Source organism: Streptomyces tritici (assembly GCF_048500665.1).
GTDB lineage: Bacteria > Actinomycetota > Actinomycetes > Streptomycetales > Streptomycetaceae > Streptomyces > Streptomyces tritici.
The window spans coordinates 1,519,911-1,574,549 of the sequence record NZ_CP183183.1 but is presented as its reverse complement, the minus strand read 5'-3'; the positions used below and the strand labels follow the sequence as shown (position 1 = coordinate 1,574,549).

Sequence of the window (54,639 nt, the reverse complement as noted above, 5' to 3'; positions counted from 1 at the left end):
CAGGGACGGGGCTGACGCCATGACCCGTCGCGACGCCGCGCGCACCGCCGCCGGGCCCGCCGCCGCGCCTCTGGCGCGCGGCTGCCGCCCGCGGGGCTGCCGCGCGCCGGCCCGACGGGTCCACGGCCGCCGCGTCCGCTACGTCATCGGCGACGAACCGGGTCAGGTCAACGGCATGCGATGGCGCCCGTCGCGCGCCCCCCACCGCCCCGAGTGACGCCGGCTCCACCGTGCGGGCACCTGTGCCCGTACCCGTAGGGAGCCGTTGCCGGCGGCGGGGGCCTCATGTGGCCATCAACCCGAACCGCATCCGGGGCGCCCGCCCCGCGAGGAGCAACTGCATGTCCAGCGAGTTCTTCCTTCCCGACCCGGAGGGTCAGGTCCCGAACACCGAGGGCTACTTCGGCGCCTTCGGCGGCAAGTTCATCCCCGAGGCCCTCGTCGCCGCCGTCGACGAGGTCGCCGTCGAGTACGACAAGGCCAAGGCCGATCCCGAGTTCGCCCGTGAGCTCAACGAGCTCATGGTCCACTACACCGGCCGCCCGAGCGCCCTCACCGAGGTCCCCCGGTTCGCCGAGCACGCCGGCGGAGCCCGCGTCTTCCTCAAGCGCGAGGACCTCAACCACACCGGCTCGCACAAGATCAACAACGTGCTCGGCCAGGCCCTCCTCACCAAGCGCATGGGCAAGACCCGCGTCATCGCGGAGACCGGCGCCGGCCAGCACGGCGTCGCCACCGCCACCGCCTGCGCCCTGTTCGGTCTCGACTGCACCATCTACATGGGCGAGGTCGACACCCAGCGCCAGGCGCTGAACGTCGCCCGCATGCGGATGCTCGGCGCCGAGGTCGTCCCGGTGAAGTCCGGCAGCCGCACCCTCAAGGACGCCATCAACGAGGCCTTCCGCGACTGGGTCGCCAACGTCGACCGCACCCACTACCTCTTCGGCACCGTCGCCGGACCCCACCCGTTCCCGGCCATGGTGCGCGACTTCCACCGCGTGATCGGCGTCGAGGCCCGCCGCCAGATCCTGGAGCGGGCCGGCCGGCTCCCCGACGCCGCCGTCGCCTGCGTCGGCGGCGGCTCCAACGCCATCGGCCTCTTCCACGCGTTCATCCCCGACGCCGGCGTCCGCCTGATCGGCTGCGAGCCGGCCGGCCACGGCGTCGAGACCGGCGAGCACGCGGCCACCCTCACCGCCGGCGAGCCCGGCATCCTGCACGGCTCGCGCAGCTACGTCCTCCAGGACGACGAGGGCCAGATCACCGAGCCGTACTCCATCTCGGCCGGCCTCGACTACCCGGGCATCGGGCCCGAGCACTCCTACCTCAAGGACATCGGCCGCGGCGAGTACCGCGCCGTCACCGACGACGAGGCCATGCAGGCGCTCCGGCTGCTGTCCCGCACCGAGGGCATCATCCCGGCCATCGAGTCGGCGCACGCCCTGGCCGGCGCGCTGCAGGTCGGCAAGGAGCTCGGCAAGGACGGGCTGCTGGTCGTCAACCTGTCCGGCCGCGGCGACAAGGACATGGACACGGCGGCCCGCTACTTCGGGCTGTACGACAACGGGGCCGAGGGGGACGCGAAGTGACCACCGGGAACATCCAGCTGCTGAGCGACACCCTCGCCGCCGCCAAGGCGGAGAACCGCGCCGCGCTCGTCGCGTACCTGCCGGCCGGCTTCCCGACCGTCGACGGCGGCATCGAGGCGATCAAGGCCGCGTTCGACGGCGGCGCCGACGTCGTCGAGGTCGGCCTGCCGCACAGCGACCCGGTCCTCGACGGACCGGTCATCCAGACCGCCGACGACATCGCCCTGCGCGGCGGCGTGCGGATCGCCGACGTCATGCGCACGGTCAAGGAGGCCCACGCGGCCACCGGCAAGCCGGTCCTGGTCATGACGTACTGGAACCCCATCGACCGCTACGGCGTCGAGCGGTTCACCGAGGAGCTGGCCGCGGCCGGCGGCGCGGGCTGCATCCTGCCCGACCTGCCGGTCCAGGAGTCCGCGCTGTGGCGCGAGCACGCCGCCAAGCATGGTCTCGCGACCGTGTTCGTCGTGGCGCCCAGCAGCAAGGACGAGCGGCTCGCCACCATCACCGAGGCCGGTTCCGGTTTCGTCTACGCCGCCTCGCTGATGGGCGTCACCGGCACCCGCGAGTCCGTCGGCGCCGAGGCCGCGGACCTCGTCCGCCGCACCCGCGCCACCACCGATCTGCCGGTCTGCGTCGGCCTCGGCGTCTCCAACGCCGAACAGGCCCGCGAGGTCGCCGACTTCGCCGACGGCGTCATCGTCGGCTCCGCCTTCGTCAAGCGGATCCTGGACGCCGACGGCGATCAGGCCGCCGCGCTGACCGCCGTAAGGGAACTGGCGGCCGAACTCGCGGCGGGCGTGCGCCGCGGCGCGTAACCCGTACGGGTGGATCTGGGACCGGGGAGGCACGCGCGTGCCTCCCCGGTTCGTTTGAGGAGCGTGAGCGAGAACAACCGTGACGGTAACCGGAGCGCCCGGGCGCGACTCCAGCAGCAGCGAGAGCGCGAGAAGGCGCGGGAGAAGCAGCGGCGGGTGCTGATCGTGTCGGCCGCGATCGTCGGCGTCCTCGGCCTGGCCGCCGTCGTCGGCGTGATCGCCGCCGGCGGCGACGGCGACGACGGGTCGGACAAGGCCGGCCCGGTCGTCACCCCCAGCGGCGCGACCGGCGACGACAAGCCCGCCATCACCACGGGCTCCGCCTCCGCCCCGTCCACGCTCGCCGTCTGGGAGGACTTCCGCTGCCCGGCGTGCGCCCAGTTCGAGAACGCGTTCCGGGACACCATCCACGAGCTGGAGGCCGAGGGCGCGATCAAGACCGAGTACCACCTCGCCACCCTCATCGACGGCAACATGGGCGGCAGCGGCTCGCTGCGCGCGGCGAACGCGGCGGCCTGCGCCCAGGACGCCGGGAAGTTCACCCCGTACCACGACGTCCTCTACATGAACCAGCCGGAGGAGACGGACGACGCGTTCGCCGACAACGGCAAGCTGATCGAGCTGGCGGCCAAGGTGAAGGGGCTCGACACGCCCGCCTTCCGCTCCTGCGTCCAGGACGGCACCCACGACAGCTGGGTGAAGAAGTCGCACGAGGCCTTCCGCAGCAGCGCCTTCCAGGGCACGCCGTCGGTCCTGCTCAACGGAGAATCGATCTTCCCGACGAAGGGGAACGAGCAGATCTCCCCGGCGAACCTGCGCAAGTGGGTCGAGCAGGCCAACAAGGGCAAGAAGACGGGCGGGGTCGCCAGCCCCTCCACCACCGGCTGAGGCCCCCGGGACGGATGAGGACGGCGGGGACGCCGGGGATGGTTACGCAGACGTTGTCGGGTGGGCTGCCGCCCCGGCCGCCCGGCAGGGTAGCGTCGGACCTGCCATGGACCTTGCCTACATTCCCAGCCCGTCGACCGGTGTGATCAACCTCGGACCGGTTCCGCTGCGCGGCTACGCCTTCTGCATCATCATCGGTGTCTTCGTCGCCGTCTGGTACGGCAACAAGCGCTGGATCGCCCGCGGCGGCAAAGCCGGCACCGTTGCCGACATCGCCGTCTGGGCGGTGCCCTTCGGCCTGATCGGCGGCCGGCTCTACCACGTCATCACCGACTACCAGCTGTACTTCAGCGAGGGTGAGGACTGGGTCGACGCCTTCAAGATCTGGGAGGGCGGGCTCGGCATCTGGGGCGCCATCGCGCTCGGCGCGGTGGGCGCCTGGATCGGCTGCCGCCGCCGGGGCATCCCGCTCCCGGCGTACGCGGACGCGATCGCGCCCGGCATCGCCTTCGCCCAGGCCATCGGCCGCTGGGGCAACTGGTTCAACCAGGAGCTGTACGGCAGGCCGACCGACCTGCCCTGGGCGCTCAGGATCTCCGAGGGCGTGAACCGCGAGGCGGGCCTGTACCACCCGACCTTCCTCTACGAGTCGCTCTGGTGCATCGGTGTGGCGCTCCTGGTCATCTGGGCCGACCGCCGCTTCAAGCTCGGCCACGGCCGGGCGTTCGCCCTGTACGTCGCCGCGTACTGCGCGGGCCGCGGCTGGATCGAGTACATGCGCGTCGACGAGGCGCACCACATCCTCGGCCTGCGGCTGAACGTGTGGACCGCCCTCGTGGTCTTCCTGCTCGCGGTGATCTACATCGTGGTCTCCGCGAAGCTGCGCCCGGGCCGCGAGGAGGTCGTCGAGCCGGGGGCCGAGCCCGGGGCGGTGGAGCAGGCCGGACAGCAGGACGCGGACGATGCGGACGACGCCGACGCGTCGGAGGACGAGGCGCCCGACGCGCCGAAGGACGGGACCGGGACTCCGGCCGACGACGCCCCCGAGGGCACGGACGGCGCCGCCGACGACGCCGTCGACCTGTCGAAGGACGGCGCGGGCAACGGCGCCGGCACGGCGGGCAGCAAGGGCTGAGCCCAGCGGAACGCGCGCGACGGGCCGCCGGGGACCACGAGGTCCCGGCGGCCCGTCGCCGTTCCCGGGTCACTCCTCCCGGCGGGCGGCCAGGGTCAGCACCCGCCGGGCGCCCTCGACCACCGCGGCGTCGACGAACCGGCCGTCGGGCAGGGCGAGCGCCCCGCTCTCGGTCTCCGCGGCCTTGACGACCTCCTCGGCTGCGGCGACCTCGTCCGGAGTGGGCAGATACGCCTGCTCGATGATCGGAAGCTGCCGGGGATGGATCGCGGCCCGGCCGAGGAACCCCAGGTCGCGGCCGCGCGCACAGCTCGCCGCCAGGGACTCCAGATCACGGACGTCCGGATGCACGGACTGCGCCGGCGGCGGCAGCGCCGCGGCGCGGGCGGCCACCACGATCCGGCTGCGCGGCCAGTCGAGGCCGCCGTCCTCCCGTACGCCGAGGTCGGCGCGGAGGTCCGCCTCGCCCAGGGCGATCCCGTGCACCGCCGGATGCGCGCCGGCGATGGCGTACGCGTGCTCGACGGCCAGGGCGGTCTCCAGGAGCGGGTAGAGGGGGACGCCCGGGACGAGCTCGGCGATCCGGCGGATGTCAGTGGCGTGTGCCACCTTGGGAACACGGAAACCGCCGAGGCCGGGGAGGGAGGCCAGTGGGGGGATGTCGCGCATGCTGTGGATGCGGACGTGCACGGGGAGCGGGTGCGGGTCGGAGAGCAGATCGACGGTGGCGTCGAGGGCGTACGCCTTGCGCTCCGGGGCCACCGCGTCCTCCAGGTCCACGATGACCACGTCGGCGCCGGAGGCGAGCGCCTTGCGGACGACCTGGGGCCGGTCGCCGGGGGCGTACAGCCAGGTGAGGGGGAAGCTCATACGGCTCCTCGGCTGCGCAGGGCGCTGATCTCGTCGGGCGTCAGCCCGAGTTCGCCGAGGACCTCGTCGGTGTCCGCGCCGTGCGGGCGGCCGGTCCAGCGGATCGCGCCGGGGGTCTCGGAGAGCCGGAAGAGGACGTTCTGCATGCGGACCGGGCCCAGCTCGGGGTCGGGGACCTCGGTGACGGTGTCCAGCGCGCGGAACTGAGGGTCGGCCAGCACGTCCCGGACGTCGTAGACCGGGGCGATCGCCGCCTCGGCCTTCTCGAAGGCGTCCAGGGCCTCGTCGCGGGTGTGCCGGGCGATCCAGTTCCCGACCGCCTCGTCGAGGACGTCCGCGTGGGCGGCCCGGCCCGTGCCGTCGGCGAACCAGGGCTCGTCGATCAGCTCGGGCCGGCCGACGAGGCGCAGCACGCGCTCGGCGATGGACTGCGCGGAGGTGGAGACGGCGACCCAGGAGCCGTCGGACGTGCGGTACGTGTTGCGGGGGGCGTTGTTGCGGGAGCGGTTGCCGGTGCGGGGCTGGACGTAGCCGAGCTGGTCGTACCAGAGGGTGTGCGGGCCGATGACCGCGAGCATCGGCTCGATGATCGCCAGGTCGACGACCTGGCCGCGGCCGGTTCCGGCGCGGGCGGTGAGGGCAGTGGTCACCGCGTACGCCGTGGCCAGCGCGGCGATCGAGTCGGCCAGACCGAAGGGGGGCAGGGTCGGCGGGCCGTCCGGCTCGCCGGTGATGGCGGCGAAGCCGCTCATGGCCTCGGCGAGGGTGCCGAAGCCGGGGCGGTGGGCGTACGGGCCGTACTGGCCGAAGCCGGTGACGCGGGCGAGGACGAGGCGGGGGTTGACCGTGGACAGCTCCTCCCACCCGAGGCCCCAGCGCTCCAGGGTGCCGGGGCGGAAGTTCTCGACGACGACGTCGGCGTCGGCGGCGAGCCTGAGCAGCACGTCGCGGCCGCCGGGGGAGGACAGGTCGAGGGTGATGGTCCGCTTGTTGCGGCCGAGCACCTTCCACCACAGGCCCACCCCGTCCTTGGCGGGGCCGTGGCCGCGGGACGGGTCGGGCCTGCGGGGGTGCTCGACCTTGATCACCTCGGCTCCGAAGTCGCCGAGCATCATGGCGGCCAGGGGGCCGGCGAAGAGGGTCGCGAGATCGAGCACGCGCAGACCGTGCAGCGGAGGGACGGAAGGGGCCGGGGAGGAGGTCGGGCCGGGGTTCAGGGTGGTGGTCATACGGCGTCGGTCTCCAGGGGGTGGTCGTTCGAGGGGGCGAGGGCGGCGTCGATCTCGGCGCGGTACGGCATCGAGGACGAGGCGCCGGGGCGCTGCACGGACAGCGCGGCGGCGGCCGAGGCCCAGGCGAGCGCCTGGGGGACGGGGCGGCCCTCGCCCAGGGCGACGGCGAGGGCGCCGACGAAGGTGTCCCCGGCGGCGGTGGTGTCCACGGCCCGCACCCGGGGCGCGGGGACGGTGACGGGCGCGGCGCCGCGGGCCGCGTACAGGCTGCCCGCCGCGCCGAGGGTGACCACGACCTCGGGCACCTTGCGCAGCAGCGCCTCGGCGGCGGCGTGCGGGTCGGCGACGCCGGTGAGCGCGGCGGCCTCGTGCTCGTTCGGCACCAACAGGTCGGTGGCGGCGAGGAGTTCGTCGGGCAGCGGCTGTGCCGGGGCGGGGGTGAGGACGGTGCGGACGCCGAGCCGGCGGGCGGTGACCGCGCCGGCGGTGACGGCGGAGAGGGGGAGTTCGAGCTGGAGCAGGAGGACGTCGGCGGTGGCGATCAGCGCCTCGTCGCCGTGGTCGAGGGAGGTGAGGGTGCCGTTGGCGCCGGGGACGACGACGATCGCGTTGCCGCCGTCGTCGTCGACGACGATGTGGGCGGTGCCCGAGGGGCCTTCGGCGGTGCGGAGCAGATCGGTGTCGACGCCGGAGTGCTCCAGCGCGTCGCGGAGGCGGACGCCGAAGTCGTCCGCGCCGACCGCGCCGATCATCGCGACGTCCGCGCCGGCGCGGGCGGCGGCGACGGCCTGGTTGGCGCCCTTGCCGCCGGGGACGGTGCGGAACTCGCGGCCGGTGACGGTCTCGCCGCGGGCCGGGGCCTCGGCCACGTACGCGACGAGGTCCATGTTCGTGCTGCCGAGCACGACGATGCTGGTCATGGGCGTACTGCCTCCTGGAGGGCGAGGTCGGCGGTCAGATCGGCGAGGGCGTCGAAACCGATGCCGTCGAAGGACGGGACGGACGTGGCGAGCCGGTTCTTGAGGGGGGCGGTCCAGCGCTCGGGGATCCGGTCGGGCCGGCCGGCCAGCAGTCCGGCGAGCGAGCCGGCGGTCGCGCCGTTGGAGTCGGTGTCCCAGCCGCCGGAGACCGCGGCGCAGACCGAGCGCGTGAAGTCGCCGTCGGCGTGGGTGAGCGCGGCGGCGAGGAGAGCGGTGTTGGGGACGGCATGGACCCAGTGGTACCCGCCGAGGGCGGCGTGGAGTCGGTCGGCGACGGCGTCGAAGTCCCGGGTGGCGCGGGCGGTTTCGATGCCGAGCCGGACGGCGCGGGCGAGCCGGGAGCGCGGCGGGACGAGGCTGAGCCCGGTGGCGAGGCACGCGTGGACGTCGTCGGCGCCGCCCGCGGCGGCGGCCAGGGCGGCGGCGACGAACACGGCCCCGTACAGGCCGTTCGCGGTGTGGGTGAGGGAGGCGTCCCGGTACGCCTGCTCGGCGGCGGCGAGCGGGTCGCCCGGGTTCGTCCAGCCGTGCACGTCGGCGCGGATCAGCGCGCCGATCCACTCGCGGAAGGGGTTGCGGTGGACGGCGGTGAGCGGGGGCTCGACGCCGTCGAGGAGGTTGCGGTAGGCGATGCGCTCGGCGGTGAAGGTGCGGCCGGCGGGGAGCTCGTCCAGCCAGAGACGGGCGACGTCGGCGGTGGTGAAGCCGCGGCCGTGGCGCTGGAGGAGGAGCAGGTTGAGGAGGGGGTAGTTGAGGTCGTCGTCCTCGGGCATCCCGTCGATGTTCTCGGCGAGGGAGGTGGCCGCGGAGCGGCGGTTCCAGGGGTGCGCGGCGAGCAGCGCGGCCGGGACGCCGCGGGCGGTGAACCAGGTGGTGAGCGGCCAGTTGCCGGTGGCCCGGGCGAGCGCCCGGATCCCGTGCAGCGGCAGCTTCTCGACGGGCTTGCCCAGCAGACACCCCGCGGCCCGCCCGAGCCAGGCGGCGTGCAGCCGCTCGCGCAGCGCGGAGGCGTCCGGTACGGGGCCCGGGGTCACGTCCTGCGCGGCGGCGCGGATCGCGGCCCAGGTGGAGGGTTCCCCGGCGGCCGAGGGGCAGGGCAGGGCGTCCAGTTCGGCCAGCAGCTCCTCGGCCAGGGGCCGCAGGTCCGGCCGCGGGGTCGCGGACGCCCCCGCGCGGGGCGGCGCCGGCGGCCCGCCGGCGGACTGCCACCGTGCCGCGAGCGCCCGCACGTCCCGCCCGTCCTCCTCGGCCTGCCGCAGCTCATGCCCGACGAGATCCTCGGGCTGCACCCAGGTGACCCGCATCGGGGCGGGCCGGGCGTCCGAGCGGTGCGGCGGAAGGGCCACGGGCCGGGTACGGGGGCCGTCTTCGGGAGGGCGCGCCGGTCCGGGATCCGGGGCGCGCTCCGTACGGTCCGTCGGCCGGGGGTCCACGGCGCGCCCGGGGCGGCTCACGGGCCCGGCGTCCGGGGCCCGGCCGAGGCGGCTCACGGGCCCGGCGTCCGGGCCGTCGCCGGTCGTGGCGATTCCCGGGCTGTCGGGCGGAGGGTTGGCCGCGGCGCGGGCGGGGCCGGTCGCCGGGGTGGTGGTTCCGGGCCGTGGGGTGGGGGTCATCGGTCCGCTTCCGTCAGGGTCGTGTACGCGGCCTCGTGGGCGCGGCGGCGGGCCGAGTCCTTCGCGTACACCTCGTGGGCGACCGCCGCCAGGGCCGTCGCGGGGGCGTGCAGGTCGAGGCGGCTCGCCTCCGCCACCTGCTTCGCCCAGTCCGCCGGCACCGCGGCCTCGCCGCGCAGGGCGCCCACGAGCGCGCCGGCCATCGTGGCGATGGAGTCGCAGTCGCGGCCGTAGTTCACCGCGCCCAGCACCGTGTGCCGGTAGTCGCCGTCCCCGACGAGCAACATGCCGAGCGCGACCGGCAGTTCCTCGATCGCGTGCAGCCGGGACGGGCGGCGGGCGCCCAGCGACGGGTTGCGGTAGTCCGGGCCCACCGTGTCGAACGGCGCGACCGCCGCGCGCAGCGGGACCAGCGCCGACTCGAAGTCCCGGTGACGGGACGCCGCCTCCGCCGCCGCCTCGATCGCCGCCGCCGTGCCGTCCTTCGCGAGGCGCAGCGCCGTGTCCACGACCGACCCGGGCGTCGCGCCCGGCACGCACGCCGCGGCCACAGCCGCCGCGAACACGCCCGCGGCCTCCCGCCCGTACGAGGACTGGTGCGCGCCGGCGACGTCCAGCGCCTCCGCGTACGCGGCGTCCGGGTTCGCCGCGTCGACCAGCCCGACCGGCGCCATGTACATCGCCGCCCCGCAGTTGACGATGTTCCCGCTGCCCGCCTCGCGCGGATCCACGTGGCCGTAGTGCAGCCGGGCCACGAGCCACTTCTCTGCCAGGAAGATCCGCTGGAGGGGGAGCGCCTCGGCCTCCAGTTCCGGGATCCAGACCGGGGCGCCCATGAGTTCGGGCACGAGGTGCTCGGCGACCGCGTACGCGTCGAGGTGGTCGCGGACCTTCTCGTACACGCGGATCAGCGCGTGCGTCATCAAGGTGTCGTCGGTGACGTGTCCGTCGCCCTTGTGGTACGGCGCGATCGGGCGGGCCGTGCGCCACGCGTCGCCGTTCCAGGGGCCGACGATCCCGGTCACGCGCCCGCCGTGGCGCTCCAGGATCTGGTCGGGGGTGTAGCCCTCGACGGGACCGCCGAGGGCGTCGCCCACGGCGGCTCCGACGAGGCTGCCGGTGATCCGGTCGTCGAGGGAGGGGGAGGGCAGGGTGGGTGTCATGCCCGAATTGTCCACCCCGGGCCCTTCGTTGCCCCGGGGAACACGCCCTAGCGCCCCCGGCGGTCCCGGGAGAGCCGGGCGTGTGCGAGGAGTTGGGCCAGCTCCACGAGGTCCGTGCCGGCGAGGCGGGGCAGCGCGCAGCCCGCGAGCGTGCGGCAGGCGTCGCGCCAGGTCACCGGGAGCGAAGCGGCCCCGCCGAGCGCGCCGGTGAGCGCGCCGGCCAGCGCGGGCGCCGAGTCCGCGACCCGGGACAGGCAGGCCGCCGCCGGCACCGCCGCCGACGCCTCGCCGCGCGCGGCCGTCGCGAGCGCGAGCGCGACCGGGACGGTCTCGGCGGCGGCGATGCCGTAGCTGTAGACGTGGTCGACGATCTGGTGCTCCAGGAGCGGGACCAGTTCGAACGCCGAGGCCGCCTCGCGGGCCGTCTTGACGGCGTGACGGCCGTTGCGGCCGATCTCGGTGGCGGGCGGGAGCTGGTCGAGCGCCGCGTCGACGGCGGCGTCGACGGGCGCGCCGCCGAGCGCCGCCGCGACCGCCGCGGCCGTCGCCCGGGCGCCGTGCACGCCGTCGCCGTCCTGGGTGTACCGGGCGTCGAACTCGGCGAGTTCGGCCGCGGCGGCCGGGTCGCCGGGGTGGACGAGCGCGAGGACGGCGGCGCGGACACAGGCGGCGTCGTCGAAGTAGTGCGGGTTGTCGTGGCCGGTGGCGGGCGGGCGCAGGCCCGCGGCGAGGTTGCCGAGCCCGGCCCGGACCGAGATCCGGGCGCGCAGCGGGAGCACCGCGGACTCGACCTCGGGGGCGCGGTCGGCGGCCGCGGCGATCTGGCCGGCCAGCGAGTTCCAGGCGAGGTCGACGGCGGCGCGCAGCCGGTGCGCGGGCGCGAGGCCGCGGAACAGGGGGCCGTCCGCGGCGAGCACCGCCTCGGCGGTGAACACCGCCCACTCGGCGTCGTCGGAGGGGCCGAGGCGGAGCGGCTCGGGCGGCTGGTTGAGGGCGATGGGGACGGGGAGGGTGGTGGTGGCGTTCTGCTCGGCGAAGGTGTCGAGCTCGCGGGTGAGCCGGCGGGTCCACTCCGGCATCCGCGCGGCCCGGTGCCGGGCGGCCGGCCAGCCGGCGGCGTCGCCCGCCGCGATCCCGAGCAGCAGGCCCTCGACCCGCGCGGCGAACCCGGGGTCGGGGGACCGCCGGCCCGGCTCCGCCACGCCGAGGTACCCGTACGCGGGCCCGGCCGCCTCCTGCTGCCGCTCCCAGCCGGCGGCCCCGCCGCTCTCCCCGGGGCCCCGGTAGGCGGCCCGCACTCCGGCCGACCCCCCGCCGCCCCGCCCGCCGTACGCCAGGTCCGCCACGGCTCCCGCCCCCGCGTACGCGTCCGCGGCCGGTGGCGGTTCCGGGGCGCCGGGCGGCAGCGGCGTGGGGGTCGTGCTTCTCGGGTCCGTGGTGGTCATGCGGCTTCCTCCTCGTCGGGGGTCAGCAGGTCGGCGATGTCCAGGACGTGGTAGCCGCGCATCGACGGCAGACAGCTGCCGGTGACCGGGGCGATGGCCCCCGCCCACTCCTCGGGGATCGCCGACACCCCGCGGCTCGCGCCCGCCAGCGCGCCGGCGACCGCGGCCGTCGTGTCCGCGTCGCGGCCCATGTTGACCGCGGTCAGCACCGCCGTACGGAAGTCCCCGCGCGCCGCCGCGTACGCGCCGAACGCGAGCGCGACCGCCTCCGGCGCCAGGTCCGTCCACGGGTAGCCGCCGATGACCACCGCCGAGCGGACCGTCCGCTCGCGGATCAGCGGGTCCGGCTGCAGCCGCTGCGCCGCGACCACCGCGCGCCGCATCGAGCGCGCGGTCCACGAGTCCATCGGCACCACCGACAGCGCCGCCGCGATGACCGAGGTCACCGACGCCCCCGCCATCGCCGCCGCCACGCCCGCCGCCACGGCCTGGCCGCCGTAGATGCCCTCGCCGTCGTGGCTGACCGTGCCGTCGATGGCCACGAGCCGCGCCGCCTCCGCCGGGCGGCCCGCCGCGAACACCCCGAACGGGGCGGCCCGCATGGCCAGTCCGTCGCTCCACGCGTGCCGGTGCTGCGCCGAGATGGGGGCGGCGAGGCCCCGGCGGAGGTTCTCCAGGGTGCCGCGCTCGCTGAAACCGGCGCCCCGGAACGGGCCTTCGTCGAGGTCCGCGATCCAGTGGTGCCAGGCCCGCTCGACATGCGAGACGGTCAGCGCCGAACCGTGCCGGGCCAGCAGCAGCCCCGAGAAGATCGCGTACTCGGTGTCGTCCGTGCCCGCCGGGGTGTCCGTCACGAAGCCCTCGATCCGGCCCCAGCGGCGGCGGATCTCCGAGGGCCGCAGGTTCTCGGCCGGCGCCCCGAGCGCGTCGCCCACCGCGAGGCCGAGCAACGCGCCGCGCGCCCGCTCCCGCAGATCGCATGCCGTCGTCCTGATGTCGCCGCCCGTCACCATGCCGCCGCCTTTCCCGTGCTTCGGATTCCTCTCCGCCGCTGGGGTGGATCCCTGCCACGCGCGCGCCCGCGGGAGTCCGCCGAAACGTCTCTGTCACCCGGGTGACCGCCCTGCTCAGCGGGTCAGGCGGGCCTTACTAAGTACGGCCTGCCTTGCTGGCGCACCCCTTACATCGGGCGTATTTTCGAGTGCGTCGAGCGGCGGACGCACCGAACCCGCCGCGCACACAGGGGAGAAGCATGTCCATCATCGAGACCGAGGCGCCGCTCCACGCGGCGCACCGCGCGAACCACACCCACCGCGACGTCAACGGCGGCTGGCTGCGTCCCGCGGTCTTCGGCGCGATGGACGGACTCGTCTCCAACCTCGCGCTGATGACCGGTGTCGCCGGCGGCGCGGTCTCCTCGGGGACCGTCGTGATCACCGGCCTCGCCGGACTGGCCGCCGGCGCCTTCTCCATGGCCGCCGGCGAGTACACCTCCGTCGCCTCGCAGCGCGACCTCGTCCAGGCCGAACTGGACGTGGAGCGCCGCCAGTTGCGCAAGCACCCCGTCGACGAGATGGAGGAGCTGGCCGCCCTGTACGTGTCCCGGGGCGTCGAGCCCGCGCTCGCCCGCGAGGTCGCCATGCAGCTCTCCCGCGACCCGGAGCAGGCGCTGGAGATCCACGCCCGCGAGGAGCTCGGCATCGACCCGGACGACCTGCCGTCGCCGGCGGTCGCCGCGGTGTCCTCGTTCGGCTCGTTCGCGCTCGGCGCGCTGCTGCCCGTGCTGCCGTACCTGCTCGGCGCCACCTCGCTGTGGCCGGCCGTGCTGCTCGCGCTCGTCGGCCTCTTCGGCTGCGGCGCGCTCGTCGCCCGGGTCACCGCGCGCAGCTGGTGGTACAGCGGTCTGCGTCAGCTGCTGCTCGGCGGCGCGGCGGCGGCCGTCACGTACGGGCTCGGCATGGCCTTCGGCGCGGCGCTCTAGCGCCCCGCGGGCGCCGGGCCGCCAATCCCGTGCCGGCGCCGGGGCGCATCCCCGGCCCGCACATCCTGCATGTCCGGAAATCCCCCACCTTGCCGGTGGGGGATTTTCGCAGGTCAGGCCGCTGTGATGTATCTCCCTGAGCGGTTTCCGCGCGGCGGTGAGACACTATGCACAGCGCCACATAGGTAGCCGTTACTCGGCGGTTTCGAAATCATGACCACCGGGCATGAGCCGTAGGCGCCGCGGGCAACGTCGCCCGCTCTTCGCGAACGGGTCGCCGACGACCCGCAGGAACCCCGATTCTGCGCCGCAGAAGCATCCGCCGCAGCACCCACAGAGCACCGCCCCACACCCCCAGGGTGTCCGCATGTTGGAACGAGCTATCCGCTTCCCGAGAAGCCAGCCATCATGTAACCTGCACGAAATTTCGCGGAGGGCCAACGTCGTCCCTCGGCACTGCACATGCCACGACGACGACGGGAGAGCCGATGCGTTCCGACGCCTGGTCGCCCATGGACGGTCGCCCCGCCCCGCAGGGGATGTACGACCCCCGTAACGAACACGACGCCTGCGGTGTCGGGTTCGTGGCCACCCTCACCGGTGTGGCCAGCCACGAGCTGGTCGAGCAGGCGCTGACCGTACTCCGCAATCTGGAGCACCGCGGCGCCACCGGCTCCGAGCCCGACTCGGGCGACGGCGCCGGCATCCTCCTCCAGGTCCCGGACGCGTTCCTGCGCGAGGTCACCGCATTCGAGCTCCCCGAGGCCGGCGCGTACGCGGTCGGCATCGCCTTCCTCCCCGCCGACGGCTCCGCACAGGCCGTCGAGCGGATCGAGGCGATCGCCGCCGAGGAGAGCCTGGACGTCCTCGGCTGGCGCGAGGTCCCCGTCGCCCCCGAGCTGCTCGGCGCCTCCGCCCGCTCCACGATGCCCGTCTTCCGGCAGCTGTTCGTCGCCGACGGCGAGAACACCGGCATCGCCCTGGACCGCAAGGCGTTCGTCCTGCGCAAGCGCGCCGAGCGCGAGGCCGGCACGTACTTCCCGTCGCTGTCCGCCCGCACCATCGTCTACAAGGGCATGCTGACCACCGGCCAGCTGGAGCCCTTCTTCCCGGACCTGTCGGACCGCCGCTGCGCCACCGCCGTGGCCCTGGTCCACTCCCGGTTCTCCACCAACACCTTCCCGAGCTGGCCGCTCGCCCACCCGTACCGCTTCGTCGCCCACAACGGCGAGATCAACACGGTCAAGGGCAACCGCAACTGGATGCGCGCCCGCGAGTCCCAGCTCGCCACGAAGCTCTTCGGCGAGGGCAGGGACCTGGAGCGGATCTTCCCGGTCTGCACCCCCGACGCCTCCGACTCCGCCTCCTTCGACGAGGTCCTGGAGCTGCTGCACCTCGGCGGGCGCTCCCTGCCGCACAGCGTCCTGATGATGGTCCCCGAGGCGTGGGAGAACCACGACTCCATGGACCCGGCCCGGCGCGCCTTCTACCAGTACCACTCCACGATGATGGAGCCCTGGGACGGCCCGGCCTGCGTCACCTTCACCGACGGCGTCCAGGTCGGCGCGGTCCTCGACCGCAACGGTCTGCGCCCCGGCCGCTACTGGGTCACCGACGAGGGCCTCGTCGTGCTCTCCTCCGAGGTCGGCGTCCTCGACATCGACCCCGCCAAGGTGGTCCGCAAGGGCCGCCTGCAGCCCGGCAAGATGTTCCTCGTCGACACCGCCGAGCACCGCATCATCGAGGACGACGAGATCAAGGCCGGCCTCGCCGCCGAGCACCCGTACGCGGAGTGGCTGGAGACCGGCGAGATCGAGCTCTCCGACCTGCCCGAGCGCGAGCACATCGTGCACACCCACGCCTCGGTCACCCGCCGCCAGCAGACCTTCGGCTACACCGAGGAAGAGCTCCGCGTCATCCTCGCCCCGATGGCCCGCACCGGCGCCGAGCCGATCGGCTCCATGGGCACGGACTCGCCCATCGCCGCCCTGTCCGAGCGCCCCCGGCTGCTCTTCGACTACTTCACCCAGCTGTTCGCGCAGGTCACCAACCCGCCGCTGGACGCCATCCGCGAAGAGCTCGTGACGAGCCTGCGCTCCTCGCTCGGCCCGCAGGGCAACCTGCTGGAGCCGACCGCCGCGTCCTGCCGCAGCGTCACCCTGCCGTTCCCGGTGATCGACAACGACGAGCTGGCCAAGCTCATCCACATCAACGCCGACGGCGACATGCCCGGCATGAAGGCCGTGACCCTGTCCGGCCTGTACCGGGTCTCCGGCGGCGGCGACGCCCTCGCCGCCCGCATCGAGGAGATCTGCGCCGAGGCCGACGCCGCCATCGAGGACGGAGCCCGCCTGATCGTGCTGTCGGACCGGCACTCCGACGCCGAGCACGCGCCGATCCCGTCGCTGCTGCTCACCGCGGCCGTCCACCATCACCTCATCCGCACCAAGCAGCGCACCCAGGTGGGTCTGCTGGTCGAGGCCGGCGACGTCCGCGAGGTCCACCACGTGGCCCTGCTCATCGGCTACGGCGCCGCCGCCGTCAACCCGTACCTCGCCATGGAGTCCGTCGAGGACCTGGTCCGCGCCGGCACCTTCATCGAGGGCATCGAGCCCGAGCAGGCCATCCGCAACCTGATCTACGCCCTCGGCAAGGGCGTCCTCAAGGTCATGTCCAAGATGGGCATCTCCACCGTCGCCTCCTACCGCGGCGCCCAGGTCTTCGAGGCCGTCGGCCTCGACAGCGCCTTCGTCGAGAAGTACTTCGACGGCACCGCCAGCAAGATCGGCGGCGCGGGCCTCGACGTCGTCGCCCAGGAGGTCGCCGCCCGCCACGCCAAGGCGTACCCGGTCACCGGCATCCCCTCGGCGCACCGCGCCCTGGAGATCGGCGGCGAGTACCAGTGGCGCCGCGAGGGCGAGCCGCACCTGTTCGACCCGGAGACCGTCTTCCGCCTGCAGCACGCCACGCGCAACAAGCGGTACGACATCTTCAAGCAGTACACCTCGCGCGTCGACGAGCAGTCCGAGCGCCTGATGACGCTCCGCGGCCTGTTCGGCTTCAAGTCCGACCGCCCGTCGATCAGCGTCGACGAGGTCGAGCCGGTCTCCGAGATCGTCAAGCGCTTCTCCACCGGCGCCATGTCGTACGGCTCGATCTCCCGCGAGGCCCACGAGACCCTCGCCATCGCCATGAACCAGCTGGGCGGCAAGTCCAACACCGGCGAGGGCGGCGAGGACCCGGAGCGCCTGTACGACCCGGCGCGCCGCTCCTCGATCAAGCAGGTCGCCTCCGGCCGCTTCGGCGTCACCAGCGAGTACCTGGTCAACGCGGACGACATCCAGATCAAGATGGCCCAGGGCGCCAAGCCCGGCGAGGGCGGCCAGCTGCCCGGCCACAAGGTGTACCCGTGGGTCGCCAAGACGCGTCACTCGACGCCCGGCGTGGGCCTGATCTCCCCGCCGCCGCACCACGACATCTACTCCATCGAGGACCTGGCTCAGCTGATCCACGACCTCAAGAACGCCAACCCCGAGGCCCGCATCCACGTGAAGCTGGTCTCCGAGGTCGGCGTCGGCACGGTCGCGGCCGGCGTGTCCAAGGCCCACGCGGACGTCGTGCTCATCTCCGGCCACGACGGCGGCACCGGCGCCTCCCCGCTGACCTCGCTGAAGCACGCGGGCGGCCCCTGGGAGCTCGGCCTCGCCGAGACCCAGCAGACCCTGCTGCTCAACGGCCTGCGCGACCGGATCGTCGTCCAGACCGACGGCCAGCTCAAGACCGGCCGCGACGTCGTCATCGCCGCGCTGCTGGGCGCCGAGGAGTTCGGTTTCGCGACCGCGCCGCTCGTCGTCTCCGGCTGCGTCATGATGCGCGTCTGCCACCTGGACACCTGCCCGGTCGGCATCGCCACGCAGAACCCGGTGCTGCGCGACCGGTTCTCCGGCAAGCCCGAGTTCGTCGTCAACTTCTTCGAGTTCATCGCCGAGGAGGTCCGCGAGCTCCTCGCCGAGCTGGGCTTCCGCACGCTGGAGGAGGCGGTCGGCCACGCCGAGCTGCTCGACACCAGCCGCGCCGTGGACCACTGGAAGGGCCAGGGCCTGGACCTGGAGCCGCTGTTCCACGTCCCCGCGCTGCCCGAGGGCGCCGTGCGCCACCAGCTGACCGAGCAGGACCACGGTCTGGAGAAGGCCCTCGACAACGAGCTGATCGAGCTCGCCGCCGAGGCCCTGAACGCCGCCTCCGCCGAGGAGGCCCAGCCGGTCCGCGCCCAGGTCCCGATCCGCAACATCAACCGGACCGTCGGCACCATGCTCGGCCACCACGTGACGAAGAAGTTCGGCGGCGCGGGCCTGCCCGCCGACACGATCGACATCACGTTCACCGGCTCCGCGGGCCAGTCCTTCGGCGCCTTCCTGCCGGCCGGTGTCACCCTGCGCCTGGAGGGCGACGCCAACGACTACGTCGGCAAGGGCCTGTCCGGCGGCCGGGTCATCGTCCGCCCGGACCGCGGCGCCGACCACCTGGCCGAGTACTCCACCATCGCGGGCAACACCATCGCCTACGGCGCGACCGGCGGCGAGCTGTTCCTGCGCGGCCGCACCGGCGAGCGCTTCTGCGTCCGCAACTCCGGCGCGCTGGTGGTCTCCGAGGGCGTGGGCGACCACGGCTGCGAGTACATGACCGGCGGCACGGCGGTCGTCCTCGGCGAGACCGGCCGCAACTTCGCGGCCGGCATGTCCGGCGGCGTCGCCTACGTGATCGACCTCGACCGGGACAACGTCAACTCCGGCAACCTGCAGGCCGTCGAGGCCCTGTCGGACGCCGACAAGGCGTGGCTGCACGACGTCGTGCGCCGCCACCACGAGGAGACCGGCTCGACCGTCGCCGAGAAGCTGCTCGCCGACTGGGACACGTCCGCGAACCGCTTCAGCAAGATCATCCCGACCACGTACAAGGCCGTGCTCGCCGCCAAGGACGCCGCTGAGCTCGCCGGTCTCTCCGAGCAGGAGACCACCGAGAAGATGATGGAGGCGGCGACCAATGGCTGACCCCAAGGGCTTCCTGACCACCGGGCGCGAGGTCGCCAAGACCCGGCCCGTCGCCGAGCGCGTCAAGGACTGGAACGAGGTCTACGTCCCCGGCTCCCTGCTGCCGATCATCAGCAAGCAGGCCGGCCGCTGCATGGACTGCGGCATCCCGTTCTGCCACAACGGCTGCCCGCTCGGGAACCTGATCCCCGAGTGGAACGACTACGCCTACCGCGAGGACTGGGCGGCGGCGTCCGAGCGGCTGCACGCCACCAACAACTTCCCGGAGTTCACCGGGCGGCTGTGCCCGGCGCCCTGCGAGTCCGCGTGCGTGCTCGGCATCAACCAGCCGGCCGTCACCATCAAGAACGTCGAGGTCTCCATCATCGACAAGGCCTGGGACGCGAACGACGTCCGCCCCCAGGCGCCCGAGCGGCTGTCCGGCAAGACCGTCGCCGTCATCGGCTCGGGCCCGGCGGGTCTCGCCGCCGCCCAGCAGCTGACCCGGGCCGGCCACACCGTGGTCGTGTACGAGCGCGCCGACCGCATCGGCGGCCTGCTGCGCTACGGCATCCCCGAGTTCAAGATGGAGAAGCGGCACATCAACCGCCGCATCGAGCAGATGCGCGCGGAGGGCACCAAGTTCCGCACCGGCATCGAGATCGGCCGCGACCTCACGGCGACGGACCTGCGCAAGCGGTTCGACGCGGTCGTGATCGCCGCCGGCGCCACCACCGCCCGCGACCTGCCCGTGCCGGGCCGCGAGCTCAAGGGCGTGTACCAGGCGATGGAGTACCTGCCGCTCGCCAACAAGGTGCAGGAGGGCGACTTCGTCAGCCCGCCGATCACCGCCGAGGGCAAGCACGTCGTGGTCATCGGCGGCGGCGACACCGGCGCGGACTGCGTCGGCACCGCCCACCGTCAGGGCGCGGCCTCCGTCACGCAGCTGGAGATCATGCCCCGGCCGGGCGAGGAGCGGAACGCGGGCCAGCCCTGGCCGACCTTCCCGATGCTGTACAAGGTCACCTCGGCGCACGAGGAGGGCGGCGAGCGGGTCTACTCCGTCTCCACCACCCACTTCGAGGGCGACGAGGACGGCAACGTCCAGTTCCTGCACCTGGTCGAGGTCGAGTTCGTCGACGGCAAGCTGACCCAGAAGCCGGGCACCGAGCGGAAGATCCCCGCGCAGCTGGTCACCCTGGCGATGGGCTTCACGGGCACGGACGTCGAGAACGGTCTGGTGTCCCAGTTCGCCCTGGAGCTGGACGCACGCGGTAACATCGCCCGCGACGCGGACTTCGCCACCAACGTCGATGGCGTCTTCGTCGCCGGCGACGCCGGCCGCGGCCAGTCGCTGATCGTCTGGGCGATCGCCGAGGGCCGCTCGGCGGCCCGCGGAGTCGACCGGTACCTGACCGGCACCAGCTCCCTGCCGGCCCCGATCCGCCCGACGGACCGCGCCCTGACGGTCTGACCGTCCCCTGGATGTCCCGTACAACGACGTACGGAACTGCACAGCGCTCGCCCTGTCCCCGACCGGACTGTGGGCGGGCGCTGTGGTGTCCGGGCCGCTACTGCATGCTCATCCGGTGCGGGTGGGCCGGGTCCGACGGGCAGACGAACGCGCGGTACTCGCCGTCGCGGCCGACCTTGACGCCCGTCGGCTGACCCGGCTCCTCGTACCGGCCCCAGCTGTCCGGGGCTCCGTGCCCCTCGTACGAGTCGATGGTCAGCAGCACCCGCATCTCCGTCCCGCAGGCGTCGCAGTACACGCGGATCAGGTCCGTCTTGTGCCAGGAGTCCCAGCCGCCGATCTTCCAGCCGGGGGCCAGCGAGAGGTCGTACTGGTACCAGGGGGCCGCCTCGCCGATCCTCGCGTGGAGTTCGTCCTCCCACGCCATGATCCGCTCGTCCAGTTCGCTCGGTAGGTAGTCCGCGAACGGATACTCGACGACCTGCTCGGGGTGGAGCACGCAGGGCTCCGGGAGGTACCAGCCCCGGCCGGCCACCGCCGGTTCGGGCATGACGGCCACCGGCCGGGTCACGTCGGCGGCCCGCCGCCAGTACAGGCGGGTGTACGGGCCGTACTCGCTGAACGGCCCGTCCGCGTGCTCGTCGTACGGACACCACAGCACCTGGAGCAGGTCCCTGCCCGCCGGGGCGAACGGCGCCAGGTCCGGTATGTCCCGCACGTGGAACTGGGCGAGGGCGAGCAGGGGCAGCGGACCGCCCACGTGGCGGTCCGGCCGGTGCCAGGGCTCGGCCGACAGCGCGTCGAGCTCGGCCTGTTCCTCGTCGGTGTACGCGGGGCTGCCGTCCGCCGTGCGCGGCCGGGTCCGCACCTCCCGCAGCAGGCGGCGGCAGCGCCGCTCGCGCTCCGGCGCGATGCCCGGCGTCCCCGGCCCGTGCTCCCCGCACACCGGCCACGCCTCGTCCGCCGGCCAGAGCAGCGGCCCGCCGATCGAACTGTCCGCGGCCGTGGGCGTGCCCGGGCGCGGGTGCAGCCGGGTGGCCGTGCGGGCGTACGCGGACAGTTCGGGGAAGGGGACGGTGATGTCGAGCGGACGGTACGGGGTGCGGATGGTCACGCGGTGAGGGTAGCCAGCCAGGCCGCCGCCCCGTCCAGTGCTCTGTCGGCCTCGGGCAGGACGCCCCGCGCGCCGAGGAAGCCGTGGAAGACGCCGGTGTGCAGCTGGACGTGCGCGGTGACGCCCGCGGAGGACAGCCGGCGCGCGTAGGCGAGCCCCTCGTCGCGGAGCGGGTCGCAGTCCGCGAGGACGAGCAGCGCCGGGGGCAGGCCGTCGAGCCGCGCGGCCAGGCCGGGGGAGGCGCGCACGGGGTCCCCGTCCGGGCCCAGGTACTGCTCCCAGTACCAGCGCATGTGCGCGGTGGTGTGGAAGAAGCCCTCCGCGTACGCCTGGGCCGACCGTCCGTCGAGCCGGTGGTCGAGCACCGGGTAGAACAGCAGCTGCCCGGCGACCTGCGGTCCGTCGCCGTCCCGGGCCCGCAGCTCCGCCGCGGCGGCGAGGCCGCCCCCGGCGGAGTCGCCCGCCACCACGAGCGCCCGCCCGGGGTGGGCGGCCGCCGCCCAGGTCAGGACGGCGTGCACATCGTCCTCGGCGGCCGGGAAGCGGTGCTCCGGGGCGCGCCGGTAGTCCACGGACACGACGGTCGCGCCGCCGCGTGCGGCCAGGGCCCGGCACAGCCCGTCGTGCGTGTCCAGGTCGCACAGCACCCAACCGCCGCCGTGCGCGAACACGACGACGGGAGCCGTGGCGGCAGCGGGGGTCGGCAGGGTGTAGACCCGTACGGCCACGCCCGCCGCCGTCCGGTCCTCCGCCGTCACCGGTGACGGGGCCGGCGGGCGCAGGCCCGCGCGGGCCGCGGCGCGCAGGGCGTGCGCGTCGCCGGGCGGGGGGAACGCGGCCGTCATCGCGTCGCAGAGGGCGCGGGCCGCCGGGGTCAGGGGATCGGTCATCCTGTGGTGAGCCCTCCGTCCACGGTGAACTCCGTGCCGGTGACGTACGAGGACGCGTCCGAGACGAGGAAGACGATCAGTTCGCCGACCTCCTCCGGCCGGCCCATCCGGCCCAGCGGCACGTGCGACCAGTCGCGGCCCGCGACGGACGCCGTCATCGGGGTGTCGATCGCGCCCGGGTGGACCGAGTTCACGCGGATGCCGAACGGCGCGAGGTCCAGTGCCGAGGACCGCGTCAGCCCGCGCAGGCCGAACTTCGAGGAGCCGTACGCCGCGTGGCCCGGGATGCCGACCAGGCCGGCCGTGGACGAGACGTTCACGACCGAGCCGCCGCCCGCCTCCCGCAGCGCCGGCAGAACCGCCCGCAGACCCAGGAACGGCCCCAGCAGGTTGACCCGCAGCAGGAGTTCGAAGGTCTCGGCCGTCTCCTCCTGCACCGGGGCCGTGCGCCACAGCGCCGCGTTGTTCACCAGCGCGTCCAGGCGGCCGTACCGCTCCGCGGCCGTCGCCGCCACCCGCGCCCAGTCGTCCCGCGAGGTCACGTCGTGCCGGACGAACACCGCCGCGTCGCCCAGCTCCGCCGCGACCGCCCGGCCCTCCTCCTCCCGTACGTCCGTCAGCACGACCCGCGCGCCCGCCGCCGTCAGCAGCGCGGCCTCCGCCGCGCCCTGGCCGCGGGCCGCGCCGGTGACGATCACGACCTTGCCGTCGAGGGCGCTCACGCGGGCGTCCCCTCGAGGGCGCGGAAGTGGGGGATGACCTTCTCGCCCCACTGCCGGATCGTCTCCATGCAGACCTCCTGCGGCACCGTGCCCATCTGGATCAGGCACATCACCTCGTCGACGCCGATCTGCCGGAGCTGCTCCACGTAGGCGATCGCGTCGTCCGCGTTCCCGTACGCGTGCTCCGCGTTGAAGGTGCCGGTGTCCACCGGGCGGGCCGGGATGTTCGCCTCGTGCAGCTTCGCGACCAGCTCCTCGCGGCCGCGGGCCAGCGCCGCCACATGGTCCTCGGCGCCCTCGTCGTCCGAATAGCCGGTCGGCGCGGGGGAGTTGCCGTACCAGTGCGCGATCGACTCCGCGAAGAACCGCTGTCCGCGGGTGCCGATGCGCAGCGCGGCGGCCGCGTCGTCGAGCACGATCGTCGGGCAGAGCGCCGAGAAGTGGTCGTTGACCTCGGTCGACACCAGCCGCTGCCCGTCCCGGGCGGCGATCGCCTCGTCGTACACCTTGCGCATGGCCCGGACGTCGTCGGCGCCGGCGAAGCCCATCACCAGCGCGCCGATGCCGAGTTCGGCGGCCAGCTTCAGGGTGTCGTGCTTGGAGCAGGCCATGAACAGGGGCGGGTGGGGGGCCTGCACGGGGCGCGGCAGGATCGCGCCGGGCCCGATGTCGAGAGAGCCGTGCCACTCGAACTGCTCCTCGCGCCAGGCGGCGGAGAAGATCCGCAGCGCCTCCTCCATCTGCGGATACGTGTCCTCGGGCCGCACCCCGTACATCCGCATCTCCTGCCGGGTCGCGCCCCGCCCGGCGCCGATGTCGACCCGGCCGCCGGAGAGCACGTCGAGCATCGCGGCCCGCTCGGCGACCCGGACCGGGTGCTGGTAGCCGAACGGCATGGTGACGACGCCGTGGCCGATGCGGATCCGCTTCGTGCGGGCGGCGACCCAGGTCAGGAAGATCTCGGAGGCGCTCATGTGCGCGTACTGGGTGAGGGAGTGGTGCTCGACCGCCCAGATCCGGTCGAAGCCCATCTCCTCGGCGTGGACGGCCTGTTCGACGCAGTCGTGAATGACCTGGCGTTCGCGGGCGGGGGTGGGGTCGACGAGCTGGGCCTCGAAGATCATGGAGAACTTCACGGGACCTCCTCTATTTCGAATAGGAATACTTCTAGCAGGCATAGGTGGAGGGTGGAAGGGGTGCGTAGACTTCGCTGCGTGACGGAGAAGAAGACCGCCCGGCGGCACGAGGAGCAGGACATCCCGGCGCTGCCCGCGACGAGCTGGGCCGTGCTCGGACTGCTCTCCTTCGGCGAGGAGTTGTCCGGCTACGACCTGAAGAAGTGGTCCGACTGGTCCTTGCGCTTCTTCTACTGGAGCCCGTCGTTCAGTCAGATCTACGGCGAGCTGAAGCGTCTGGAGCAGGCCGGTTTCGCGGCCTCGCGGATGGTCGCCCAGGAGACCGGCACCCGCGACAAGCGGGTCTACCGGATCACCGACGAGGGCATGGCGGCCGTACGGACCTGGGCCCGCACCGCGCCCGTCGACCCGCCGGTGCTGAAGCACGGGCCGATGCTGCGGCTGTGGCTCGGGCATCTCCTGGAGCCCGAGCAGATGCGCGAAGTCCTCGGGCAGCACCGGGAGTTCGCGGAGTCGATGCGGAAGCGCGCGGAGGCCGACGTGGCCGGCGCGCAGACCGAGGAGGCGTGGAAGTACCCCATGCTCACCCTGAAGTGGGCCGAGCGGTACTACGCCTCCGAGCGGGACCTCGCCGACGCCATGCTGGCGGACATCGAGGAGCTGGAGCGCGGCAGCCGTCCGTAGCCGCGCCGGAAGTACAGCAGGGGGGCCGCGTCCTCGCGGTGCGCGGTCAGGGAGGTGACCCGGCCGAGGGCGATCGCGTGGTCGCCGCCGTCCAGGACGTCCGCGAGCTCGCAGACGACGCTCGCGAGCGCGCCGTCGAGCAGCGGGGCGCCGTTCGGGCCGGGCGTCCAGCGCACCCCGGCGAACTTGTCGCCGCCGGTCACCGCGAACCGGCGGCACACCTCCTCCTGGTCGTCGGCCAGCACGTTCACCGCGAACCGCCCGGCGGCGCGGATCACCGGCCAGGTCGTCGAGGTGTGCGCCGGGCAGAAGCAGACCAGGGGCGGGTCGAGCGAGACGGACGAGAAGGACTGCACCGCCAGGCCGGCCGGGCGGCCGTCCGGGGCGAGCGCGGTGACGACGGCGACGCCGGTGCAGAAGCCGGAGAGCGCCGGCCTGAGGTCGAGCAGGGGTGTGGTGGTCACGGGGCCTCCCGGGAATGTTCCTACTAGGTATATGCCTAACCGAAACACCTGTGATTGGATACCCGCCACGCTCATACGTCAAGTAGGGAGGGTGTCTCCTTGCAAGGCCGTACCTCCACCCAACTCCCCGCCCGCACCCGCGACTTGCCCCCCACTCTCGCCGCGCTGCCCGGCTGGGCCGCCGCCGTCCACGGCGGCCGCGAGGCCCTCGCCGACGGCGAGGAACGCTGGACCTTCGACCGGCTGAACGACGAGATCGCCGCCGCCGCGCGGGCCGCGCTCGCCCACGGCGTCGCGGCCGGCGACCGCGTCGCGATCTGGGCCCCCAACAGCCGCCACTGGATCACCGCCGCCCTCGGCGCGGTCGGCGCCGGCGCGGTCCTCGTCCCCGTCAACACCCGCTACAAGCCCGCCGAGGCCGCCGACATCATCCGCCGCAGCGGCGCGACCGTGCTCTTCACCGAGCACGACTTCCTCGGCACCGACTACGCCGCCGCCCTGCACGGCGCCGGCGAGGACCTCGGCGCGCTGCGCTCCACCGTCCCGCTGCACGGCCCCGGCTGGACGGCGTACCTCGCCGCCGGCGCCGCCGTACCCGACGCCGAACGGGCCGCCCGCGCCGCCGCCGTACGCCCCGACGACCTCTGCGACATCCTCTACACCTCCGGCACCACCGGCCGTTCCAAGGGCGTGATGACCACCCACGCCCAGACCCTGCGGCTCTACGCGGACTGGTCCCGGCTCGTCACCCTGCGCCCCGGCGACCGCTACCTCCTCGTCAACCCCTTCTTCCACACCTTCGGCTACAAGGCCGGGGTGCTGGCCTGCCTGCTCAACGGCGTCACGATGATCCCCGAGCCGGTCTACGACACCGACCGCATCCTGGAGCGCATGGCCGCCGAACGCGTCACCTGCCTGATGGGCCCGCCGACCGTCTTCCACGGCCTCCTCCACCACCCGCGCCGCGCCGCCCACGACCTGTCCGCGCTGCGCCTCGCCGGCACCGGCGCGGCCTCCGTGCCCACCGCGCTCGTCGAGGAGATCCGCGCGGTGCTCGGCGCGCCCGACGTGTTCACCGCGTACGGGCTCACCGAGTCCGGCGGCGTCGTCACCGTCTGCCCCACGGACGCCGACGCGCACACCGTGGCCCACACCGTCGGCCTGCCGCTGCCCGGCACCGAGGTCCGGATCGCCGCCCCGTCCGGCGACGCCCTGCCGCCCGGCGAGCCGGGCGAGGTCCAGGTCCGCGGCTACCACGTCATGCGCGGCTACCTCGACGACCCGGCCGCCACCGCCGAGGCGGTGACCCGGGACGGCTGGCTGCGCACCGGCGACATCGGGGTCCTCGACGACCGCGGATACCTCGCCATCACGGACCGGCTCAAGGACATGTACGTCGTCGGCGGCTTCAACGCGTACCCGGCCGAGATCGAGAACGTGCTCCTGGGCCACGAGGCCATCGCCGACGTGGCCGTCGTCGGCGCGCCCGACGCGCGACTGGGCGAGGTGGGCGTCGCCTTCGTCGTCACGGAGCGGGACGTCGACGCGGCCGAACTCACCGCCTGGAGCCGGGAACGGCTCGCCAACTTCAAGGTGCCGCGCCGCTTCGTGACGGTGCCCGCGCTGCCCCGGAACGCCGGCGGCAAGCTGCTCAAGGGCGAACTGCGGCGCGCCGCGAGGGGAGAGTCATGAGGGACACGCCGGAGCAAGCCGAACTGCGTCGCGCTGTACGGGCGTTGCTGGACCGCCACGAAGGCCACGCCGCCTGGCGCCCGCTCACCGGACGGATCGGCGCGGCCGCCCTCGCCGTCCCGGAGCGGCAGGGCGGGCTGGGCTGCGGGGTCGAGGAACAGGCGGTGGTGACCGAGGAGTTGGGGCGGGCGCTGAGTCCGGTGCCGTATCTCGGCTCCGCGGTCCTCGCCGTCACCGCCCTGACCGAGGCCGGCGCCGCGGTCCCGCCCGGCCTGACCGACGGGACGCACGTCGCCGCACTGGCGTGGGCGGAGGAGGCAGGGTGGGAGCCGGACACGCTGACGACGAGGGCGACGCCGGGCGGCGCGCGGGCCGGGGACCCGAAGGCGGACGGGACCGGCTGGTGCCTGAGCGGGGTGAAGGAGTACGTCCTCGTGGGGGACCGCGTCCCCGAGTTCGTGTACGTCTTCGCCCGGACCCCCGACGGGCGGCTCGGGTTCTTCGGCGCGGACGGGCCCGGCGTGGAGGTCGTCGCCGTGCCCGCGCTGGACCGGACGCGGCCGCTGGCCCGTGTGGTGCTCGACCGGGCGCCCGCGCGGCTGCTCCACGCCGACGGGGAGCGCGTGCTCGCCCGCGTGCGGGACGTGGGCGCGGTCGAGATCGCCGCCGAGTGCGCGGGCGCGGCCGGGCGGGCGCTGGAGCTGACCGTGCGGTACGCGAAGGACCGCGTCCAGTTCGGCCGGCCCATCGGCTCGTTCCAGGCGGTCAAGCACCGCCTGGCCGACCTGCACGCCCTGGTCGAGGGGGCCCGCTCCCTCGTGTGGGCCGCCGCTCGGGCGGACGGCACCGCCGCGTTCCCGCGGCTCGCCGCCGCCGCCAAGTCCGCGTGCGCGGAGGCGTACCGCACGGTCGCCGCCGAGACCGTCCAGCTGCACGGCGGCATCGGCATCACCTGGGAGCACCCCGCCCACGACCACCTCAAACGCGCCCACGCCACCGCCGTGCTGCTCGGCTCCCCGGAGGCCCACCGCGCCCGCCTGGCGCGGCTCCTCGGGCTCAACGCCGCCTGAGCGCCGACCCCTTGGCGCGCGGCCGCCCGCGTCACGTACGCTCGGCGCACCGCGACCGCCGCGTCGCCGTACGCCGAAACGGAGAGCCGCACCCATGGGCCTGAGCCTGCGCAAGATCGAGGAGTCCGCCCCGGCCCTGGTCAGCCTCTACAAGACCGCCGGGGTCTCGGTCCAGAAGCACGGCCTGGAGGGCCAGCGCGTCGCCGTGTACCTGGTGGTCGACTACTCGGGCTCGATGAAGCCCTACTACAACGACGGCAGCGTGCAGGCGCTCGCGGACCGCGTCCTCGGGCTCTCCACGCACCTCGACGACGACGGCCGCGTCCCCGTGGTGTTCTTCTCCACGGACGTCGACGCCGAGACGGACATCGAACTCGCCGACCACCAGGGCCGGATCGGCCGGATCGTCGCCGGCCTCGGCCACATGGGCAAGACGAGCTACCACCTCGCCATGGACGCGGTCATCGACCACTACCTCGACAGCGGCGCCACCGCGCCCGCACTGGTCGTCTTCCAGACGGACGGCGGGCCGATCAACAAGCTCGCCGCGGAGAAGTACCTGTGCAAGGCGGCGAAGCTGCCGATCTTCTGGCAGTTCGTGGGCTTCGGCGACCCGCACAGCCGGCAGTTCGACTTCCTGCGCAAGCTCGACGAGCTCGACGTGCCCGGCAAGCGGCCCGTCGACAACGCCGGCTTCTTCCACGCCGGCCAGGACCCGCGCGCCGTGTCGGACGCGGAGCTCTACGAGCGGCTGGTCTCGGAGTTCCCCGTGTGGCTGCGGGCGGCCCGCGCCCAGGGCATCGTCCGCGACGGGGTCGTGGGCGCGGCGTACTGAGCGGCGGGACGGGAGCGGACGCACCGGACGGCCGTTCGGGACCGGCCGTACCGAGCGGCCGTACCGGTCCGAAAACGCGTGGTCCGGCGTCGCCTCCGTCCGCGATAGTGGCGACCATGGCTTCTCTCGTGCGACACGTGACCTTCGACTGTTCCGACGCCTACGCGCAGGCGTCCTTCTGGGCCCAGGTGCTGGAGGGCAGGGTCTCCGACGAGGACGCGCCCGGCGATCCGGAGGCGCTGGTGGAGGCGGAGGGCGTGGGCGTCCTGTTCGTCACCGTGCCCGAGGCGAAGTCGGTGAAGAACCGCGTGCACTTCGACCTCCAGCCGCAGGACCGCACCCGGGACGAGGAGGTCGAGCGGCTGCTGAAGCTCGGCGCCACGCTGGTGGGCGACCACCGCCGGGAGGGCGGCCTGGGCTGGGTGACGCTCGCGGACCCGGAGGGCAACGAGTTCTGCGTGGAGCGCAGCAAGGGGGAACGGGAGCGCACGGAGTAATCCGGACGGAGGCTGTCGGGATTCTGCGGTTCGCTGGAGTCATGACGACGACTATGACGTGGCAGGAGTTCGAGCGGGCCGAGGCGGAGTTCGCCGCGACCGTGCGGGAGCGGTTCGGGAAGTACACGCACCACGTCCTCGCGACGCTGCGCGCGGACGGCTCGCCCCGGCTCAGCGGCCTGGAGGCCCGGTTCCCGCTGGACGAGCTGGTGCTCACGATGATGCCCGACTCCCGCAAGGCGCTGGACCTCCGGCGCGACCCGCGGTTCTCGCTGCTCGCCAACCCGGGCGAGGGCACGGAGATGGGCGGTGGCGACGTCCGGGTGTCCGGGCGGGTCGCCGAGGTGACCGACCACGAGACGCTGAGCCGGTTCGCGGACGCGCTCGGCGCTCCGCTGCCGTTCCATCTGTTCCGGCTCGCGCTGACGGAGGTCGTCCGGACGACCGTCGAGGACGACGAGCTCGTCGTGCGGACCTGGCGGCCGGGCCGCCCGGTCCGCACGGTCACCCGTACGTGAGGGGCCTCCGGTCGCCCGACGGGTCACCCGCCCGACCGGCAGCCGGTACCCGGCCGGCCGCCCGGTCAGGCCGGCCGTCCTTGTCCGGCCAGGCCGCCCGGTCAGGCCTCGGCCGCCAGCACCGCCGCCCGGCACTCCGCGGGCGTGCCCCAGGCGTCCCGCAGCGGGCGGGCCTTGCGGAGCCACAGCGACAGGTCCAGCTCCTCCGTGTAGCCGATCGCGCCGTGCAGCTGGAGCGCGGCGCGGGCGGCGGCGTACGCGGCCTCCCCGGCCGCGACCTTGGCCGCCGCCACGTCCGCCTCGCCGAGGGTGACCGCCGCGCCGTGCACCAGCGGCCGGGCGAACTCCAGGCCGATCAGCACGTCGGCGAGCCGGTGCTGCACCGCCTGGAACGAGCCGACGGCCACCCCGAACTGCGTCCGCTGCTTCGTGTACGCGACCGTCCGCTCCAGCAGCGCCCGCCCGAGGCCCAGACACTGCGCGGCGGTCGCCAGGGCGGCCCACCGGCGCGCCCGCGCCGCGGCCGCCGTCACGGCGGGCCCGGCGGCCAGCACCTCCCCGCCCGGCAGGGGCCGCGCGAGCCGCCGCCCCGGGTCGGCGGAGGCCCGTACGGCCTCGTGCCCCGGGGCGAGGACGAGCCGGTCGCCCGCCACGGCGAGCACCACGTCCGCGAGGTCGGCGTCCGCCGCGTACTCCCGCGCCGCCAGCGTCGCCACCACCGCGCCCGACGCCAGGTCCGGCAGGAACCGTTTCGCCGGGGCCTCGGCCCCCGCCTCCGCCAGGGCCGTCAGCAGCGCCGCTGCCGCCACCGTCTCCGCCGGCGGGCCCGGCACGGCATGGCGGCCCAGCCGCTCGAAGGCGACGGCCGTCTCCACCGGCAGCGGGCCCACCCCCTCGTACGCGTCCGGGACGGCGAGCGCGAAGACGCCCGCCTCCGCCAGCCGTGCCCACAGGGCGCGCCAGGGCGCGGCGTCGCCGGCCGCGCGGGCCCGGATCACGGCGGGGGTGTCCGCGGCGGCGAGCATCGCGTCGAGCGACGAGGCGAAGGCGCGCTGTTCGTCGGTGAGCAGGAAGGCCATCAGCGGCGTCCCTTCGGCAGGCCCAGCAGGCGCTCGGCGATGATGTCGCGCTGGATCTCGTTCGTCCCGGCGTAGATCGGCCCCGCGAGCGCGAAGACATGGCCCTCCGCCCACTCCCCGTCGGCGCGTTCGCCGTCCGCGCCGAGCAGGTCGAGGGCCGTCTCGTGCAGGGCGATGTCGTACTCCGACCAGAAGACCTTGTTCAGACTGGACTCGGCGCCGATCTCCGCACCGCCCGCGAACCGGGCCGCCCCCGCCGCCGTGAACAGCTGGTACGCCCGCGCCCCGATCACCGCGTCCGCGACCCGGTCCCGCAGCGCCGTGTCCCCCGCGTCGGCCCGGTCCCGCCACAGCCGGACGAGCCGGTCGGCGGCGGCCAGGAAACGGCCGGGGGAGCGGAGCATGAGCCCGCGCTCGTTGCCCGTGGTCGACATGGCGATCCGCCAGCCCTGCCCCGGCGCGCCGATCACGTCCTCGTCCGGCACGAACACCCCGTCGAGGAAGAGCTCCGCGAAGGCGGGCTTCCCGTCGAGCCGGCCGATCGGCCGGACCGTGACGCCGGGCGCGCGCAGGTCGAACATCAGGTACGTCAGGCCCTGGTGCGGCTTCGGGGCGTCCGGGTCGGTGCGGAAGATCCCGAACGCGCGGTCCGCGAACGCCGCCCGCGACGACCAGGTCTTCTGCCCGGACAGCAGCCAGCCGCCGTCGGTCCGGACCGCCCGCGAGGTCAGCGAGGCGAGGTCGGAGCCGGCCTCCGGCTCGGACCAGGCCTGGGCCCAGACCACCTCGCCGGTCGCCATCGACGGCAGCACCCGGGCCCGCTGCTCCTCGGTGGCGTGGTCGAAGAGGGTGGGGGCGAGCAGGTTGATGCCGTTCTGCGAGACCCGGCCCGGCGCGCCGGCCGCCCAGTACTCCTCCTCGAAGGCCAGCCAGTGGAACAGGCCGACGCCCCGGCCGCCGTACTCCTCCGGCCAGGAGACCGCCGACCAGCGTCCGGCGGCCAGTTCGGCCTCCCAGCGCCGGTGCGCGGCGAAGCCCTCGGCGGTCTCCAGGGACGGCAGCGGCTCGGCCGGCACGCGGCGGCGCAGCCACTCCCGCGCCTCCTCCCGGAACTCGCGTACGTCCGCGCTCTCGTGAAGATCCATCAGGACGACGCCTTCCTCTTCATCGCCGCCACGTCCATGCCGCCCAGCGGGTCGGCCGCGGTCTCGGCGTTGTGCGCGTGGGCGAGGTGGTGCAGGCCGAAGACGGAGTCCAGACCGGTGTGCAGGCCCTGGAGGTCCTCGGCCTGGTTCACCGCCCGCTTGGTCAGCGCGAGCCCCATCCGCGGCATCTCCGCGATCCGCAGCGCCAACGCCTCGGCCTCGTCCGTCAGTTCGTCGCGCGGGACGACGCGGTTGACCATGCCCAGCTCGTACGCGCGGCGGGCCGGCATCCGGTCCCCGGTGTAGAGGAACTCCTTGGCGATCCGCGGCGGCATCACCCACGGATGCGCGAAGTACTCCACGCCCGGGATGCCCATCCGCACCACCGGGTCCGCGAAGTACGCGTCCTCGCTCGCCACGATCAGGTCGCAGACCCAGGCGAGCATCAGCCCGCCCGCCACGCACGCGCCCTGGACCGCCGCGATCACCGGCTTCGGCAGCTCCCGCCAGCGCCGGCACATCCCCAGGTACACCTCCGACTCGCGGGCGTACCGCGCCTCCGCGCCGTGCTTGTCGGTGTGGTCCCACCACAGGCCGGCGCGCCGTTCGAAGGGGAGGTGGGCGTCGCGTCCGGGGCTGCCGATGTCGTGGCCGGCGGAGAAGTGCTCCCCGGCGCCGGCGAGCACGACCACCTTGACCTCCGGGTCGTCGGCCGCCCGGTAGAAGGCCGCGTCCAGGGCGTAGGTCATGGCGGAGTTCTGGGCGTTGCGGTAGCGGGGGCGGTCCATGGTGACGTACGCGACGGGGCCGCGGCGTGCGTAGCGGACGGGTTCCTGCGTCGCAGGGGCCGTGGGGCCGGCGGGATCCTGGGTCATTCCGAGCATCCTTCCCTAACAAGTGTTTGGTAGGTTAACGTACGGCCATGAGCACCGTCGAGGAGTTCCGCACCGAGGTCCGCGACTGGCTACGGACCCACCTCACCGGCGAGTTCGCCGCCCTCAAGGGCCTCGGCGGGCCCGGCCGGGAGCACGAGGCCTTCGCCGGACGGCTCGCCTGGGAACGCCACATGGCCGCCCACGGCTGGACCTGCGTCGGCTGGCCCGAGGAGTACGGCGGACGCGGCGCGAGCCTGGAGCAGCAGGTCGCCTTCCACGAGGAGTACGCCCTCGCCGACGCCCCCGCCCGCGTCAACCACATCGGCGAACAGCTCCTCGGCCCCACCCTGATCGAGCACGGCACCGCGGAGCAGAAGGCCCGCTTCCTGCCCCCGATCCGGAACGTCGAGGAGCTCTGGTGCCAGGGCTACAGCGAACCCGACGCCGGCTCCGACCTCGCGAACATCCGCACCCGCGCCGTCCGCGAGGGCGACGCGTGGGTGGTCACCGGCCAGAAGATCTGGACCTCGCTGGCCCACGAGTCCCAGTGGTGCTTCGTCGTCGCCCGCACCGAACCCGGCTCGCGGCGGCACGCCGGACTCTCCTATCTGCTGGTCCCGCTCGACCAGCCCGGCGTGGAGATCCGGCCCATCGTCCAGCTCACCGGCACCAGCGAGTTCAACGAGGTCTTCTTCGACGGGGCGCGCACCTCCGCCTCCCATGTCGTCGGCGCGCCCGGCGACGGCTGGCGGATCGCCCTGTCCACCCTCGGCCACGAACGCGGCGTCTCCACCCTCGGCCAGCAGGTCGGCTTCCGCCGCGAGTGGGAGGGCCTCGCGGAGCTGGCGCGCCGCAACGGCGCCGCCGCCGACCCGCTGATCCGCGACCGGCTCGTCCGCGCCTGGACCGGCCTGGAGGCCCTGCGCGCCACCGCCCTGCGCGGCGACGTCGACGCCTCCACCGCCAAGCTCGCCTGGTCGCACTGGCACCGCGACCTCGGCGAACTCGCCCTGGACGTGCGCGGCGCCGGCGCGCTCCTCGCCGCCGGAGAGCCCTACGAACTCGACGACTGGCAGCGGCTGTTCCTCTTCTCCCGCGCCGACACCGTCTACGCCGGATCCAGCGAGATCCAGCGGAACATCATCGCCGAGCGGGTGCTCGGCCTGCCGAAGGAGGCCCGCGCATGACCGGAGCCCCGCCGTACGTCGCGGGTCACGCCCTGCTGGACGGCCGTACCGCCGTGATCACCGCCGCGGCGGGCGCGGGCATCGGCGGGGCCACCGCCCGGAGGTTCCTGGAGGAGGGCGCGCGGGTGCTGATCGGCGACGCGCACGCCCGTCGCCTGAAGGAGACGGAGGCCGCCCTCGCGGCCGAGTTCGGCGCGGACCGCGTCGCCTCCCTGCCCTGCGACGTCACCGACGAGGAGCAGGTCGCCGCGCTGTTCGCGGCGGCGGTACGGCTGCACGGCCGGCTCGACGTCGTCGTCAACAACGCCGGCCTCGGCGGCACCGCGGCCCTCGTCGACATGACCGACGAGCAGTGGACCCGGGTCCTCGACGTCACGCTGAACGGCACCTTCCGCTGCACGCGGGCGGCGCTGCGCGGCTTCCGCGACTCCGGCGGCGGGGGCGTGATCGTCAACAACGCCTCCGTCGTCGGCTGGCGCGCCCAGGCCGGCCAGGCCCACTACGCCGCCGCCAAGGCGGGCGTCATGGCCCTGACCCGCTGTGCGGCCGTCGAGGCGGCCGCGTACGGCGTACGCGTCAACGCGGTCGCCCCGAGCCTCGCCATGCACCCGCACCTGGTCAAGGTCACCTCCGCCGAACTGCTCGCCGAGCTCACCGAGCGGGAGGCGTTCGGCCGGTACGCCGAACCGTGGGAGGTCGCCAACGTGATCGTCTTCCTGGCGAGCGGCTACTCCTCGTACATGACCGGCGAGACCGTGTCCGTCAGCAGCCAGCGGGCGTAGGCCGACAATGGAGCCGTGCCGAACAAGAAGAAGACCCAGGTGACCGCCACTCCCGAGCGGCGCCGCGAACTCCTGGACACGGCGGCCGAGGTGTTCGCCGCCCAGGGGTACAACGCCACCACCGTACGCAAGATCGCGGACGCGGCCGGCATGCTCGCCGGCAGCCTCTACTACCACTTCGATTCCAAGGAATCGATGCTCGACGAGATCCTCTCCACCTTCCTGAACGAGCTGTGGGAGCGGTACGACGCCGTGCTCGACGCCGGACTCGGCCCCAGGGAGACCATCGAGGCCCTCGTCACCGAGTCCTTCCGGGAGATCGACCGGCACCGCGCCGCCGTCGCCATCTACCAGAAGGAGTCCCGGCACCTCAGCGCCCAGCCCCGCTTCCACTACCTCGCGGACTCGCAGCAGAAGTTCGAGAAGGCGTGGCTCGGGACGCTGGAGCGCGGGGTCGCCGCCGAGGTCTTCCGGGCGGACCTGGACATCCGGCTCACCTACCGCTTCGTGCGCGACACGGTGTGGGTGGCGGCGTCCTGGTACCGGCCGGGCGGGCAGCACAGCCCGGACGAGATCGCCCGCCAGTACCTGTCGATGGTCCTGGACGGGATCGCCGTACGTTTGTGACCGATGCCGTCATATGAACGGACGAAGGAGCAGCAGCCATGCCCGAGGCCTACATAGTCGAAGCGGTACGGACCCCGGTGGGCCGGCGCAGGGGAGGGCTCGCACGGGTCCACCCGGCGGACCTGGGCGCCCACGTCCTGAAGGCCCTCGTCGCGCGCACCGGCATCGACCCGGCGGCCGTGGAGGACGTCGTCTTCGGCTGCCTGGACACCGTCGGACCGCAGGCCGGCGACATCGCCCGCACCGCCTGGCTCGCAGCCGGGCTGCCGGAGGAGGTCCCCGGCGTCACGGTGGACCGCCAGTGCGGCTCCTCGCAGCAGGCGGTGCACTTCGCCGCGCAGGGCGTGCTCTCCGGCACGCAGGACCTGGTGGTCGCGGGCGGCACCCAGAACATGTCGATGATCCCCATCGCCTTCGCCTCCCGGCAGGCGGCGGAGCCGCTGGGCCTCACCGAGGGCCCGTACGCGGGCAGCGAGGGCTGGCGCGCGCGGTACGGCGACGCGCCGGTCAACCAGTTCCACGGCGCAGAGCTCATCGCGGCCAAGTGGGGCATCACCCGCCGCGAACAGGAGGAGTGGGCGCTGCGCTCCCACCGGCGCGCGGTCCGCGCCCTCGACGAGGGCCGCTTCGCCCGCGAGACCGTCCCGTACGGGGACGTGACGGCGGACGAGGGCCCGCGCCGGGACACGTCCCTGGAGAAGATGGCCGGCCTGGCCCCCGTCGTCGACGGCGGCACGATCACCGCGGCCTGCTCCTCGCAGGTCTCCGACGGTGCGGCGGCCATGCTCCTGGCGAGCGAACGCGCGGTCCGCGAACACGGCCTGACCCCCCGGGCCCGCATCCACCACCTCTCGGTCCGCGGCGAGGACCCGATCCGCATGCTCTCCGCCCCGATCCCGGCCACGGCCCACGCCCTGAAGAAGACGGGCCTCACGATCGACGACATCGACCTGGTCGAGATCAACGAGGCCTTCGCCCCGGTCGTCCTCGCCTGGCTCAAGGAGACCGGCGCCGACCCGTCCCGCGTCAATGTCAACGGCGGCGCGATCGCCCTCGGCCACCCCCTGGGCGCCACCGGCGTCAAGCTGATGACCACCCTCCTCCACGAACTCGAACGCACCGGCGGCCGCTACGGCCTCCAGACCATGTGCGAAGGCGGCGGCCAGGCCAACGTCACCATCATCGAACGCCTCTGAACCCCGACAACCCCGAGGCGGCCCGGGAACGGCGGGCCGCCTTTCGGGGTGTGCGGTCAGGTGACGAGGCGGTCGTGGAGGGATCCGAGGGTGGACAGGTCCAGGGCGAGGCCGGTGGTGAGGTAGCGGTAGAGGGAGCCGTACTGCGACCGGGCCTCCGTCAGGGCGGTGTTCAGGTACTCCTCGCGGACCTCCTGGAGGGGGATGATCAGGTCCGGGTTCTGCATGAGGCCGGCCTGTTTCAGGCCCTCGCGGACCTTGGCGTCGTGGGCGGCGCGGAAGGTGTTGGAGGCCAGGTAGTCGGAGACGGCCGACTGCTCCGGGACGCCCACGGCGGTCAGGAGGAGGTAACTCGTCCAGCCCGTGCGGTCCTTGCCCGAGGTGCAGTGGTACAGGTACGGGGCCGTGCCGGGGCGGGACAGGTCGCGGAGGGTGGCGCCGAAGGCGGCGCGGTTGTCGGCGCTGGTGACGAAGCTGCGGTACACCTCGTGCATGAACGCCGCGGCCCGGCCGTTGCCGAGCATCTCCTCCTGGCGGACCGGGTCGCGGGAGCCGATCGCGGCGAGCAGCCGGCCGTACAGGCCGTTGTCCGTGATCGGGCGGGAGACCGCGGCCGTGCCGGCCGGGAGGCGGTCCGCGCCGTCGTACTGGACCTCCAGCGGGATGCGGAAGTCGACCGCCCGGCCGAGGCCCAGCGTCGCCAGGGTCGCGAGGTCCGCGTCCGTGAGCTTGCTCAGCGCGTCCGCGCGGTAGACCAGGCCGTGGCGGACCCGGCCGCCGGTGTACGTGAGGTAACCGCCGAGGTCGCGGACGTTGACCGCGCCCTGCAGCGGGATGTGCCGGATGGACTGGGCGGTGCTGCCGGGGCGGCGGCGCGCGGCCGTCGCGGTGGGGGAGAGGGCGGCCGCCAGAGCGGTGGCGGCCGCGGTGCTCAGGAGGGTGCGTCTGGTGAGGGGCATGACGGGACTCCCGGAGGGGGTCGGGGGTTCACCCTGGTGATGGCAGGGTGCGGAGCACGTGCTCGGCCTCGGCCATGACGCGGTCGACGAGTTCCGCGCAGGACGGCAGGTCCTCGATCACGCCGGCGACCTGGCCGGACGCCATGACGCCGAGGTCGGTGCGGCCCTCGACCATGGACGCCTTGAGGAGCATGGGGGTGTTCGCGGCGAGCAGGACCTGGCTCCACGACAGGTCCTTGCCGTGTTTCATCGCCAGCCCGTCGCGGACCATCCGGGTCCACGACAGGCCGGACACCTTGCGGAAGCCGGCGGCCCGGCGCACGGCCTGCGCCAGCGCCCGGACCCGGCCGGCCCGTTCGAGCGCCGCCACCATCTCCGTACGGAGCATCCGGTGCGGCAGCCCGTCCACGGCGGTGGTCACGGTGACGTCCTTCACCGTCGCCGTCAGGTACTTCGCCTTGACCGCGTCCGGCACCGTCGAGTCGGAGGTGAGGAGGAAGCGGGTGCCCATGGCCACGCCCGCCGCCCCGTACGACAGCGCCGCGACCAGGCCGCGGCCGTCGTGGAAGCCGCCCGCGGCGATCACCGGGATGCCGACGGCGTCGACGACCTGCGGCAGCAGGACCGTCGTCGCCACCTCGCCGGTGTGCCCGCCGCCCTCGCCGCCCTGCACGAGCACCGCGTCCGCGCCCCAGGCCGCGACCTTCTCGGCGTGCCGCCGCGCCCCGACCGACGGGATCACGACCACGCCCGCGTCCTTCAGCTCCGCGATCAGCTCGCGGGAGGGGGCGAGGGCGAAGGAAGCGACCTCGACCTGCTCCTCGATGATGATCCGTACGCGGTCCCGGGCGTCCCCGGCGTCGGCGCGCAGGTTCACGCCGAACGGCGCGTCCGTACGGGACTTCACCTCGCGCACCGCGGACCGCAGCTGCTCCACGGTCATCGTCGCCGAGGCGAGCATCCCGAGCGCGCCCGCCTGGGCGACGGCCGTCACCAGACGGGGTCCGGCGACCCAGCCCATGCCGGTCTGGACGAGCGGGTGCCGCACCCCGGTCAGCTTCGTCAGCGCGGTCTCCATCAGACCCGGACCTCCCGGTCCCGCAGTCCCTTCGGGTCGATGACCTCGCGGATCAGCCGCAGCTCGGCGGCGGTGGGCTCGCGGGTGCACGGGACCTCGTCCGGGACGGCCAGGTCGAATCCGGTGGCCGCGCGCACCTCGTCGACCGTGACGCCCGGGTGCAGGGACGCCAGGCGCATCGTCCGGTCCGGGGTGTCGAAGTCGAAGACGCCGAGGTCGCTGACCACCCGGGGGATGCGGTGGTACGGGCCGACGGCGTGGTCGTACCCGACCCCGCTGATCATGTCGACCTTCTCCACGAAGACGCGCGGTGAGTGCTTCGGGATCCAGTAACTCACCGGGTTGTTGAGGGTGTTGACCGGCGCGCCGCGCACGCCGAGGAGCTGGCGGGCCGGGCGCTCCCAGTCGCCGATGCAGGAGATGTTCTGGTTGCCGTACCGGTCGATCTGGCTCGCGCCCATCATCACGTGCCGCCGGCCGCCGGTGACCATCGTCAGGTGCCGGCGGTACGGCAGCCAGCCCTCCACCGAGCCGTCGAGGCCGACGAGCAGCGCCTCGCCGTCCGTGAGCAGCAGGTCCGGGGCGAAGCTGCGCCGGGCGAGCCGGGCGCCGAACGAGGACACCGGGGCCATCGCGGCCGCCAGCACCTCGCCGGCGCCGCGCCACGCCTCGGCGCAGGCCACGACACAGTATTCCGCGCGGGTGATCACTGCTGTCGCTCCTCGTGCCAGGCCTGGACGGCGGACTGGTAGTCGTGCTCGCTCGCGCCGGACAGGAACCGCGCGGCGAACTCCGGCCAGGGGGTGGTGGCGTACAGCTTCTGGAAGGCCTCGTCGCGCTCGTGGTCGGGGGCGCAGGAGGTGAAGTGGGCGCCGTTCGGGGCCTCGACGACGCCGGTGACGGAGTGCCGGCTCACCAGCAGGGACTGCGGCGGGGCGTCCTTGGTGAGCTCCGCCGTCTCGACGAGCCGCTCGCAGGAGACGTACGCGGTGTCGGCGGCCTCGCAGAACAGGTCGTCGAAGTACGGGTCCGGGCCGAGGTACTGGCCGTTGCCGAGCCGGTCGGCGCGGTTGAGGTGGACGAGCGCCGCGTCCATGCGCAGGGCGGGCACGGCGACGAACTCCTCGCGCACGCCGGCGTCGTTCGGGTACGGCGAGGTGACCGTGCGCAGCTCGGGGTTGACCCGCATCACGTCGGAGCCGAGCCCGGCGCGGACCGGCATGAACGGCAGCCGGTTGGCGGCCGCGTGCAGGCCCCACATGAACATCGCCTCGTCGAGCTCGGTGAAGGCGAAGTCGCCGCGCTCGCGGGCGGCGCGGAAGTGCGGTTCGAGGGGGACCGAGTCGAGGGTGGCGAAGGCGGCCACGAGCCTGCGGACGCGTCCGGCGGCGGCCAGCAGGCCGACGTCGGGGCCGCCGTACGAGACCACCGTGAGATCGGTGATCTCGGACCGGAGCAGCGCTCTGACCAGGGCCATCGGCTTGCGCCGCGAGCCCCAGCCGCCGATGCCGATCGTCATGCCGGAGCGGAGCCGGCCCACGACGTCCTCGGGGGTCATGGTCTTGTCGGTCATGCCTGTCGCTCCTTGCCGAAGGTGTCCCGGACGCGGTCGGCGACGCCGCTGAGGTTGGCCTCGAAGGTGAAGCCCTGCTCGAAGCGGTAGCTGCGGCGCACGTCGACGGGGTCGATGCCGTTGATCGCGGCCTTCGCCAGCCGGATCAGACAGCCGTCCTTCCGCGCGATCTCCCGTGCCAGCTCCAGGGCGGCGTCGAGGAGCCCGGAGCGCGGCACCACCCTCCACACCGAGCCGTGGGCGTGCAGTTCGGCGGCCGTGACGGTGCGCGAGGTGTAGTACAGCGTCCGCATCAGGTGCTGCGGGACGAGGCGCGCGAGGTGCGTCGCCGCGCCGAGGGCGCCCCGGTCCAGCTCCGGCAGTCCGAACACGGCGTCCTCGGAGGCGACGATCGCGTCGGCGTTGCCGACGAGGCCGATCCCGCCGCCCAGGCAGTGCCCCTGCACGGCGGCGACGACCGGGACCTCGCAGTCGTAGACGGCGGCGAAGGCGTCGGCGCAGCCGTGGTTAGCGCCGATCAGGGCGGTGTGCCCGCCGGAGGCGTGCTCGCGCTGCATCTCCTTGATGTCGACGCCCGCGTTGAAGCCGCGGCCCTCGGCGGCGAGCACCACGCAGCGGACCTCGGGGTCGCGGCCCGCCGCGCGGACGGCGTCGGCGAGCTCGTGCCAGCCGCGTACGGGCAGGGCGTTGACGGGCGGGAAGTCGACGGTGACGAGGGCGACGCCCTTGTCCGGGCTTGAGGTGGAGACACCCATGAGCGGATCAGCTACCTTTCCACCAAACATTTGTTAGGTGACTGCTTGGGCAGGAAAGGTAGCAGCCGATGGAGCTGGACGGGAGGGTTGCCGTCGTCACCGGCGGCACACGGGGCGTCGGAGCGGGCATCGCCCGGGCGTTCCTGCGGGCCGGCGCGCGGGTGGTGGTCTGCGCCCGCAGACCGCCGGACGCGCCGGTCGAGGAGGCGGGCCGGCAGGCCGAGTTCCGGCCGCTCGACCTGCGGGACGAGGCCGCGGTACGGGACTTCTTCGACGGGGTCGCCGCGGCGTACGGGCGGCTGGACGTGCTGGTCAACAACGCGGGCGGCGCCCCGTACCGGCTGCTCGGCGAGGGCGGCGCGCAGCGCCACGCGCGCGTGCTGGCGCTGAACCTCACCGCGCCGCTGACCGCCACGCTCGCCGCGTACGAGGCGCTGCGGGCGGCGCGCGGCTCGGTCGTGATGATCGGCAGCGTGAGCGGGGCGCGCCCCTCGCCGGGCACGGCCGCGTACGGGGCGGCGAAGGCGGGACTGGAGCACCTGGCCCGCTCGATGGCCGTCGAATGGGCGCCGGAGGTGCGGGTCAACACGCTCGTCCTCGGCATGGTCCGCACCGAACTGTCCGCCCTGCACTACGGGGACGAGGACGGCATCGCCGCCGTCGCCCGCACCGTCCCGCTGGGCCGGCTCGCCGAGCCGGCGGACGTCGGCGAGGCGGCCGTGTTCCTCGCCTCGGACCGCGCCGCGTACGTCTCCGGCGCCTCGCTGCTGGTCCACGGGGGCGGGGAGCGGCCCGCGTTCCTGGACGCCGCGACCGTCAACAAGCCGAACCGATAACCGAGTCAGCCCGCGACAACGAGGAGTACGAGCATGGGAATCTGCGACGGACGCGTCGTGATCGTGACCGGCGCCGGGCGGGGCCTCGGCCGGGCGCACGCCCTGGCCTTCGCCGCCGAGGGCGCGCGGGTGGTCGTCAACGACCTCGGGGTCGGCCTCGACGGGCGGCCCGGGGCGGACAGTCCGGCCGCGCGGGTCGTGGACGAGATCCGCGCGGCGGGCGGCGAGGCCGTCGCGCACGGCGGCGACGTGGCGACGGGGGAGGGGGCGGCGTCGCTGGTGGAGACCGCGATCGACGCCTTCGGGCGGCTGGACACGCTGGTCAACAACGCGGGCTTCCTGCGGGACCGGATGCTGGTCAACCTCGGCGAGGACGACTGGGACGCGGTGATGCGGGTGCACGCGAAGGGTCACTTCCTGCCCCTGAAGCACGCGGCGGCGTACTGGCGCGCGGCGTCGAAGGCGGGCCGCGAGGTGACCGCGCGGGTCGTCAACACGACGTCCGGGGCGGGGCTGCTGGGCAGCGTCGGCCAGGGCAACTACGCGGCGGCCAAGGCCGCGATCGTCGGCCTGACGCTGGTCGCCTCGGCGGAACTGGCCCGGTACGGCGTCCAGGTCAACGCGATCGCCCCGGCGGCCCGGACCCGGATGACCGAGGAGGTCTTCGGCGGGCTGGACGCCGCGCCCGAGGACGTCTCCCCCCTGGTGGTCTGGCTCGGCTCGCCCGCGTCGGCGGGGGTCACGGGCCGCGTCTTCGAGGCGGAGGGCGGCCGGATCACCGTCATGGAGGGCTGGCGCCCCGGCCCCACGGCCCACCGCGAGCCCCGCCGGACCCCGACGGAGGCGGGCGAGACCACGCTGAAGCTCCTCGCCGAGGCCTGTACACCGGGGGCGGTGTACGGGGCGGGGTGACGGACTCTCCTACCGCGTCAGCCTGGCCGTGGCCGTGCGCTGCCGGGCGGTGGCGGCGGTGAGGAAGCGGGTGATGGTCTCCAGCTCCTCCGTGGTGAACTCCTCGTAGAGCTCGCGCACTTCCCGCGACCAGTCGTCGAACAGCGGGGCCAGTTCGGCCAGTTTCTCCGGGCGGGGCTCGACGAGCACCCGGCGCTTGTCCGTCGGGTGCTTCACCCTCCGTACGAACCCCTTGCGCTCCAGGCGGTCGACCAGGCCGGTCACCGAGGCCGGGGCCAGGCCCGAGTGCTCGGCCAGCTCCTTCGCGGTGAGCGCCCCGTGCCGCTGGAGCAGGTCGAGCGTCTTGGTCTCGGTCGCGCCCAGGTCCTGCTTCGCCGCGACCGCCGTGTGGAAGGCGACGGCGGCGGCGCTGGAGTCACGGCCGGCCGCGGTGAGGGCGGCGATCGCCTCGGCCCGGCGGGGAGTCTGCTCGCTCATGGCGGCAGCCTCTCATATCTCTTTCGTTCGACGGAACGAAAGAGAGCCGTGCGCCTCAGCGCCGGGCCAGTTCCAGCACCCGCAGGGCGAGCGCCCAGCCCAGCCGCGCCTCGCCCGACTCCGCGGGCCGGCCGGTGAGTTCGGCGACGCGGCCGATGCGGTTGAGGACCGTGTTGCGGTGGCAGTACAGCCGGTCCGCGGTGCGCGAGGCCGAGCAGCCGGTGTCCAGCCAGACCCGCAGCGTCTCCAGCAGCACCTTCCGCTCCGCGCCGCTGCGCAGCACCCCGTCGAGGTGCCTCACCACCAGCCGCTCGGCGAGCTCCCGGTCCGCGCCCAGGACCGCGTGCACGAGCCGCTCGTCCAGCTCGGCGACCTCCGCGCCGCCCGGCGGCAGCGTGCCCAGCGCCCGTACCGCCAGCCGGAGCCCCTGGTCGGCGAGGGTCAGCTCCTCGAAGGGCGGGGAGATCCCGGCGGCGCGGCCGAGGTCCCGCCGCAGCACCTTGGCCAGCGCCTCCGTACCCGCCGCGCCTGTGCCCGGGTCCTTGCCCGCGCCCGCCCCCGTACCCGCGTCCGTCCCGGCCGCGCCGAGTCGCACGAGCCCGGCCAGCCGCTCGCCGCGCGGCCGCCAGAACGACCACAGCCCCACCGCCTCCAGCGCGGGCGCCGGGTCCGCGGGCGCGGCCGGGTCCTGGGCGACGACCACCACCGCGTACCGGCCGCGCCGCGGCACGCCGAGCGCGTCGGCCGCCGCCGCGGCCACCGCCGGATCGCCGCCCCGGCCGTCGAGCAGCGCCTCGAACAGGGCCCCGCGCCGGGAGTCCTCCCGGTGCTGCAGCTCCAGGGTGGTGATCCGGTACGTGTCGGCCATCACCGACGAGTAGCGGTCGATGGTCTCCCACACCGCCCCGGCCATGTCCCCGACCATCCGCTGCTCGGCCGGCGACCGGTCGCGCATGCGGTCGGCCATCGCCTGCCAGATCACCCGGCCGCCGCGCCGGTACGCCTTCAGCACGGTCGCCAGCGGCATCCCCTGCTCCGCGCGGAGCCGTCCGGTCTCCGCGGCCGCGGCCTCGATGCGGCAGCCCGCCTCCCGCAGGCCGCCGAGGTCCTTCAGGGCCAGCTCCACGTTGCGGCGGCAGGTCACGCGGAGATCCGCGCGCGAGACCGGACGGCCCGAGGCGTAGAGCGGGCTGTGGGCGTGGATGTCGGCGACCAGCGCGTCCGTCAGCCGCTCCAGCTCGCCCAGCAGCGTCACGGCCAGTTCGCGGCGCAGCCCCCGCTCGTCCTCGTCCATGGCCGCAGGCTAGGCGTCTGCACCGTCCCGGGGAAGATCGCGGGGCCGTTGCCCAGGCCCCCGCCCCGATCCTGGGCGTCCGCACAACGGAGCCCCGCCGGCGCCGGGTACGGGCCCGCCGCCGGCGACGGGCCGGTACCCGGATTCCCGGACAGTGGGAAAGCGGCCTCCCCCGCCGGACCCGCCGCTGCCTAGCCTCGCCGCATGCTCACTGCTGAAGCGCTGCGGGAAGTCGCCGAGGGGCTCGCCCGGGCCGAGCGAGGCCGTGTGCCGGTCGGTCCCCTCGCGGACCGGTACCCGGGGATCGACGTCGAGGACGCGTACCGCGTCCAGCTGCTGGGCGTCGACGCCCGGCTCGCCGCCGGCGCCCGCGTCGTCGGGCACAAGGTCGGGCTCTCCTCACCCGTCATGCAGCGCATGATGGGCGTCCCCGAACCCGACTACGGGCACCTCCTCGACGACATGGGCCTCGACCCCGCCGTCCCCGTCGACGTCGCCCGCTACTGCGCCCCGCGCATCGAGGTCGAGGTCGGCTTCGTGCTCGGGGAGGACCTGCCCGGGGACGGGTGCACCGTCGAGGACGTGCTCGCCGCCACCGAACACGTCGTCCCCGCCCTGGAACTGATCGACAGCCGGATCGCCGACTGGCGCATCGGGATCGTCGACACCATCGCCGACAACGCCTCCTCCGCCGGGTTCGCCGTCGGCGCCGGCCGCGATCCGCGCACCCTCGACCTCACCGCCGTCGAGGCCGTCCTCCACCGGGACGGCGTCCCCGTCGCCTCGGGACGCTCCGACGCCGTGCTCGGCGACCCGGCCGTGGCCGTCGCCTGGCTGGCCCGGACCGTCGCCCGGTTCGGGGTGCGCCTGCGGAAGGGGCACCTGGTGCTGCCCGGCTCCTGCACCCGCGCCGTCGACGTCGCCCCCGGATCCACGTACACCGCCGAGTTCAGCGGACTCGGCTCCGTCTCCCTGTCCTTCCGCTGAGCCCCCGCCGAGGTAACGATGCCCACCACGCTCACCGCCGCCGTCGTCGGCTCCGGCAACATCGGGACCGACCTGCTGTACAAGCTCCTGCGCTCGCCCCACATCGAACCCCGCTGGATGATCGGCGTCGACCCGGACAGCGAGGGCCTCGCCCGCGCCCGCCGGCTCGGCCTGGAGACCGGTCACGACGGGGTCGACGCGCTGCTGAAGCGCGACGAACGGCCCGACCTCGTCTTCGAGGCCACCTCCGCGTCCGTGCACCGCGCCCACGCGCCCCGCTACGCCGAACTCGGCATCACCGCGATCGACCTCACACCGGCCGCCGTCGGCCCCGCCGTCGTCCCGCCGGCCAACCTCACCGCGCACCTCGACGCCGCCAACGTCAACCTGATCACCTGCGGCGGCCAGGCCACCATCCCCCTGGTGTACGCCGTCTCCCGCGTCGTGCCCGTCGCCTACGCCGAGATCGTCGCGTCCGTCGCCTCCGTCTCCGCCGGCCCCGGAACCCGCGCCAACATCGACGAGTTCACCCGCACCACCGCCCGCGGCATCGAGACCATCGGCGGCGCCGCCCGCGGCAAGGCCGTCATCATCCTCAACCCCGCCGAGCCGCCGGTCGTCATGCGCGACACCGTGTTCTGCGCGATCCCCGAGGACGCCGACCGGGAGGCGATCGCCGCCTCCGTCGAACGGGTCGCCGCCGAGGTCGCCGCGTACGTGCCCGGCTACCGGCTGCGCGCCGAGCCGCAGTTCGACGACCCGTCCGACGTCAGCGGCGGCATGGCCCGGGTCGCGATCTTCCTGGAGGTGCAGGGCGCCGGCGACTACCTGCCGCCCTACGCCGGGAACCTCGACATCATGACCGCCGCCGCCGTCAAGGTCGGCGAGGAGTTCGCCAAGGAGCGCGCGAAGTGACCGACGCCCCCTACGACATCCGCATCACCGACTCCTCCCTCCGCGACGGCTCCCACGCCAGACGGCACCGGTTCACCGTCGACGAGGTCCGCTCCGTCGTCGCCGCGCTCGACGACGCCGGGGTCCCCGTCATCGAGGTCGCCCACGGCGACGGACTCGGCGGCTCCTCCTTCACGTACGGCTTCTCCCGCACCCCCGAGCAGGAGCTCATCGAAGCGGCCGTCGACACCGCCCGGCGCGCGAGGATCGCGTTCCTCATGCTGCCCGGCCTCGGCGTCGGGGACGACATCCGCGCCGCCCACGCGAACGGCGCGCGGATCTGCCGGATCGCCACCCACTGCACCGAGGCCGACATCTCCGTCCAGCACTTCGGCCTCGCCCGCGCCATGGGCCTGGAGACGGTCGGCTTCCTGATGATGGCCCACTCCACCACCCCGGAGAACCTGGCCCGCCAGGGCCGGATCATGGCCGACGCCGGCTGCCAGTGCGTGTACGTCGTCGACTCCGCCGGCGCCCTCGTCATGGACGAGACCGCCGACCGCGTCGCCGCCCTCGTCGCCGAACTCGGCGACGACGCCCAGGTCGGCTTCCACGGCCACGAGAACCTCGCCCTCGGCACCGGCAACTCCGTCGCCGCCATCCGGGCCGGCGCCCGCCAGATCGACGGCTCCACCCGGCGGCTCGGCGCGGGCGCCGGCAACACCGCCGTCGAGGCGCTGGTCGCCGTCTGCCACAAGATGGGCATCCGCACCGGCATCGACGTACTGAAGATCATCGACGCGGCGGAGGACGTCGTCCGGCCCGTCATGGACGAGGAGTGCCGGCTCGACCGGCTCGCCCTGCTCATGGGCCACGCCGGCGTCTACTCCAGCTTCCTCAAGCACGCCTACCGGCAGGCGGAGCGGTACGGCGTCCCCGGCGCGCAGATCCTGCTCCGGGCCGGCGAGCGGCGCCTCGTCGGCGGCCAGGAGGACCAGCTCATCGACATCGCCCTCGAACTCGCCGCCGAACGGCGACAGCACACCCCGGAAGCAGAGGTGGACCTGCCGTGACCGCTCTCGACGCAACCCCCCGTGTCATCGACACCGGCGCCCCGCCCGCCCGCTTCGCCCGCGGCTGGCACTGCCTCGGCCTCGCCGACGACTTCAAGGACGGCCGGCCTCACGAGATCGAGGCCTTCGGCACCCGGCTCGTCGTCTTCCAGGGCGCCGACGACGGGCTCCTGCACGTCCTCAACGCCTACTGCCCCCACATGGGCGGCAACCTCGCGCACGGCACCGTCAAGGGCGACGCCGTCGCCTGCCCCTTCCACGACTGGCGCTGGTCCGGCGCCGACGGCCGCTGCGCCGGCATCCCGTACGCCCGGCGCGTCCCGCCGCGCGCCCGCACCCGCGCCTGGCTCACCCTGGAGCGCAACCGGCAGCTGTTCGTCTGGCACGACCCCGAGGGGAACCCGCCCCCGCCCGAGGTCACCATCCCGGAGATCGAGGGCATCGACGGCGGGGAGTGGTCCGCCTGGTCGTGGAAGACCGCCCGCGTCGACGGCTCCCACTGCCGCGAGATCGTCGACAACATCGTCGACATGGCGCACTTCTACTACGTGCACTACGCCTTCCCGACGTACTTCAAGAACGTCTTCGACGGCCATGTCGCCACCCAGTACCTGGAGTCCACGCCCCGCGCGGACATGGAGCTCGGCAACCTCAGTGCCCCGCTGCGCTCCGACGCCTCCTACTACGGCCCGTCCTACATGATCGACCGCGTCTCGTCGGACATCGGCGGCGGCGCCGAGATGGAGAGCATCCTCATCAACTGCCACTACCCGGTGAGCGCCACCAGCTTCGTGCTGCTCTACGGGACGATCGTGAAGAAGCTCCCCGGCATGACCGACGAGCAGGCCGACGAGGCGGCGAAGCTGTTCACCTCCGGCCTCGCCGTCGGCTTCGAGCAGGACATCGAGGTCTGGCGGAACAAGACCCGGATCGACAATCCGCTGCTCAGCGAGGAGGACGGCCCGGTCTACCAACTGCGCCGCTGGTACGAGCAGTTCTACGTGGACGCGGCCGACGTGAAGGACGAGATGGTGCGCCGCTTCGAGTTCGAGATCGACACGACGCGGGCCAACGAGGCGTGGCGCGCCGAGGTCGCCGAGAACCTCGCGAGGCGCGCGCGGGAGCAGGGCTGATGCGCCCCGTCGCGTGCGCGGCCTGCGGCAACGAGGTGCTGTGCGAGAAGTTCAGCGCCGCGCACACCGCCGTGCAGTGGACCGCGGAGGCCGCCGCGGTCTGCCCCCGCATCGCCGAGCGGGTCGCGGCCGGCGAGCCCTCGGCCCGGGTACGGGTCTGCGGCGCGCTGCGCGACAGCATCGACGCCGCCGTCGCGGCGGGGGAGCTGGAGGTGACGGGTGCCTGGTAGCCGTACCGTCCGGGTGGTGGAGGCGGTCCGCGAGACCGCCGACGCCGTCTCCCTCGTGCTCGACCCCGGGGACGCCGGACTCGCCTACCGTCCCGGGCAGTTCCTGACGGTGCGGATCCCCGGCGGCGGGGCGCGCTGCTACTCCCTGGCCAGCTCCCCGCACACCGGCGAGCCGCCGCGGATCACCGTCAAGCGGGTGCCCGGCGGCGTCGGCTCGGCCTGGATCTGCGACCGGGTGACGGTCGGCGACGAGCTCGAAGTGCTTCCGCCGGCCGGGCAGTTCGGCCCCGCCGACCTCGACCGCGACCTGCTGCTCGTGGCCGGTGGCAGCGGCATCACGCCGGTGCTGTCGGTCGCGAAGTCGGCGCTGGCGGCGGGGCGCGCACGGGTCGCCCTGGTGTACGCGAACCGGGCCGAGCCCGCCGTCATCTTCCGCGACGAACTGCGCGAGCTGGCCGAGGACTTCCCGGGCCGCTTCACCCTGATCCACTGGCTGGAGACCCTCCAGGGCCTGCCCACCGCCGACGCCCTGTCCGCCACGGTCGCCCCGTACGCCGTCCGCGACGCCTATCTGTGCGGCCCGGTCCCGCTGATGGACGCGGCGGAGGCGGCGGTACGGGCCAGCGGCGGGCGCACCGTGCACCGCGAGCGTCACTTCTCGCTCTCCGACGACGTGTTCGCCCGCCCCGCGGCCCAGGAGCCCGCCGGCGACGCGCCCGGGTACACGGCCGTGGCCGTCCTCGACGGCGCGCGGCACGAGGTCGCGGGCGGGCGGGAGACGCCGCTGCTCGACGCGCTCCTGGCGGCCGGCGTGGACGCGCCGTACTCCTGCCGGGAGGGTGCCTGCGCGGCCTGCACCTGCCGGATCGTCTCCGGCGGGACGAAGCTGCTGCGCAACGAGGTGCTGACGGACGCGGACCTCGCCGAGGGCTACACGCTGGCCTGCCAGACCGTGCCGCTCGGCCCGCGCGTCGAGGTCACGTACGACGCGTGAGCGGCGCGGCGTCCGCGCGCCGCTCCCGCCCCCGTCCGCCCGGGCTTCCGCGGCCGGCCCCGTCTCACATCCACTCGCTGGTCCGCAGCCAGCCCAGCATCGTGTCCATCGCCTGCGCCGACATGTCCGGCCTCGGCGCGGCCGGCGCGGGCGCCGGAGCCGTGATCCGCCGGGCCGGCCGGCCGGGGCCGAACAGGTCCTGCCACACGGCCCGGGCGCACGACCGCACGGCCGGCGCGAGCCGTTCCAGGTCCCGGTGCGCGCCCCGCCCCGACACCGAGACCGCGGCGATCGCCCGGCCGGAGCCGCGCAGCGGGGCGGCCACGCAGGACACCCCGCGGCAGGTCTCCTCCAGGTCGAAGGCCACCCCGCGGTCCCGGACCTCCGCGAGCCGCGCCCGCAGCTGCGCCGGGGCGGTGATCGTGCGGGGGGTGTGCGCCCGGAGCCGTCCGGCGAGGACGGTGTCGACGACCGCCGGGTCCCCGTGGGCGAGCAGCGCCTTGCCGGCCGCCGTGGAGTGCGCGGGCATCCGGCCGCCGACGCGGGACGGCACGCTCGTGTCGGCGGAACCGCCGATCCGCTCCAGGCAGACGATCTCGGCGCCGTCGAGCACGTACAGGTGGACCAGCGAGCCGGTCGCCTCGTGCAGCGCGTGCAGCCGGGGCAGCGCGGTGCGGCGCAGCCGGTTGTGGTGCGCGGCGAGCGCGCCGAGCTCCAGCATCCGCATGCCCATGCGGTAGTCGCGGCCCTCCCGGTCCAGCCAGCGCAGCCGCACCAGCTGGTCGAGGATGCGGTGGGCGGAGGAGCGGGGGAGCCCGGAACGCCGGATCACCTCGGTGAGGGACAGGCGCGGCTCGGGCCCGTCGAAGGCGGCGAGCACGAGGGCCGCCTTCTCCAGGAGGGACGGGGCGGCCGGTGCGCCGACGAGCTCAGCGGTCATGGACGTCTCCTGGGGTGACAGGGCGCGGCCGCGCCCTCGCGGCGCGTGCTTCCGTGACGTTGCGCAGACCCTGCCACGGCCCCGCGGGCCCGGGGAAGACGCGTGCAGCACTTATTTCTATTAGGCATACCTGAGGGGGTGTCAGAGACGGGCGGACCGCCCTCCGCGCCGGGTTCCCGCTCAGCGGGAACCCCGTATGCCGTTCCGGAACACCCCCGGCGTACGGTCCAGCCACTCCCTCCCCCTTCGAAGAGAGGACACGCGATGAGCGACGCCACCGGAGCCGTCCTCGAGGCGGTCCGGGCCCTCGCCCCGGCCCTGCGCGAGCGGGCCGCCGAGGCCGAGGCCGCCCGCCGGGTCCCCGAGGCGACCGTCGAGGAGCTGGCCGCGACCGGCTTCTTCAAGCTCCTCCAGCCGCGCGCCCACGGCGGCCACGCCGCCGACCCCGCCGTCTTCTACGCCGCCGTCAAGGAGATCGCCAAGGCCTGCGGCTCCACCGGCTGGGTCGCCTCCGTCGTCGGCGTCCACCCCTGGCACGTCGCCCTGTACGAGGCCAAGGCACAGGAGGAGGTGTGGGGCGAGGACCCGGACGCCCGGATCTGCTCCTCGTACGCCCCCACCGGCACCGTCACCCCCGTCGACGGAGGCTTCCTGCTCGACGGCACCTGGCACTTCTCCTCCGGCTGCGACCACACCGACTGGGCGCTGCTCGGCGGCCTGGTCACCGACGCCGACGGCCGGCCCGTCGACATGCGCACCTTCCTCGTGCCCCGCGCCGACTACCGGATCGACGACGTCTGGGACACCGTCGGGCTGCGCGGCACCGGCTCCCACGACATCGTCTGCGAGGGCGTGTTCGTGCCCGAGCACCGCGCCCTCAGCTTCGGCCCGGTCAGCGCGCTCGACGCCCCCGGGCAGCAGGTCAACCCCGAACCGCTGTACCGGCTGCCGTACGCGGCCGTCTTCACCACCACCATCTCCACCCCGATCGTCGGCATCGCCGAGGGCGCGCACGAGGCGTACACCGCCGCCACCCGCGAACGGTTCCGCGTCTCGTACGGGCAGCAGGTCGCTCAGGACCCCTTCGCCCAGGTCCGCATCGCCCGCGCCGCCGGCGACATCGACGCCGCCTGGCTCCAGCTCACCCGCAACATCGCCGAGCTGTACGGACTGGCCGAGCGCGGCGAGCCGCTGCCCATGGCCCTGCGCGCCCGCGCCCGCCGCGACCAGGTGCTCGCCACCGAGCGGGCGGTCGCCGCCGTCGACCTGCTGATGGAGAACGCCGGCGGCAGCGCGATGCGCACCGGCCCCGGCGCCCTCCAGCGCGCCTGGCGCGACGTCCACACCGGCCGCGGCCACGCCGCCAACGACCCCGAGCGCGCGCTCGCCCTGTACGGCCAGGCGGCACTCGGCCTCGACATCCAGGACACGATGCTGTGATCACCTACGAGTCGACCTCCCGCACCGCGAAGGCCGCCGGCCTCACCCTGCACTACCACGAGGCCGGCCCCGCGGACGGGCCCGTGGTGGTGATGCTCCACGGCGGCGGCCCCGGCGCCACCGCCTGGTCCAACTTCGGCGGCAACCTGCCCGTGTTCGCCGAGCGGTTCCGCACGCTGCTGATCGACCAGCCCTGCTTCGGCCGCTCCGACAAGCCCGAACCCGACCGCGACTACTTCTCGTTCAGCGCGGGCGCCGTCGCGGCTCTCCTCGGCGCACTCGGCATCGAGAAGGCCCACGTCATCGGCAACTCCCTCGGCGGCGGCACCGCCGTCCGGCTCGCCCTCGACCACCCGCGGCTGGTCGGCAGGCTGCTCCTCATGGGCCCCGGCGGGATCTCCGTCAACCTGTTCTCGCCCGATCCGACCGAGGGCATCAAGCAGCTCTTCGCCTTCAACTCCGCGGCCGCGCCCACCCGCGCGCAGATGCGGGCCTTCCTGCTGACCATGGCGTACGACCCGGCGATCGTCACCGACGCCTTCGTCGAGGAGCGCTACACGCAGGCCGTCGACCCCGAGGCCCGGCTCGGCGCGGCCCGCATGGGCGCCGCCTTCGCGCAGTGGCCCGTCGACTCCATGCTCTGGCGCGAGGGACACCGCATCACCCAGCCCACCCTGCTCACCTGGGGCCGCGAGGACCGCACCAACCCGCTCGACGGCGCGCTGCTCGCCCTGAGGACCATCCCCGACGCCCGGCTGCACGTCTTCCCGCACTGCGGCCACTGGGCCCAGACCGAGGCGTACGACGAGTTCAACCGCCTCGCCCTCGACTTCTTCACCCCCTGACACCTGGAGCCCCGCCATGGACATCCGCTCCCTCGGCTACCTGCGCATCGAGACCGCCGACCTCCCCGCCTGGCGCCGCTACGCCCTCGACATCCTCGGCATGGTCGAGGGCGAGGGCTCCGGCGAGACCGTCCTGCACACCCGCATCGACGACCGGATCCGCCGCTTCTCCTTCGTCGCCGGCGACACCGACCGGCTGCTCGCCGCCGGCTTCGAACTGCCGCACGCCCGCGCCCTCGACGAGGCCGCCGAGGAACTGGAGGCGCACGGCTTCCCCGTCAAGCGCGCCGACGAGGCCACCCTCGCCGAACGCCGCGTCCAGGGCCTCGTCCACGTCGAGGACCCGGCCGGCAACCCCCTGGAGCTGTACTGCGGCCAGGCCCAGGACCACAGTCCGCTCGGCACCCCCTACGGCAACCGCTTCGTCACCGGCGACCACCTGGGCCTCGGCCACGTCGTGCTGCCGGCGCCCGACATGGACGCCGCCGTGAGCTTCTACGAGCACCTGCTCGGCTTCCAGCTGCGCGACCGGATGAAGCTGCCGCCGGCCGCCGTGCCCACCGGCGCGCCCGGCCGGGACTTCCACTGGATGAACTTCCTCAGCCCCAACGCCCGCCACCACAGCCTCGGCCTCTACCCCGGCGCGCTGCCGCCCGGCATCGTCCACTTCATGGTCGAGACCGACTCGCTGGACGCCGTCGGCTACTGCCTGGACCGGATGAACGCGGCCGGCATCCCGATCGCCTCCACCCTCGGCCGGCACTCCAACGACCACATGGTCTCCTTCTACGCCCACGCCCCCGGCGGCTTCCAGGTCGAGTACGGCTGGGACGGGCTGCTCGTCGACCCGGCGACCTGGACGACCAAGGAGATCACCTCCGACAGCCTCTGGGGCCACCAGTGGAACGGCTGACCGAGCGGCTGACGAAGCGGGTCCTCGGCCACTTCGCCAGCGGCGTGACGGTGGTCGCGGCCCTGGCGGAGGACGGCCGGCCGGCGGGCCTGGCGGTGCAGTCCTTCGCCTCTCTTTCCCTCGACCCGCCGCTCGTGCTGCTCTGCGTCGGCAGGAACTCCACCAGCTGGCCGAAGGTCGCACGCGCCGGCCGGTTCGGGGTGTCGATCCTCGCCGCCGAGCAGCGGGACGTCTGCGCGGCGCTCGGCCGGCCCGGCCCCGACAAGTTCGCCGGCCTCGACTGGACGGCCGGCGCGCAGGGCGCGGTGCACGTCGACGGGGCGCTCGCCACCCTCGACTGCGCGGTCCACGCCGTCCACGAGGCCGGCGACCACCTCGTCGTCACCGCCCGCGTCCTCGCCCTCGACGCCCGCGAGGACGGCACGCCGCTGCTCTACTACCGCAGCGACTACGCGACAGGAGTCTTCTCGTGAGTGCCGCACACGGCTACGACGTGGTGGTCGTCGGCTCCGGCGCGGCCGGTTTCGCCGCCGCCATCACCGCCCGGCTGCGCGGCCTTTCGGTCCTGGTCGTCG

General features: G+C 74.1%; 55 protein-coding genes (2 of these 55 running past the window's edge). 32 read left to right on the top strand and 23 right to left on the bottom strand.

All coding sequences use genetic code 11. The annotated features are described in order from the left end of the window. The 6 genes from trpC to lgt form a co-directional block, all read left to right on the top strand. A protein-coding gene (trpC, locus tag ACNJ93_RS07305) for an indole-3-glycerol phosphate synthase TrpC (RefSeq protein WP_418956519.1) crosses the window boundary here: on the top strand, positions 1-15 show its final stretch. It extends 795 nt beyond the left edge of the window; 15 of the gene's 810 nt are visible here — the last part of the coding sequence; its start codon lies off the left edge, out of view; it ends in the stop codon at positions 13-15. A 4-nt stretch (positions 16-19) separates the two neighbouring features. Then, positions 20-217: a tryptophan biosynthesis modulator TrpM gene (gene trpM / locus ACNJ93_RS07300; protein WP_418956518.1), complete on the top strand. Its 198-nt coding sequence runs from the start codon at positions 20-22 to the stop codon at positions 215-217. Positions 218-341: 124 nt separating this feature from the next. Then, a complete protein-coding gene (trpB, locus tag ACNJ93_RS07295) occupies positions 342-1,589 on the top strand; it encodes a tryptophan synthase subunit beta (RefSeq protein WP_418956517.1) in 1,248 nt (415 codons plus the stop codon). Next, entirely contained in the window at positions 1,586-2,407 is an 822-nt protein-coding gene (gene trpA, locus ACNJ93_RS07290) for a tryptophan synthase subunit alpha (protein WP_418956516.1), read from the top strand. The genes trpB and trpA overlap by 4 nt, the downstream gene beginning before the upstream one ends. Positions 2,408-2,470: 63 nt before the next feature. Further along, positions 2,471-3,295: a DsbA family protein gene (locus ACNJ93_RS07285; protein ID WP_418956515.1), complete on the top strand. Its 825-nt coding sequence runs from the start codon at positions 2,471-2,473 to the stop codon at positions 3,293-3,295. 106 nt (positions 3,296-3,401) lie between these two features. Next, the gene (gene lgt / locus ACNJ93_RS07280) at positions 3,402-4,430 is read left to right on the top strand and encodes a prolipoprotein diacylglyceryl transferase (RefSeq protein WP_418956514.1); all 1,029 of its coding nucleotides are present in this window, start codon (positions 3,402-3,404) and stop codon (positions 4,428-4,430) included. Positions 4,431-4,499: 69 nt separating this feature from the next. Here the strand turns inward: lgt and ACNJ93_RS07275 are convergent, their stop codons facing one another. The 7 genes from ACNJ93_RS07275 to ACNJ93_RS07245 all read right to left on the bottom strand — a co-directional run bounded on the left by ACNJ93_RS07275 (position 4,500) and on the right by ACNJ93_RS07245 (position 12,746). Beyond that, on the bottom strand, positions 4,500-5,300 hold the full coding sequence (locus ACNJ93_RS07275; protein ID WP_418956513.1) for an HpcH/HpaI aldolase/citrate lyase family protein: 801 nt from the start codon (positions 5,298-5,300) through the stop codon (positions 4,500-4,502). Next, entirely contained in the window at positions 5,297-6,529 is a 1,233-nt protein-coding gene (locus ACNJ93_RS07270; protein WP_418956512.1) for a CaiB/BaiF CoA transferase family protein, read from the bottom strand. Before ACNJ93_RS07270 ends, ACNJ93_RS07275 begins: the two co-directional genes overlap by 4 nt. Beyond that, on the bottom strand, positions 6,526-7,452 hold the full coding sequence (rbsK, locus tag ACNJ93_RS07265) for a ribokinase (protein ID WP_418956511.1): 927 nt from the start codon (positions 7,450-7,452) through the stop codon (positions 6,526-6,528). Before rbsK ends, ACNJ93_RS07270 begins: the two co-directional genes overlap by 4 nt. Beyond that, positions 7,449-8,816 carry an ADP-ribosylglycohydrolase family protein gene (locus ACNJ93_RS07260; RefSeq protein WP_418961338.1) on the bottom strand — a complete coding sequence of 456 codons (1,368 nt, stop codon included), beginning with the start codon at positions 8,814-8,816 and terminating at the stop codon, positions 7,449-7,451. The genes rbsK and ACNJ93_RS07260 overlap by 4 nt, the downstream gene beginning before the upstream one ends. A 305-nt stretch (positions 8,817-9,121) precedes the next feature. Further along, entirely contained in the window at positions 9,122-10,288 is a 1,167-nt protein-coding gene (locus ACNJ93_RS07255; RefSeq protein ID WP_418956510.1) for an ADP-ribosylglycohydrolase family protein, read from the bottom strand. 47 nt (positions 10,289-10,335) lie between these two features. Further along, positions 10,336-11,733 carry an ADP-ribosylglycohydrolase family protein gene (locus tag ACNJ93_RS07250; protein ID WP_418956509.1) on the bottom strand — a complete coding sequence of 466 codons (1,398 nt, stop codon included), beginning with the start codon at positions 11,731-11,733 and terminating at the stop codon, positions 10,336-10,338. Next, positions 11,730-12,746, bottom strand: coding sequence for an ADP-ribosylglycohydrolase family protein (locus ACNJ93_RS07245; protein WP_418956508.1), 1,017 nt, complete (start codon positions 12,744-12,746; stop codon positions 11,730-11,732). The genes ACNJ93_RS07250 and ACNJ93_RS07245 overlap by 4 nt, the downstream gene beginning before the upstream one ends. A gap of 239 nt (positions 12,747-12,985) precedes the next feature. Between ACNJ93_RS07245 and ACNJ93_RS07240 the strand changes: the two genes are divergently transcribed. The 3 genes from ACNJ93_RS07240 to ACNJ93_RS07230 all read left to right on the top strand — a co-directional run bounded on the left by ACNJ93_RS07240 (position 12,986) and on the right by ACNJ93_RS07230 (position 20,218). Then, complete coding sequence (locus tag ACNJ93_RS07240; protein WP_418956507.1) at positions 12,986-13,714, top strand: VIT1/CCC1 transporter family protein; 729 nt, start codon at positions 12,986-12,988, stop codon at positions 13,712-13,714. A gap of 488 nt (positions 13,715-14,202) precedes the next feature. Then, positions 14,203-18,765, top strand: a complete 4,563-nt coding sequence (gene gltB / locus ACNJ93_RS07235; RefSeq protein WP_418956506.1) for a glutamate synthase large subunit — start codon at positions 14,203-14,205, stop codon at positions 18,763-18,765. Beyond that, positions 18,758-20,218, top strand: a complete 1,461-nt coding sequence (locus ACNJ93_RS07230; protein WP_418956505.1) for a glutamate synthase subunit beta — start codon at positions 18,758-18,760, stop codon at positions 20,216-20,218. The genes gltB and ACNJ93_RS07230 overlap by 8 nt, the downstream gene beginning before the upstream one ends. 97 nt (positions 20,219-20,315) lie before the next feature. Here the strand turns inward: ACNJ93_RS07230 and ACNJ93_RS07225 are convergent, their stop codons facing one another. The 4 genes from ACNJ93_RS07225 to ACNJ93_RS07210 are packed head-to-tail and all read right to left on the bottom strand — an operon-like array spanning position 20,316 to position 24,080. Continuing rightward, the gene (locus tag ACNJ93_RS07225) at positions 20,316-21,332 is read right to left on the bottom strand and encodes a hypothetical protein (protein WP_418956504.1); all 1,017 of its coding nucleotides are present in this window, start codon (positions 21,330-21,332) and stop codon (positions 20,316-20,318) included. Continuing rightward, complete coding sequence (locus ACNJ93_RS07220; protein ID WP_418956503.1) at positions 21,329-22,222, bottom strand: alpha/beta hydrolase; 894 nt, start codon at positions 22,220-22,222, stop codon at positions 21,329-21,331. The genes ACNJ93_RS07225 and ACNJ93_RS07220 overlap by 4 nt, the downstream gene beginning before the upstream one ends. Continuing rightward, positions 22,219-22,944 (bottom strand): glucose 1-dehydrogenase, encoded by a 726-nt coding sequence (locus tag ACNJ93_RS07215; protein ID WP_418956502.1) that lies wholly within the window; start codon positions 22,942-22,944, stop codon positions 22,219-22,221. Before ACNJ93_RS07215 ends, ACNJ93_RS07220 begins: the two co-directional genes overlap by 4 nt. Continuing rightward, on the bottom strand, positions 22,941-24,080 hold the full coding sequence (locus ACNJ93_RS07210) for an LLM class flavin-dependent oxidoreductase (RefSeq protein ID WP_418956501.1): 1,140 nt from the start codon (positions 24,078-24,080) through the stop codon (positions 22,941-22,943). Before ACNJ93_RS07210 ends, ACNJ93_RS07215 begins: the two co-directional genes overlap by 4 nt. A 78-nt stretch (positions 24,081-24,158) precedes the next feature. Here ACNJ93_RS07210 and ACNJ93_RS07205 point away from each other — a divergent pair, with 78 nt between their 5' ends. Next, complete coding sequence (locus ACNJ93_RS07205) at positions 24,159-24,764, top strand: PadR family transcriptional regulator (protein ID WP_418956500.1); 606 nt, start codon at positions 24,159-24,161, stop codon at positions 24,762-24,764. Here ACNJ93_RS07205 and ACNJ93_RS07200 read toward each other — a convergent pair. Further along, a complete protein-coding gene (locus ACNJ93_RS07200; RefSeq protein WP_418956499.1) occupies positions 24,689-25,228 on the bottom strand; it encodes a flavin reductase family protein in 540 nt (179 codons plus the stop codon). The genes ACNJ93_RS07205 and ACNJ93_RS07200 overlap by 76 nt on opposite strands. A gap of 99 nt (positions 25,229-25,327) precedes the next feature. Between ACNJ93_RS07200 and ACNJ93_RS07195 the strand changes: the two genes are divergently transcribed. The 5 genes from ACNJ93_RS07195 to ACNJ93_RS07175 all read left to right on the top strand — a co-directional run bounded on the left by ACNJ93_RS07195 (position 25,328) and on the right by ACNJ93_RS07175 (position 29,840). Beyond that, a complete protein-coding gene (locus tag ACNJ93_RS07195) occupies positions 25,328-26,920 on the top strand; it encodes a FadD3 family acyl-CoA ligase (protein WP_418956498.1) in 1,593 nt (530 codons plus the stop codon). Beyond that, positions 26,917-27,990, top strand: coding sequence for an acyl-CoA dehydrogenase family protein (locus tag ACNJ93_RS07190; RefSeq protein ID WP_418956497.1), 1,074 nt, complete (start codon positions 26,917-26,919; stop codon positions 27,988-27,990). The genes ACNJ93_RS07195 and ACNJ93_RS07190 overlap by 4 nt, the downstream gene beginning before the upstream one ends. A gap of 94 nt (positions 27,991-28,084) precedes the next feature. Continuing rightward, positions 28,085-28,825: a vWA domain-containing protein gene (locus ACNJ93_RS07185; protein ID WP_418956496.1), complete on the top strand. Its 741-nt coding sequence runs from the start codon at positions 28,085-28,087 to the stop codon at positions 28,823-28,825. A 116-nt stretch (positions 28,826-28,941) separates the two neighbouring features. Beyond that, on the top strand, positions 28,942-29,322 hold the full coding sequence (locus ACNJ93_RS07180; protein ID WP_418956495.1) for a VOC family protein: 381 nt from the start codon (positions 28,942-28,944) through the stop codon (positions 29,320-29,322). A gap of 41 nt (positions 29,323-29,363) precedes the next feature. Next, a complete protein-coding gene (locus tag ACNJ93_RS07175) occupies positions 29,364-29,840 on the top strand; it encodes a pyridoxamine 5'-phosphate oxidase family protein (protein ID WP_418956494.1) in 477 nt (158 codons plus the stop codon). Between the two features lie 101 nt (positions 29,841-29,941). On the opposite strand, the gene ACNJ93_RS07170 is transcribed toward ACNJ93_RS07175, so the two are convergent. The 3 genes from ACNJ93_RS07170 to ACNJ93_RS07160 are packed head-to-tail and all read right to left on the bottom strand — an operon-like array spanning position 29,942 to position 32,939. Beyond that, a complete protein-coding gene (locus ACNJ93_RS07170; protein ID WP_418956493.1) occupies positions 29,942-30,919 on the bottom strand; it encodes an acyl-CoA dehydrogenase family protein in 978 nt (325 codons plus the stop codon). Beyond that, positions 30,919-32,064: an acyl-CoA dehydrogenase family protein gene (locus ACNJ93_RS07165; RefSeq protein ID WP_418956492.1), complete on the bottom strand. Its 1,146-nt coding sequence runs from the start codon at positions 32,062-32,064 to the stop codon at positions 30,919-30,921. The genes ACNJ93_RS07170 and ACNJ93_RS07165 overlap by 1 nt, the downstream gene beginning before the upstream one ends. Then, entirely contained in the window at positions 32,064-32,939 is an 876-nt protein-coding gene (locus ACNJ93_RS07160) for an enoyl-CoA hydratase (protein WP_418956491.1), read from the bottom strand. Before ACNJ93_RS07160 ends, ACNJ93_RS07165 begins: the two co-directional genes overlap by 1 nt. A 47-nt stretch (positions 32,940-32,986) precedes the next feature. On the opposite strand from ACNJ93_RS07160, the gene ACNJ93_RS07155 reads away from it, so the two are divergent. From ACNJ93_RS07155 to ACNJ93_RS07140, 4 genes are read left to right on the top strand one after another with little or no spacing between them, the layout of a single operon-like run. Further along, entirely contained in the window at positions 32,987-34,126 is a 1,140-nt protein-coding gene (locus ACNJ93_RS07155) for an acyl-CoA dehydrogenase family protein (RefSeq protein ID WP_418956490.1), read from the top strand. Further along, entirely contained in the window at positions 34,123-34,908 is a 786-nt protein-coding gene (locus ACNJ93_RS07150; RefSeq protein ID WP_418956489.1) for an SDR family oxidoreductase, read from the top strand. Before ACNJ93_RS07155 ends, ACNJ93_RS07150 begins: the two co-directional genes overlap by 4 nt. Positions 34,909-34,923: 15 nt before the next feature. Beyond that, the gene (locus tag ACNJ93_RS07145; protein ID WP_418956488.1) at positions 34,924-35,535 is read left to right on the top strand and encodes a TetR/AcrR family transcriptional regulator; all 612 of its coding nucleotides are present in this window, start codon (positions 34,924-34,926) and stop codon (positions 35,533-35,535) included. A 38-nt stretch (positions 35,536-35,573) separates the two neighbouring features. Beyond that, positions 35,574-36,731: an acetyl-CoA C-acetyltransferase gene (locus ACNJ93_RS07140; protein WP_418956487.1), complete on the top strand. Its 1,158-nt coding sequence runs from the start codon at positions 35,574-35,576 to the stop codon at positions 36,729-36,731. Positions 36,732-36,787: 56 nt separating this feature from the next. Here the strand turns inward: ACNJ93_RS07140 and ACNJ93_RS07135 are convergent, their stop codons facing one another. Genes ACNJ93_RS07135 through ACNJ93_RS07115 form a run of 5 tightly spaced genes read right to left on the bottom strand, consistent with a single transcriptional unit; the run spans position 36,788 to position 41,096 of the window. After that, entirely contained in the window at positions 36,788-37,690 is a 903-nt protein-coding gene (locus ACNJ93_RS07135; RefSeq protein WP_418956486.1) for a tyrosine-protein phosphatase, read from the bottom strand. Positions 37,691-37,718: 28 nt separating this feature from the next. Beyond that, positions 37,719-38,768, bottom strand: a complete 1,050-nt coding sequence (locus ACNJ93_RS07130) for an NAD(P)H-dependent flavin oxidoreductase (RefSeq protein ID WP_418956485.1) — start codon at positions 38,766-38,768, stop codon at positions 37,719-37,721. Next, on the bottom strand, positions 38,768-39,478 hold the full coding sequence (locus ACNJ93_RS07125; RefSeq protein ID WP_418956484.1) for a CoA-transferase subunit beta: 711 nt from the start codon (positions 39,476-39,478) through the stop codon (positions 38,768-38,770). The genes ACNJ93_RS07130 and ACNJ93_RS07125 overlap by 1 nt, the downstream gene beginning before the upstream one ends. Then, a complete protein-coding gene (locus ACNJ93_RS07120; RefSeq protein ID WP_418956483.1) occupies positions 39,475-40,341 on the bottom strand; it encodes a CoA transferase subunit A in 867 nt (288 codons plus the stop codon). Before ACNJ93_RS07120 ends, ACNJ93_RS07125 begins: the two co-directional genes overlap by 4 nt. Further along, on the bottom strand, positions 40,338-41,096 hold the full coding sequence (locus ACNJ93_RS07115) for an enoyl-CoA hydratase family protein (RefSeq protein WP_418956482.1): 759 nt from the start codon (positions 41,094-41,096) through the stop codon (positions 40,338-40,340). The genes ACNJ93_RS07120 and ACNJ93_RS07115 overlap by 4 nt, the downstream gene beginning before the upstream one ends. Before the next feature lie 68 nt (positions 41,097-41,164). Between ACNJ93_RS07115 and ACNJ93_RS07110 the strand changes: the two genes are divergently transcribed. Together ACNJ93_RS07110 and ACNJ93_RS07105 are read left to right on the top strand one after the other, a co-directional pair. Then, on the top strand, positions 41,165-41,932 hold the full coding sequence (locus ACNJ93_RS07110) for an SDR family oxidoreductase (RefSeq protein ID WP_418956481.1): 768 nt from the start codon (positions 41,165-41,167) through the stop codon (positions 41,930-41,932). Between the two features lie 33 nt (positions 41,933-41,965). Continuing rightward, a complete protein-coding gene (locus ACNJ93_RS07105; RefSeq protein ID WP_418956480.1) occupies positions 41,966-42,844 on the top strand; it encodes an SDR family oxidoreductase in 879 nt (292 codons plus the stop codon). Between the two features lie 9 nt (positions 42,845-42,853). Here ACNJ93_RS07105 and ACNJ93_RS07100 read toward each other — a convergent pair whose 3' ends face one another. Together ACNJ93_RS07100 and ACNJ93_RS07095 are read right to left on the bottom strand one after the other, a co-directional pair. After that, positions 42,854-43,321, bottom strand: a complete 468-nt coding sequence (locus tag ACNJ93_RS07100; protein WP_418956479.1) for a MarR family transcriptional regulator — start codon at positions 43,319-43,321, stop codon at positions 42,854-42,856. A 55-nt stretch (positions 43,322-43,376) separates the two neighbouring features. Further along, positions 43,377-44,615, bottom strand: coding sequence for a PucR family transcriptional regulator (locus ACNJ93_RS07095; RefSeq protein WP_418956478.1), 1,239 nt, complete (start codon positions 44,613-44,615; stop codon positions 43,377-43,379). 204 nt (positions 44,616-44,819) lie between these two features. Here ACNJ93_RS07095 and ACNJ93_RS07090 point away from each other — a divergent pair, with 204 nt between their 5' ends. Genes ACNJ93_RS07090 through ACNJ93_RS07065 form a run of 6 tightly spaced genes read left to right on the top strand, consistent with a single transcriptional unit; the run spans position 44,820 to position 49,926 of the window. Continuing rightward, positions 44,820-45,602, top strand: coding sequence for a 2-keto-4-pentenoate hydratase (locus ACNJ93_RS07090; protein ID WP_418956477.1), 783 nt, complete (start codon positions 44,820-44,822; stop codon positions 45,600-45,602). Between the two features lie 18 nt (positions 45,603-45,620). Beyond that, positions 45,621-46,517 carry an acetaldehyde dehydrogenase (acetylating) gene (locus ACNJ93_RS07085; protein WP_418956476.1) on the top strand — a complete coding sequence of 299 codons (897 nt, stop codon included), beginning with the start codon at positions 45,621-45,623 and terminating at the stop codon, positions 46,515-46,517. Next, positions 46,514-47,569: a 4-hydroxy-2-oxovalerate aldolase gene (dmpG, locus tag ACNJ93_RS07080; protein WP_418956475.1), complete on the top strand. Its 1,056-nt coding sequence runs from the start codon at positions 46,514-46,516 to the stop codon at positions 47,567-47,569. The genes ACNJ93_RS07085 and dmpG overlap by 4 nt, the downstream gene beginning before the upstream one ends. After that, entirely contained in the window at positions 47,566-48,702 is a 1,137-nt protein-coding gene (locus ACNJ93_RS07075) for a Rieske 2Fe-2S domain-containing protein (protein WP_418956474.1), read from the top strand. Before dmpG ends, ACNJ93_RS07075 begins: the two co-directional genes overlap by 4 nt. Next, positions 48,702-48,932, top strand: coding sequence for a hypothetical protein (locus tag ACNJ93_RS07070; RefSeq protein ID WP_418956473.1), 231 nt, complete (start codon positions 48,702-48,704; stop codon positions 48,930-48,932). Before ACNJ93_RS07075 ends, ACNJ93_RS07070 begins: the two co-directional genes overlap by 1 nt. After that, a complete protein-coding gene (locus ACNJ93_RS07065) occupies positions 48,922-49,926 on the top strand; it encodes a 2Fe-2S iron-sulfur cluster-binding protein (RefSeq protein ID WP_418956472.1) in 1,005 nt (334 codons plus the stop codon). Before ACNJ93_RS07070 ends, ACNJ93_RS07065 begins: the two co-directional genes overlap by 11 nt. Positions 49,927-49,990: 64 nt before the next feature. On the opposite strand, the gene ACNJ93_RS07060 is transcribed toward ACNJ93_RS07065, so the two are convergent. Further along, positions 49,991-50,866, bottom strand: a complete 876-nt coding sequence (locus ACNJ93_RS07060; RefSeq protein WP_418956471.1) for an IclR family transcriptional regulator — start codon at positions 50,864-50,866, stop codon at positions 49,991-49,993. Between the two features lie 264 nt (positions 50,867-51,130). Between ACNJ93_RS07060 and hsaA the strand changes: the two genes are divergently transcribed. The 5 genes in view from hsaA to ACNJ93_RS07035 are tightly spaced (at most 16 nt apart) and all read left to right on the top strand, a layout consistent with a single transcriptional unit that may run on beyond the window. Beyond that, the gene (gene hsaA / locus ACNJ93_RS07055; protein ID WP_418956470.1) at positions 51,131-52,306 is read left to right on the top strand and encodes a 3-hydroxy-9,10-secoandrosta-1,3,5(10)-triene-9,17-dione monooxygenase oxygenase subunit; all 1,176 of its coding nucleotides are present in this window, start codon (positions 51,131-51,133) and stop codon (positions 52,304-52,306) included. Then, positions 52,303-53,151, top strand: a complete 849-nt coding sequence (gene hsaD / locus ACNJ93_RS07050) for a 4,5:9,10-diseco-3-hydroxy-5,9,17-trioxoandrosta-1(10),2-diene-4-oate hydrolase (RefSeq protein WP_418956469.1) — start codon at positions 52,303-52,305, stop codon at positions 53,149-53,151. The genes hsaA and hsaD overlap by 4 nt, the downstream gene beginning before the upstream one ends. A 16-nt stretch (positions 53,152-53,167) precedes the next feature. Next, the gene (locus ACNJ93_RS07045) at positions 53,168-54,064 is read left to right on the top strand and encodes a VOC family protein (RefSeq protein ID WP_418956468.1); all 897 of its coding nucleotides are present in this window, start codon (positions 53,168-53,170) and stop codon (positions 54,062-54,064) included. Beyond that, the gene (locus ACNJ93_RS07040) at positions 54,052-54,537 is read left to right on the top strand and encodes a flavin reductase family protein (RefSeq protein WP_418956467.1); all 486 of its coding nucleotides are present in this window, start codon (positions 54,052-54,054) and stop codon (positions 54,535-54,537) included. The genes ACNJ93_RS07045 and ACNJ93_RS07040 overlap by 13 nt, the downstream gene beginning before the upstream one ends. Further along, positions 54,534-54,639: the beginning of an FAD-dependent oxidoreductase gene (locus tag ACNJ93_RS07035; RefSeq protein WP_418956466.1), read on the top strand. Its footprint extends 1,553 nt past the window's final position; only the first 106 of its 1,659 coding nucleotides appear in the window; its start codon is at positions 54,534-54,536; its stop codon lies beyond the right edge, outside the window. The genes ACNJ93_RS07040 and ACNJ93_RS07035 overlap by 4 nt, the downstream gene beginning before the upstream one ends.

What these genes read in the sequence shown, in the direction of transcription:
- ACNJ93_RS07185 (WP_418956496.1), top strand. Translation starts at nt 28,085, where the DNA reads ATGGGCCTGAGCCTGCGCAAGATCGAGGAGTCCGCCCCGGCCCTGGTC.
- ACNJ93_RS07060 (WP_418956471.1), bottom strand. Translation starts at nt 50,866, where the DNA reads ATGACCGCTGAGCTCGTCGGCGCACCGGCCGCCCCGTCCCTCCTGGAG.
- ACNJ93_RS07070 (WP_418956473.1), top strand. Translation starts at nt 48,702, where the DNA reads ATGCGCCCCGTCGCGTGCGCGGCCTGCGGCAACGAGGTGCTGTGCGAG.
- ACNJ93_RS07170 (WP_418956493.1), bottom strand. Translation starts at nt 30,919, where the DNA reads ATGGCCTTCCTGCTCACCGACGAACAGCGCGCCTTCGCCTCGTCGCTC.
- trpM (WP_418956518.1), top strand. Translation starts at nt 20, where the DNA reads ATGACCCGTCGCGACGCCGCGCGCACCGCCGCCGGGCCCGCCGCCGCG.
- ACNJ93_RS07275 (WP_418956513.1), bottom strand. Translation starts at nt 5,300, where the DNA reads ATGAGCTTCCCCCTCACCTGGCTGTACGCCCCCGGCGACCGGCCCCAG.
- ACNJ93_RS07160 (WP_418956491.1), bottom strand. Translation starts at nt 32,939, where the DNA reads ATGACCCAGGATCCCGCCGGCCCCACGGCCCCTGCGACGCAGGAACCC.
- ACNJ93_RS07270 (WP_418956512.1), bottom strand. Translation starts at nt 6,529, where the DNA reads ATGACCACCACCCTGAACCCCGGCCCGACCTCCTCCCCGGCCCCTTCC.
- gltB (WP_418956506.1), top strand. Translation starts at nt 14,203, where the DNA reads ATGCGTTCCGACGCCTGGTCGCCCATGGACGGTCGCCCCGCCCCGCAG.
- ACNJ93_RS07155 (WP_418956490.1), top strand. Translation starts at nt 32,987, where the DNA reads ATGAGCACCGTCGAGGAGTTCCGCACCGAGGTCCGCGACTGGCTACGG.
- ACNJ93_RS07120 (WP_418956483.1), bottom strand. Translation starts at nt 40,341, where the DNA reads ATGACCGACAAGACCATGACCCCCGAGGACGTCGTGGGCCGGCTCCGC.
- hsaA (WP_418956470.1), top strand. Translation starts at nt 51,131, where the DNA reads ATGAGCGACGCCACCGGAGCCGTCCTCGAGGCGGTCCGGGCCCTCGCC.
- ACNJ93_RS07220 (WP_418956503.1), bottom strand. Translation starts at nt 22,222, where the DNA reads ATGACCGATCCCCTGACCCCGGCGGCCCGCGCCCTCTGCGACGCGATG.
- ACNJ93_RS07180 (WP_418956495.1), top strand. Translation starts at nt 28,942, where the DNA reads ATGGCTTCTCTCGTGCGACACGTGACCTTCGACTGTTCCGACGCCTAC.
- rbsK (WP_418956511.1), bottom strand. Translation starts at nt 7,452, where the DNA reads ATGACCAGCATCGTCGTGCTCGGCAGCACGAACATGGACCTCGTCGCG.
- ACNJ93_RS07175 (WP_418956494.1), top strand. Translation starts at nt 29,364, where the DNA reads ATGACGACGACTATGACGTGGCAGGAGTTCGAGCGGGCCGAGGCGGAG.
- ACNJ93_RS07150 (WP_418956489.1), top strand. Translation starts at nt 34,123, where the DNA reads ATGACCGGAGCCCCGCCGTACGTCGCGGGTCACGCCCTGCTGGACGGC.
- ACNJ93_RS07250 (WP_418956509.1), bottom strand. Translation starts at nt 11,733, where the DNA reads ATGACCACCACGGACCCGAGAAGCACGACCCCCACGCCGCTGCCGCCC.
- ACNJ93_RS07245 (WP_418956508.1), bottom strand. Translation starts at nt 12,746, where the DNA reads ATGGTGACGGGCGGCGACATCAGGACGACGGCATGCGATCTGCGGGAG.
- ACNJ93_RS07190 (WP_418956497.1), top strand. Translation starts at nt 26,917, where the DNA reads ATGAGGGACACGCCGGAGCAAGCCGAACTGCGTCGCGCTGTACGGGCG.
- ACNJ93_RS07165 (WP_418956492.1), bottom strand. Translation starts at nt 32,064, where the DNA reads ATGGATCTTCACGAGAGCGCGGACGTACGCGAGTTCCGGGAGGAGGCG.
- ACNJ93_RS07100 (WP_418956479.1), bottom strand. Translation starts at nt 43,321, where the DNA reads ATGAGCGAGCAGACTCCCCGCCGGGCCGAGGCGATCGCCGCCCTCACC.
- ACNJ93_RS07260 (WP_418961338.1), bottom strand. Translation starts at nt 8,816, where the DNA reads ATGCGGGTCACCTGGGTGCAGCCCGAGGATCTCGTCGGGCATGAGCTG.
- ACNJ93_RS07140 (WP_418956487.1), top strand. Translation starts at nt 35,574, where the DNA reads ATGCCCGAGGCCTACATAGTCGAAGCGGTACGGACCCCGGTGGGCCGG.
- ACNJ93_RS07110 (WP_418956481.1), top strand. Translation starts at nt 41,165, where the DNA reads ATGGAGCTGGACGGGAGGGTTGCCGTCGTCACCGGCGGCACACGGGGC.
- ACNJ93_RS07115 (WP_418956482.1), bottom strand. Translation starts at nt 41,096, where the DNA reads ATGGGTGTCTCCACCTCAAGCCCGGACAAGGGCGTCGCCCTCGTCACC.
- ACNJ93_RS07130 (WP_418956485.1), bottom strand. Translation starts at nt 38,768, where the DNA reads ATGGAGACCGCGCTGACGAAGCTGACCGGGGTGCGGCACCCGCTCGTC.
- ACNJ93_RS07105 (WP_418956480.1), top strand. Translation starts at nt 41,966, where the DNA reads ATGGGAATCTGCGACGGACGCGTCGTGATCGTGACCGGCGCCGGGCGG.
- ACNJ93_RS07240 (WP_418956507.1), top strand. Translation starts at nt 12,986, where the DNA reads ATGTCCATCATCGAGACCGAGGCGCCGCTCCACGCGGCGCACCGCGCG.
- lgt (WP_418956514.1), top strand. Translation starts at nt 3,402, where the DNA reads ATGGACCTTGCCTACATTCCCAGCCCGTCGACCGGTGTGATCAACCTC.
- ACNJ93_RS07255 (WP_418956510.1), bottom strand. Translation starts at nt 10,288, where the DNA reads ATGACACCCACCCTGCCCTCCCCCTCCCTCGACGACCGGATCACCGGC.
- trpB (WP_418956517.1), top strand. Translation starts at nt 342, where the DNA reads ATGTCCAGCGAGTTCTTCCTTCCCGACCCGGAGGGTCAGGTCCCGAAC.
- ACNJ93_RS07135 (WP_418956486.1), bottom strand. Translation starts at nt 37,690, where the DNA reads ATGCCCCTCACCAGACGCACCCTCCTGAGCACCGCGGCCGCCACCGCT.
- ACNJ93_RS07230 (WP_418956505.1), top strand. Translation starts at nt 18,758, where the DNA reads ATGGCTGACCCCAAGGGCTTCCTGACCACCGGGCGCGAGGTCGCCAAG.
- ACNJ93_RS07045 (WP_418956468.1), top strand. Translation starts at nt 53,168, where the DNA reads ATGGACATCCGCTCCCTCGGCTACCTGCGCATCGAGACCGCCGACCTC.
- ACNJ93_RS07085 (WP_418956476.1), top strand. Translation starts at nt 45,621, where the DNA reads ATGCCCACCACGCTCACCGCCGCCGTCGTCGGCTCCGGCAACATCGGG.
- ACNJ93_RS07090 (WP_418956477.1), top strand. Translation starts at nt 44,820, where the DNA reads ATGCTCACTGCTGAAGCGCTGCGGGAAGTCGCCGAGGGGCTCGCCCGG.
- ACNJ93_RS07095 (WP_418956478.1), bottom strand. Translation starts at nt 44,615, where the DNA reads ATGGACGAGGACGAGCGGGGGCTGCGCCGCGAACTGGCCGTGACGCTG.